The 57,671-nt window shown below is 45.3% G+C and carries 41 protein-coding genes and 1 pseudogene (2 of these 42 running past the window's edge); 7 read left to right on the top strand and 35 right to left on the bottom strand.

Annotated elements, in window-relative coordinates; genetic code table 11:
• From GJB61_RS11555 to GJB61_RS11570, 4 genes are all read right to left on the bottom strand, one after another.
• A protein-coding gene (locus GJB61_RS11555) for a DNA alkylation repair protein (RefSeq protein WP_154118647.1) crosses the window boundary here: on the bottom strand, nt 1-646 show its 5' portion. 455 nt of this gene lie to the left of the window's left edge; only the first 646 of its 1,101 coding nucleotides appear in the window; the start codon lies at nt 644-646; its stop codon lies off the left edge, out of view.
• A gap of 38 nt (nt 647-684) precedes the next feature.
• Nucleotides 685-1,488, bottom strand: coding sequence for an SDR family oxidoreductase (locus GJB61_RS11560; protein ID WP_154118648.1), 804 nt, complete (start codon nt 1,486-1,488; stop codon nt 685-687).
• A gap of 129 nt (nt 1,489-1,617) precedes the next feature.
• Complete coding sequence (locus tag GJB61_RS11565; RefSeq protein ID WP_154118649.1) at nt 1,618-2,262, bottom strand: hypothetical protein; 645 nt, start codon at nt 2,260-2,262, stop codon at nt 1,618-1,620.
• A gap of 32 nt (nt 2,263-2,294) precedes the next feature.
• Entirely contained in the window at nt 2,295-2,825 is a 531-nt protein-coding gene (locus GJB61_RS11570) for a hypothetical protein (protein ID WP_154118650.1), read from the bottom strand.
• A 429-nt stretch (nt 2,826-3,254) separates the two neighbouring features.
• Between GJB61_RS11570 and GJB61_RS11575 the strand changes: the two genes are divergently transcribed.
• A complete protein-coding gene (locus GJB61_RS11575) occupies nt 3,255-4,016 on the top strand; it encodes a DNA/RNA nuclease SfsA (RefSeq protein ID WP_154118651.1) in 762 nt (253 codons plus the stop codon).
• A gap of 686 nt (nt 4,017-4,702) precedes the next feature.
• Nucleotides 4,703-5,071 carry a VOC family protein gene (locus tag GJB61_RS11580; RefSeq protein WP_154118652.1) on the top strand — a complete coding sequence of 123 codons (369 nt, stop codon included), beginning with the start codon at nt 4,703-4,705 and terminating at the stop codon, nt 5,069-5,071.
• 304 nt (nt 5,072-5,375) lie between these two features.
• Here GJB61_RS11580 and GJB61_RS11585 read toward each other — a convergent pair.
• Together GJB61_RS11585 and GJB61_RS32160 are read right to left on the bottom strand one after the other, a co-directional pair.
• A pseudogene (locus GJB61_RS11585) lies at nt 5,376-5,720 on the bottom strand (IS4 family transposase); the annotation flags it as partial.
• A gap of 131 nt (nt 5,721-5,851) precedes the next feature.
• Nucleotides 5,852-5,983, bottom strand: a complete 132-nt coding sequence (locus tag GJB61_RS32160; protein ID WP_267490799.1) for a hypothetical protein — start codon at nt 5,981-5,983, stop codon at nt 5,852-5,854.
• Between the two features lie 279 nt (nt 5,984-6,262).
• Here GJB61_RS32160 and GJB61_RS11590 point away from each other — a divergent pair, with 279 nt between their 5' ends.
• Entirely contained in the window at nt 6,263-6,481 is a 219-nt protein-coding gene (locus GJB61_RS11590) for a hypothetical protein (RefSeq protein ID WP_154118653.1), read from the top strand.
• A gap of 64 nt (nt 6,482-6,545) precedes the next feature.
• Here GJB61_RS11590 and GJB61_RS11595 read toward each other — a convergent pair whose 3' ends face one another.
• The 6 genes from GJB61_RS11595 to GJB61_RS11620 form a co-directional block, all read right to left on the bottom strand.
• Nucleotides 6,546-8,963, bottom strand: a complete 2,418-nt coding sequence (locus tag GJB61_RS11595; RefSeq protein ID WP_229521601.1) for a glycoside hydrolase family 31 protein — start codon at nt 8,961-8,963, stop codon at nt 6,546-6,548.
• 38 nt (nt 8,964-9,001) lie between these two features.
• Nucleotides 9,002-9,925, bottom strand: coding sequence for a carbohydrate ABC transporter permease (locus tag GJB61_RS11600; protein ID WP_154118654.1), 924 nt, complete (start codon nt 9,923-9,925; stop codon nt 9,002-9,004).
• Between the two features lie 15 nt (nt 9,926-9,940).
• Entirely contained in the window at nt 9,941-10,858 is a 918-nt protein-coding gene (locus GJB61_RS11605) for an ABC transporter permease (RefSeq protein WP_154118655.1), read from the bottom strand.
• Between the two features lie 108 nt (nt 10,859-10,966).
• Entirely contained in the window at nt 10,967-12,253 is a 1,287-nt protein-coding gene (locus GJB61_RS11610) for an alpha-amylase family glycosyl hydrolase (RefSeq protein ID WP_338115761.1), read from the bottom strand.
• Between the two features lie 27 nt (nt 12,254-12,280).
• The gene (locus tag GJB61_RS11615; RefSeq protein ID WP_154118657.1) at nt 12,281-13,309 is read right to left on the bottom strand and encodes a LacI family DNA-binding transcriptional regulator; all 1,029 of its coding nucleotides are present in this window, start codon (nt 13,307-13,309) and stop codon (nt 12,281-12,283) included.
• Between the two features lie 7 nt (nt 13,310-13,316).
• A complete protein-coding gene (locus GJB61_RS11620) occupies nt 13,317-14,924 on the bottom strand; it encodes an extracellular solute-binding protein (protein ID WP_154118658.1) in 1,608 nt (535 codons plus the stop codon).
• Nucleotides 14,925-15,242: 318 nt separating this feature from the next.
• Between GJB61_RS11620 and GJB61_RS11625 the strand changes: the two genes are divergently transcribed.
• Together GJB61_RS11625 and GJB61_RS11630 are read left to right on the top strand one after the other, a co-directional pair.
• Nucleotides 15,243-16,964, top strand: coding sequence for a cache domain-containing sensor histidine kinase (locus tag GJB61_RS11625; protein ID WP_154118865.1), 1,722 nt, complete (start codon nt 15,243-15,245; stop codon nt 16,962-16,964).
• A gap of 14 nt (nt 16,965-16,978) precedes the next feature.
• On the top strand, nt 16,979-18,592 hold the full coding sequence (locus tag GJB61_RS11630) for a response regulator transcription factor (protein ID WP_154118659.1): 1,614 nt from the start codon (nt 16,979-16,981) through the stop codon (nt 18,590-18,592).
• A 560-nt stretch (nt 18,593-19,152) separates the two neighbouring features.
• On the opposite strand, the gene GJB61_RS11635 is transcribed toward GJB61_RS11630, so the two are convergent.
• From GJB61_RS11635 to GJB61_RS11695, 13 genes are all read right to left on the bottom strand, one after another.
• Complete coding sequence (locus GJB61_RS11635; protein ID WP_154118660.1) at nt 19,153-20,979, bottom strand: APC family permease; 1,827 nt, start codon at nt 20,977-20,979, stop codon at nt 19,153-19,155.
• A gap of 334 nt (nt 20,980-21,313) precedes the next feature.
• On the bottom strand, nt 21,314-22,660 hold the full coding sequence (locus GJB61_RS11640) for a glycoside hydrolase family 30 protein (protein WP_338115762.1): 1,347 nt from the start codon (nt 22,658-22,660) through the stop codon (nt 21,314-21,316).
• A gap of 35 nt (nt 22,661-22,695) precedes the next feature.
• Nucleotides 22,696-24,333 (bottom strand): type 2 periplasmic-binding domain-containing protein, encoded by a 1,638-nt coding sequence (locus tag GJB61_RS11645; RefSeq protein WP_154118662.1) that lies wholly within the window; start codon nt 24,331-24,333, stop codon nt 22,696-22,698.
• A gap of 80 nt (nt 24,334-24,413) precedes the next feature.
• Complete coding sequence (locus tag GJB61_RS11650) at nt 24,414-25,301, bottom strand: carbohydrate ABC transporter permease (protein WP_338115763.1); 888 nt, start codon at nt 25,299-25,301, stop codon at nt 24,414-24,416.
• A 15-nt stretch (nt 25,302-25,316) separates the two neighbouring features.
• Nucleotides 25,317-26,297, bottom strand: coding sequence for an ABC transporter permease (locus tag GJB61_RS11655; RefSeq protein ID WP_420819742.1), 981 nt, complete (start codon nt 26,295-26,297; stop codon nt 25,317-25,319).
• Nucleotides 26,298-26,413: 116 nt separating this feature from the next.
• Nucleotides 26,414-27,433 (bottom strand): LacI family DNA-binding transcriptional regulator, encoded by a 1,020-nt coding sequence (locus GJB61_RS11660; RefSeq protein ID WP_154118663.1) that lies wholly within the window; start codon nt 27,431-27,433, stop codon nt 26,414-26,416.
• A 97-nt stretch (nt 27,434-27,530) separates the two neighbouring features.
• A complete protein-coding gene (locus GJB61_RS11665) occupies nt 27,531-28,919 on the bottom strand; it encodes an MATE family efflux transporter (RefSeq protein WP_154118664.1) in 1,389 nt (462 codons plus the stop codon).
• Nucleotides 28,920-28,939: 20 nt separating this feature from the next.
• Entirely contained in the window at nt 28,940-29,371 is a 432-nt protein-coding gene (locus tag GJB61_RS11670; RefSeq protein WP_154118665.1) for a MarR family winged helix-turn-helix transcriptional regulator, read from the bottom strand.
• A gap of 226 nt (nt 29,372-29,597) precedes the next feature.
• Entirely contained in the window at nt 29,598-30,485 is an 888-nt protein-coding gene (locus GJB61_RS11675) for a sugar phosphate isomerase/epimerase family protein (RefSeq protein WP_154118666.1), read from the bottom strand.
• Between the two features lie 45 nt (nt 30,486-30,530).
• A complete protein-coding gene (locus tag GJB61_RS11680) occupies nt 30,531-31,553 on the bottom strand; it encodes a LacI family DNA-binding transcriptional regulator (RefSeq protein WP_338115764.1) in 1,023 nt (340 codons plus the stop codon).
• Between the two features lie 71 nt (nt 31,554-31,624).
• Nucleotides 31,625-33,196 carry a DUF3502 domain-containing protein gene (locus GJB61_RS11685; RefSeq protein ID WP_154118667.1) on the bottom strand — a complete coding sequence of 524 codons (1,572 nt, stop codon included), beginning with the start codon at nt 33,194-33,196 and terminating at the stop codon, nt 31,625-31,627.
• Nucleotides 33,197-33,268: 72 nt separating this feature from the next.
• The gene (locus GJB61_RS11690; RefSeq protein WP_229521602.1) at nt 33,269-34,165 is read right to left on the bottom strand and encodes a carbohydrate ABC transporter permease; all 897 of its coding nucleotides are present in this window, start codon (nt 34,163-34,165) and stop codon (nt 33,269-33,271) included.
• 31 nt (nt 34,166-34,196) lie between these two features.
• Nucleotides 34,197-35,132 (bottom strand): ABC transporter permease, encoded by a 936-nt coding sequence (locus GJB61_RS11695; RefSeq protein WP_229521603.1) that lies wholly within the window; start codon nt 35,130-35,132, stop codon nt 34,197-34,199.
• A gap of 459 nt (nt 35,133-35,591) precedes the next feature.
• On the opposite strand from GJB61_RS11695, the gene bglX reads away from it, so the two are divergent.
• Nucleotides 35,592-37,751: a beta-glucosidase BglX gene (gene bglX, locus GJB61_RS11700; RefSeq protein ID WP_154118669.1), complete on the top strand. Its 2,160-nt coding sequence runs from the start codon at nt 35,592-35,594 to the stop codon at nt 37,749-37,751.
• Between the two features lie 351 nt (nt 37,752-38,102).
• Here bglX and GJB61_RS11705 read toward each other — a convergent pair whose 3' ends face one another.
• From GJB61_RS11705 to GJB61_RS11740, 8 genes are all read right to left on the bottom strand, one after another.
• Nucleotides 38,103-40,349, bottom strand: coding sequence for a polysaccharide lyase 8 family protein (locus tag GJB61_RS11705; RefSeq protein ID WP_154118670.1), 2,247 nt, complete (start codon nt 40,347-40,349; stop codon nt 38,103-38,105).
• 174 nt (nt 40,350-40,523) lie between these two features.
• On the bottom strand, nt 40,524-42,680 hold the full coding sequence (locus GJB61_RS11710; RefSeq protein WP_154118671.1) for a GH92 family glycosyl hydrolase: 2,157 nt from the start codon (nt 42,678-42,680) through the stop codon (nt 40,524-40,526).
• 39 nt (nt 42,681-42,719) lie between these two features.
• A complete protein-coding gene (locus GJB61_RS11715) occupies nt 42,720-43,823 on the bottom strand; it encodes a glycoside hydrolase family 88 protein (protein WP_154118672.1) in 1,104 nt (367 codons plus the stop codon).
• Between the two features lie 85 nt (nt 43,824-43,908).
• Entirely contained in the window at nt 43,909-45,480 is a 1,572-nt protein-coding gene (locus GJB61_RS11720) for an ABC transporter substrate-binding protein (protein ID WP_154118673.1), read from the bottom strand.
• Nucleotides 45,481-45,557: 77 nt separating this feature from the next.
• Complete coding sequence (locus GJB61_RS11725) at nt 45,558-46,469, bottom strand: carbohydrate ABC transporter permease (RefSeq protein WP_154118674.1); 912 nt, start codon at nt 46,467-46,469, stop codon at nt 45,558-45,560.
• Nucleotides 46,470-46,485: 16 nt separating this feature from the next.
• Complete coding sequence (locus GJB61_RS11730; protein ID WP_229521604.1) at nt 46,486-47,427, bottom strand: ABC transporter permease; 942 nt, start codon at nt 47,425-47,427, stop codon at nt 46,486-46,488.
• Between the two features lie 100 nt (nt 47,428-47,527).
• Nucleotides 47,528-49,357, bottom strand: coding sequence for a sensor histidine kinase (locus GJB61_RS11735; protein WP_154118676.1), 1,830 nt, complete (start codon nt 49,355-49,357; stop codon nt 47,528-47,530).
• Complete coding sequence (locus tag GJB61_RS11740; RefSeq protein ID WP_154118677.1) at nt 49,248-50,888, bottom strand: response regulator transcription factor; 1,641 nt, start codon at nt 50,886-50,888, stop codon at nt 49,248-49,250. Before GJB61_RS11740 ends, GJB61_RS11735 begins: the two co-directional genes overlap by 110 nt.
• Nucleotides 50,889-51,168: 280 nt before the next feature.
• Here GJB61_RS11740 and GJB61_RS11745 point away from each other — a divergent pair, with 280 nt between their 5' ends.
• On the top strand, nt 51,169-54,891 hold the full coding sequence (locus GJB61_RS11745) for a glycoside hydrolase family 9 protein (RefSeq protein ID WP_154118678.1): 3,723 nt from the start codon (nt 51,169-51,171) through the stop codon (nt 54,889-54,891).
• Nucleotides 54,892-55,276: 385 nt separating this feature from the next.
• On the opposite strand, the gene GJB61_RS11750 is transcribed toward GJB61_RS11745, so the two are convergent.
• Complete coding sequence (locus GJB61_RS11750; RefSeq protein ID WP_154118679.1) at nt 55,277-56,548, bottom strand: ABC transporter substrate-binding protein; 1,272 nt, start codon at nt 56,546-56,548, stop codon at nt 55,277-55,279.
• A 75-nt stretch (nt 56,549-56,623) separates the two neighbouring features.
• Nucleotides 56,624-57,671: the 3' portion of a response regulator gene (locus tag GJB61_RS11755; RefSeq protein WP_154118680.1), read on the bottom strand. Its footprint extends 551 nt past the window's final position; only the last 1,048 of its 1,599 coding nucleotides appear in the window; its start codon lies beyond the right edge, outside the window — the gene reads right to left on this strand; its stop codon occupies nt 56,624-56,626.

The raw sequence follows: 57,671 nt of genomic DNA on the forward strand, positions 1-57,671 counted from the left end.
GGCGGGCAATGTCCAAGACAACCCCTGGATGATCCTTCGCAATATCATTCAGGTTGTTGGCGACGCTCTTGCGTACATAAAGCGACGGGTCAGCTTTCAGTTGCTCCAGCACAGGCAATACCGGAGTTGGGTCTTGCTTAAACATTGGAAGCGCCTGCCCCCACGGTAGCCGGGGACGGCTGCCCTCGCTCGCCAGCCGCCGTACATGCTCACTCGGATGTGTGGACCAGATTCCCATTTGGCGCATCATCCGCTCCGGTTCGCGCAGCAGAAACGGCCTCACGGCAAATTCAGCTGATGACTTCGTAGTGAACAGCTCGAACGCCTGCATGGACAGCTCCCAGTGTTCCTCTCCTTGACCATACACCTCTACAAAATCAGGAAAGAACAGATACGGGAAGCCCACACAGTCAGCTGCAATCTCCATCATGATCTCCATTGCCGCCTCGTACTGAGGTGGCAGATAACTTCCCAAGGACTCGGTGATCCGCCGCATTCTTTGCTTCAGCTCAAGCTTTTCCCAAGTTTCGTCTATTGCCAAGGCGATAAACCCATTGATATCGAACACGCTGTACACGGCGTTAACCTTCTCACCAAAACCGCGTAGAAATCCCTCATTGTACATCGCTTTTAAAGGCTCCGCCATGATCTGCTCCTCCTGCTGACTTGTGCAGCTATCAACGTTTATGTTGTCGGAATTGTTCCTCCGTCGATGACGTATTCACTTCCGATGATGGATGCTGCGCGATCAGACGCCAAGAAGGCAACCAGCTCAGCAACTTCTTCCGGTCGGCCGGGACGGCCCAGCGGGATACCACCAAGCGAATCCATCAGTGTCTGACGGGCAGCAGCATTATCCGTACCTGCGCTCTCCGCCAGCCGTTCAATCAACCGCTCCGCAGCGGTTGTCTCGATGAAGCCCGGTGCAACCGTATTGACCCGCACACCTAGTGGCGCAACTTGATTCGCCAGCCCCTTACTATAGGTGGTTAGCGCAGCCTTCGCCGCTGCATAGGCCAAAGTACTGTCATATAGCGGTTGACGACGCTGGATTGAGGTGATGTGAATGATTACACCTGCGCCTTGCTCCAGCATGGAGGGCAGCAATCCGCGATCCAGACGAACAGCGGCGAACAAGTTCGCATTAAAGTCATGCTGCCAGTTCTCTTCACTGAGGGCAAGGACTCCCCCTGCTGGCGCGGACGAACCGCCAACGTTATTGATTAATATATCTAAACCGCCGTAACGGCTTAACACCTCTCCAACTACTTTTTCCACACCTTCCGGAGTGCTAATATCTGCCTGGATGAACAACTCAGCAGCTTGTCCCTCCACAGGTAAGGAACGTGCGGTAGTAATCACCGTTGCTCCGGAACGGACAAACTTTTTGACAATAGCCTCTCCCATGCCCTTTGTTCCACCTGTAACCAAAATACGCTTGCCTTTAAATTCGTTCGTTTCGAACGGAGTTTCAACTGAAACATTCATCACTTATTCCTCCTAATTGATACTGAGATCTATCAAAAGAGTAGCATAGTGAACTAGACAGCTTTATGTCATATTGTTGTATTTAAACTTTCCTATGTAGCCAGATTTCATTCGATACACCCTTACTGCTTATAACTTCTCAACCTGCCCGGTCTTCAAATCAACAATCCAGCTCCTTGGATCGTTCCGTGAAATATAGACTGGCTTTCCGCTTGCATCAATACAATAGGATATTGGAATCGAAATCCCACAATTTCTATAAGACCCATCCGCATGACTTGTCCCGATAATCATCGTTTTGAACTTCATAGCAATCTTCGTGGCTGTATCGATCCATTCTGCGAACTGCTCTTCACTGAACATTCCCACACCTATCGGATGTGCAATAAAATCCAGTTGGTTGGCTTGTCCTTCCAGCCCCACCAATCCCTGCAAAATTTCTACGCACAACAAGTAACCAATCTGGAGATCATCCGCTTCCGCAACAGACGGGCTGTACAACAGTCCACCCATAGGCGATTTAGCACGCTCTAATATGATTGTGCCGGAGGGATGAATCATTAGTGCTCTGTCTTTCTGGTGGCGGTCCCTATATCCGGTTATCACCAGTTTCTTATACTGTTTGGCAATATCACATAGGATAGCAACAGCATTTTCATCTGCAACATACCCTTCCGGATACAACACAGCGTCAAATAATTCCTGCTGCTGCAGTTCTTCCAACAACTGCTCCAGACCTGTTTCATGCTTAGGTTGAGCTACAAGTAAACGCATAGAATCCCTCCAATTCGATCTACAAAACAGCTTCAATTAATAAGTTCCTTCACCTCTTCGATACTTCGTTTAGCTCTATGATTCAAGGACCGCTTATCCTTGACCTGAAGCTGCTCCAGCTCGTGACCGGGATCGATAATCAAAGGCTGTGAGATCACATCCTCAAGAATCTGCACCACAACTCGGCAGGCACTAAACAGCAGTTCCTTGGAGATTACTTTTTTATGGGAGCGGATGATCTCTACCAGCTTTTCTGCAAATATCAATCTAACGATGCTGTCAGCACTCATCATATTGCGTGAAGCAAATGAAGTCGCTTTATCTACAATCAGGCTGTCCTGATAATTTCTCGATAGAGTCTCCAAAGAAGCGATCGCATCCCAATCCTGTATGGACAACTGCTTCGCAAGCTCCACGACCACATCATTAAGCCATTCGATTTCGGTTTCTCTCATTATCTCGAATTCCTTATATTCCTCCAGAACACCTTCCCGGTGCATATTAAAAGAACTTCCTAAGAAGCGCGTATACAATTCCTTCGCTCTTTGTGTTGAATCTTCCATGTACCTACCACCTTGTCCTTCTCATTATCCATATCGTGCTGCAACACTCAAATCATATCCATTCATCCGTAACTTTTCAACCTCTACACTTGTGAACGAACTTATGAGTAATCAGCAGATAATACAAGGTCTGACTGCACTTTGTACAGTAGAATTAAGAGATCAAGCCTTCATAAACCAATCTAGTGTACTTTGTGCAACGAAAATCCACATATTGCCGCTTTGTCCAGCTACATCAGGGCCTATCTCTACCAATTTCAAGCTGATTAGTTCAAAGATTCAACAAGAATCTTAATTTTATTTTCTAATTCATCTATGCGACTACTGACATTCCGTTGTCAGTAGTGTTTTTGTATAATCTAGGTATCAGAAAGCAAAAAAAGATATTAACTGAACTTTGCTTAAAGAGATTACTGAGGAGAACTTACTATGGAAACTAATAACAATCCATTTATTTTTGAAACACCCCTTATTGAAGGTGTAATTTGCAGACGACGAAATCGATTTATTATGGAAGTTGAGGTTGACGGCGTAATTTTTGATTGCCATTGTCCCACTACAGGTCGTATTGGTGACATCGTTTTTCGTGATGTCCCATGCTTGCTTTCAAAAAGCAATAATTTATCAAGAAAGACCCTTTATACAGTGGAGGCCATTTCAGTTGATTTACCATCCAATGTAAATAAATCATGGATAGGAATCAATCAGAATGCAGCCAATAGATATGTAGAACATTTTATAAAAAGCGGCGAACTTTCTAGTATGGTGATTAATGGTGAAGCAATAAAAAGAGAACAAAAAGTAGGCAACTCCAAACTTGATTTTCTTGTAGGTAATACTTACATTGAGGTCAAAACACCTCTTACGCGATTGCAGGTCGAGGTTAAGGAACATATTGAAACTAAGAAAGGAAGCAGTTTCACCTCATTTGAACGATTCATAAAACACATAGGGGAATTGGCAAATAGTTTGAATGAGAATGACAAAGCAATCCTGTTAGTATGTTTCATCTATGATAGTTCTAAATATATTGGCTCTTCCAATGGGAAATATAGCAGCTATATCCGGAATTCCGTGCAATCAACAATAAACCAAGGGGTTGAAGTGTGGCAGGTTAACTTCAAAATAACCCCTACAGAAGTAAATCTCGTACGTTATTTTGAGACAACGAAAGATATTATGAATGTTTAATCCCAACAAGGGAAGTGCAACTTCAAATGAATAAAACAGAGCGTCTTGTAGTGATTGTGCTGGAATTACGGTGAAAAAAATTGCTGACAGCTGATGGGAACCGAGTAACTGTGCGAACTGTATCGCCATTCGGATTGGCACATGATGAGTAGAATGGCTGGCTGTTAGTTGCTTCCTGTGATCTAAGGGAAGATATTCGTCATTTTCGAGTCTCCTGAATCTAAAGAGGACGGTTACCTGTCACTTTTCGTGTCCGTCAACCGGAAGAATTGCTGACTTGGATTCTTGGATGGGGGAGAACGCTACTGACATACTGTTGGCAACAGAGGTCTTGTATAATCAAGATATACAAAATGAAAGCGAGGTTATTTACATGACTTTATAATGAAACGAATGGTGCACTGAAGATTGCAAAAGCTTATTTTGAGGCGATGGCGAATCGAGATGTTGAAAAGATTAAGACTCTCTCAGCTGATGACGTCAAATGTATCTCCCCTGCTGCGTTATGGTCATGCCGTATGGTCGCAAAACAATTTCCATTTACATGAATAGTGTACTGGCTGTTTCCTTAAAAAGATACCCAAGAGAGGTATCCAAATCTATCTGCGATTTTTTTGATTCATGTCAGTATTACGACTTAAACGAATAACATAAACAACCCCATATACAAAGGAGGACATTACATTATGTCAGCAATTGGACCCGATTTCATTTCACTTCAAGTGAGCAATCTTGAAGGCTCTGCGGAATTCTATCAAAACTATCTCGGACTGGTGCGATCACAGGCGGGACCACCTCATGCTGTGGTTTTTGAAACAAAGCCTATTGCATTTGCTCTTCGTGATCTATTGCCAGGAATAGAACTCGGTTCAGGTACTCAGCCAGGACTTGGTATCGCTCTGTGGCTTCATGCCCCTGATACGCAAGAAATCCACGACAAGCTTGTTGCAGCAGGCGTAAAGATTACATCTGCACCAATAGATGGACCATTCGGGCGAACCTTTACATTTGCCGACCCAGACGGGTACCTAATTACCCTTCACAGTAAAGCCTAATACGCAAATGTACCCAGCTTAATAATAGTGATCACTTCCTCTGTCACAGGGAGCCAAGTGATTATTACAACATTAAGACCGTGTTCGTAAAAGTGATATGCTCCCCCTACGGTAGACAGGTGAAATAATAAACCCTGTTACTGTGAGGGGAGTTTTTTCATGTCCACGAATTATCAAGTTAAGTGCAACACTTCTTCCTGTAACGATTCATGTTCTCACATCGCTGTTTTGGAGTTATCCTTAATTACCCGATTTACACAGGGTCGGTGAATCCCGTGTTTATTTAAGACATCTTATATAGTAGCTTGGTCTCGCTCAAAAGGGAGTCATCCAATACGATCGCCTTCTCTCGGTGCTCAGAGGTTAGCGTCTCCATGCGCGAGATAGTATCGCCGCTAAGTAACAGCAGAAATCGTCGCCAGGCAAAGCCGCTATGATTCAAAAAGCTGTAGACCGCATCCTTGCCGGGAAACATCGCCCCTTTCTTGCTTTCCAGCAGGCGGAACCAGTTCTTCTGATGAAATAAGAGCATGAACACGAGACGGAACAGAGCCGCACACGTGTAGCTGAATTTTTTCTTGAAACCCGCGCTGCGCAAGTGTCTCAGCACTTGCAGTTCCTGGAATGCCGGTTTAATTTCATTGGGCAGTTGAGCAAATGACGGTTGTTAGTCTCTCATAGAGAAGATACTCTTCTATGTGGTAGTGATTGTTCAACACCTTCACTTTACCAAACGAAGCGATGTTTGTGTATGGCGTCAAGTCACCTATTTAATCGACCTCAAATCTTTGCTCCAACTACTACTAAGTCAATTTTGACTCTGCGAAAGTTAAGTAAATTAACATTCACTTTAGCGAAGATCACAAAAGAACAGACTGTCGAACTAGTTCCGTCTGTCTGTACTTTAGTCATCTTAAATTATAGTAGGTAGTGTTCTTCTCTACCAGCTTTAGCTCCAAGTCACCAAATTACTGGTGTGAGTACGTATGGAATACCTATGAATGATGCCGCTAATTCATCAATCACAATAGCTATAAAGTTGTTATTAGACCAATAACAGACAAAATACTGTCTAATTCCATTTTTCTTTCAATAATTTATTTTTCACAAGCAACATCATTTGTGGTAAAATAATTCATAATATTTTAGGAATAATTCGAATTAATGTTGTTAAACGGAGGGGACCTAACTATGCCAAAAACCATTATACATAACAGTGACTTTTTTGTAGCAGCCTTATCACAAACCTTTATTTCTGCCCTACAGCTCGACCCTGACGGTATGTATATGCAGGTGGGTATTGGGATTGTTGAAAAGTTCTCCGATGAATCCGTCCGCCTCAAAAGATTCGACGGCTCGTATTCCCACTATGCCCGGGACATTACAAAATTCCAGACTAATAAGAGGTAATGAGCACAGCATTATCTTTTAAATAAAGCGAGAGCCCCTTTGGTAGCGGGCTCTCGCTTCTAATTTAAATCCTTGCCGCCAGTATCTCACATAACGCCCCGTACAGCGAAGGTTCCAGTTCCAGCGAAACAAGCGATGCAAGTGCCCCCGTAGGAGTCGTCATTTCCTGCACCAGCCGGTAAATTTGTTCTTTCAATTGAAAGTGAATCTGCGCACGATTCAGCAGGGTGAATACCTCCACTTCGACCGCATTGACGGCAATCCGGGCATTAGCAATCGTTACGTTTAGGGCTTCAATTACCGATAGCTTCGGAGTGATAACTGTAAGGGTATGCGATGTTACATCATAACTAGTTTCGGTTGCGATTTCCACACCTCCAACACACACCTTAACCAAAGTATCAACGAAGCCAACGAATGTTAATCTCCAGGTCCGCCGCTTTGGCACAACAGTTGTATTGCCACGGGCAGGAAGAATCTTAAAGATTGCCGTTTCTCCCCATTCCAGACTTATTTCGGTATGGCACCATTGATCGTCTTGGTCTTCTTCCGTGTCTCCTCCATCCTCCCAGAGCTGAAAGCTACCGTTCGCTCCGGCAAACACGCGGATCTCCAGCTGTTCAGGATTGGCCACCGAAGCTGTATATTCCGTCAGGTCTGTCATAGGAATGATGGCTCCTGCCTTCGCAAGCACAGGAATACTCTCCAGATTTCGATAAAGGGAAAGCTTTCTGCCACCGTCGTACACTCTTCCGGTAAAGAAATCGATCCATAACCCCGCGGGTAACCATGCCTTGAATTCCGCGACGCCCGTCTTGGGGTTAACAGGCTGTGTGATCGGACAAGTGATCAGCTCCGTGCCAAAATAATATTCGTTTGGAACTTCGTAAGCTTCATTCTGTTCCGCGTGATGGTAATACATGGGCCGGACCAACGGAAGACTTTCGCGGCTGGCGTAGCGGTTCATCGTATACAGGTATGGAAGCAAGCGGTGCCTTAGGCGCAAACAATCCTTCATCACTTCTTCGGCAATCTTATTGAACCGCCACGGTTCCTTACTGTTGAAAGGACTTGCCGAGCTGTGCAGGCGCAAAATGGGTGAGAATACGCCAAACTGCACCCAACGCAGCGCCAGCTCGTCGTCTAAATAACCCAGCATATGACCGCCGATATCATGGCTCCACCAGCCATAACCCGCGTTCGCAGCGTTGGCCGTGAAATAAGGCTGGAAGTCGAGCGATTCCCAAGTGACAATGGTGTCTCCCGAGAACCCTACGGGATAACGGTGACTGCCTAGACCTGCGTATCGCGAGAAGGTGAGCCGCCGATTCCCTCGCCGTCCGCTGTCCAAGTAGTGATAGTGATTAAGCATCCAGAGCGGATCAAGTCCCGGAGTTTTGGTAACTCCGCCCTGCTGCCAGTCGATCCACCAGAAATCCACTCCCTCTTCCTCCAGCGGATGATGCAGAAATTTAAAATAGGCCTGCAAAAATTTCGGATCAGTAATGTCGAATTCGACAACATCGCCTTTGGCCGGGTCCAGTTCCATCTCGGCTGCAATCGCCAGGTAAGGCTCTTCGAACGCACGTACCCCGTCGGCTGGATGGACGTTGAGGGTAACGCGCAGCCCTTTGTCATGCAGCCAGGCTAGAAAGCCCTGCGGGTTAGGGAACAATTCCTTATTCCATGTGTAACCCGTCCAGCCGCTGCCATACTGCGGATCTATATCGACAAGATGCCAGTCCATATCCATGACAGCGACGGAAAATGGAATTTGCTCCTGCTCAAACCGCTCCATCAGCACTTTATATTCTTGTTCAGAGTACCGGTAATACCGGCTCCACCAGTTGCCGAGCGCATAGCGGGGCAGCAGTGGCGTGCGTCCACACAATTGATAGAAATCTTTCAGGCAGTTCAAGTATTCGTGGCCGTAGCCGAAAAAATACAGATCCAAGCCTTCCTGCGCCCGTGGCTCGACTCGTCCATCCTCCTCCAAGAGAAGCGAGCGGCTGTCATCAACCACTGTATAGCCGGAACGCGACAGGAGTCCATGCTCCAAAGGGATGGCTCCATCTGCATTATCCAACGTACGCGCCGTACCGCCCAGATCATGGCCTGTATCGCCATAATTCCAGACACTCATTAAATGTCCCGAGTCATTTCTCACCCGTACACTAAGACCGTGGCGAGAGAACGGCTGTAGGTTATAGATCAGATGCAGACGATCTGTAATCAATTCAAGTCCATTCCCATGGTCGATTAGCTGGAACTTCGGAAGCGGAAAATGGCGGTTCAGCACAGTCTGTGTCGCCCGGTCTTCGAAGATGCCCTGTTCGCTGTATTCCATCCGGATTAGCTCCGGGGTTAGTATTGTGAACCGATAGTGATCTCCCTGAATAACCGCCTCCGAATTAGCGTAGGGTTCAGAAGAGAATTTCAGATGATTCGGCATTGGCTTTAACTCATGAATCAATGTTTCCATCGATAAACCTCTTTTCTGGTTGAGAGAGCGCAAGATGATTATTCCTTCACTGCGCCGATCATGACCCCTTGATTAAAGTACTTTTGCACAAATGGATAGACGCACATGATAGGAATGGTAGCCACGATAATAACGGAATACCGCATCATATTAGCCAGACGCAGGGCGATTTGTGCGGCTTCGCCTGTTCCCATGCCAGACTGCATCTGATTGGTGATCAAAATATTGCGCAGGATTAATTGTAAAGGATACATGTTGGGATTCTTTAAATAGATCAAGGCATTAAAATACGAATTCCAGTAACCGACGGCAATCCATAATCCCAGCACTGCGATAATAGCTTTCGACAGCGGCAGAACTACCTTCACAAAGTATCGAAGGTTGCTGCAGCCATCGATTTGCGCCGCTTCCCACAAGTCTCCGGGAATACTCGTTTGAAAAAAAGTCCGGGCCACAATGATATTAAAAACCCCCACAGAGAAGGGCAGCACCATAACCAGAAAGGTATCGTACATATGAAAATCACGGATCGTTAGGAAGGTGGGAATCAGTCCGCCGTTAAAAAACATCGTAAAGATGAAGAACAGCGAAAAATACTTGCGTCCCACCAGATCCTTTCTTGACAGCGCATAGGCTGCCGAAATATTTACAACTAAGCCGATAGCGGTGCCCACCACTGTGTACAGGATGGTATTCCGGTAGCCGATCCAAATATTCTCATGCCGCAGCAGCTCTTTGTAGCCGTCGAGGGTGAAACCTTTTGGAAAGAACCATACCTGACCCCCCGCCACCGCGGAAGGATCACTGAACGAAGCGATGATGATAAAATATAGCGGATACATCAGAATCACCAGGAAAATCGCTGCAAATACGTACATTAGAAACTCTATAACCGAATCCGATGAACGGTTATTCTTCATTTTCCCCACATTCTCATTAACCACAGGTTGCAATACTCCCATTATGTTTACTCCCTCCTACCACAGACTGTTTTCGCTGAGTTTTTTAGAGATCTGGTTGACCATAATTAATAAAATAAAGTTAATCACAGTATTGAACAAGTTGATGGCCGATGAGAAACTGTATTGGCTGCTGAGCAGCCCCATTTTGTATACATAAGTAGAAAGGATCTCACTTGAAGTACTGTTCAGATCATTCTGCATCAGATACACCTTCTCAAATCCAACCCCTAGCAGCCCTCCGACTCGCAGAATAAGCAGTGTAATCGCTGTTGGCATCAGCATAGGAATATCGATATAACGAATCTTGTGCAAGCGACTGGCTCCATCCACGGTAGCGGCCTCGTACAAGCTGGGATCAACCGCAGAGAGCGCAGCGATAAAAATTATACTATCCCAGCCTACATGCTGCCACACATCCGACCAGACATACACGCTGCTGAACAGACTGGAAGAACCCATGAGATCCGGTGCTTCTTTTCCCAATAGACTGTACAAATTGCCGACCAAGCCGGTGCTTGGGGACAATAAGATCATCATCAAACCCACCATAACTACCGTTGAGATAAAATGTGGCATATACGATACGGTCTGAAAAAAACGTCTAAACCGGTTGGGTCTCATCTGATTGACCGTCAATGCCAAGGCTATTGGAATAGGAAATGTAATCAAGCTATAAATGCTGATGATCAGCGTGTTCTTAATAGTTGATGAAAATTGATAGGAATGAAAGAACTTCTCAAAATACTTGAAGCCTGCCCATGGGCTGTCGCCGATTCCTAACGCCGGGCTGTAATTCTTGAAGGCAATGAGCACCCCATACATCGGTTTGTATGCGAATAATAACGTAAGTACTACAGCGGGAAATAGCAAAACATACAGTCCCATATTTTGTTTAATCTGTCCGAGAGTCCGCCCTAGCTGACCGGATTTCATGAAATCCCCTCCTAAAAAGTGTGTGACTGGCTTCGTAAGTAATACAAATGCCGTCCAGCAAAGACCTAGGTGCGGGACGGCATTTGTGAAGATCAATAGACGGTCTTATTAGGTCATTTCAATAATGATAGGTTGGGATGTGCTGAGCAATTTACCTTGTGTGACTCTAACCTCTCTGCCATCAATCAGATTTGTATACACACCATCAGGAAGGTCTGCTTCCACTTTTGCCGACTTTCCTCTCAGGCTGAATACTCCGACCAACCTTTGTGCTCCCCAGGTGTGAGTTCCCACAATGATGTCATTCTCATCCAACGCTCTTAAAGTGCAGATACTCTGAGCCATGATTTCTTTTTGCTTGATAAGATACAGTGCTTTAAAGAGCCACGATAAGTCCTTGCCTGTATTCCAGTTGACTGTATTCTTGTCGAATAGATCGGGACAGATCTCATTTTCCAGCTCCTGTCCGGCGTAGATCAAAGGCATACCTTTTTGAAAATACATAAACGCGGTCCAGTTGATCAGGTCATTCTCGTTCGGAAAAAGTTCTTTGGCGCGCGGCCGGTCATGATTCTCCAGAAAGCGCAGCTTAACATAATTATCCGGATAGATATATTCCTGTGCGTTGATCTTATCCACATAGCCGCTTAGTGAGTTGTCGCCAGCCAAGTATCCCGTGAAATAGGGATAGGTATCATAATCGTAGCAGACATCAAACGCCTGCAGGATTTCAGCGTCAGATAGGCTGACCATCCCTCTTGAGCGAAGACTCAGCGTAAATGCTGGTTCTATAGATTCACTGAGCCATAGGCAGTCAGAATTAACTGCAGCAACCTCTTCACGAGCGCGTTGCCAGAAGTCTAATGACAGGAGCGGCGCCACATCGCAGCGAAAGCCGTCTACGATCTCTGCCCACATCTTCAGCGTTTCTATTTGATAATCCCATAGATCGGCATTATCATAATCCAGATCAACAATGTCACCCCAGTCGCCTACCCGGTTCCCCAGTTTGCCTTCAGATGTCTTGTAGAAATATTCGGGATGATTCTCTACCAGCCAGGAATCGGGTGAAGTGTGATTATAGACCACGTCGATAATGCACTTCATTCCATGACTGTGTATCGCCTCTACCAGACTTTTGAAGTCCTCCAGAGTCCCAAGCTCTGGGTTAATTTCACGGTAGTTTTGGTTGGCATAAGGGCTACCGAGCTCGCCTTTGCGGGCCTTGCTGCCGATCGGATGAATGGGCAGCAGCCAGATGATATCTACGCCCAAATTCCGAATGCGCTCCAGATCATCTTCTATCGCCTTGAACGTTCCTTCTTCGCTATGATTGCGAACATAAATGGAATAGATAACATTGTTCCGCAGTGTTTTACTCGTTAACTTTGCCACGACTACTCTCCTCCGCATCCTTCATGCCTACATGGCTAACATGGATGATTCCCGCTCGATAAGCTGATGCGCAATAATGAAGCGGTTCTTATACTGATTTTCATGCTCCGGATGCTGAATACGCTGGATTAATACCTGAGAGGCCATTGCGCCCAAATCATAGATTCTGGTGTCGATGCTGCTGATCGGCGGCACGGATAGCTCCGCCAGTGGAATATTGTTGAAGCTGACGATTGCCAAATCATCAGGTACCTTGTATTTTAGCTGTTTCAGTACGCGAATTACGCTGAACGTGACCATATCATCCACAGCTACGAGCGCTGTCGGCCGGTTCGGAAGATTCATGAAATCAGATATGGAACCATAGCCGCTGTCCTGCAAGGACTCTCCTTCCACAATCCATTCGGGATACCATTCAAGACCGTGATCCAGGAGAGCATTGCGATAGCCTTCCAGCCGATCGCGCGAAACGATCAGGTCTTGAGGACCGCTGACAAAGCCGATTCGTTCATGACCCATGGTGATTAAATGGCTCGTAGCATCGTAGGCTGCCATGGAATGGTTAGTATCAACCGACAATATCCCATCATATTTATCGCTGCGTCCTACCAACACAAACGGATAACTGTTCGTATTCAGGTATTCAATAACAGCATCGTCATAGTGGGAAGAGAGCACGATCATACCATCGACGCGTCGTCCTTTCAGAAGCTGGGAGACTACCTCCAGTTCCTCTTGCTCAGTGGCCCCCGAGCTAATGAGAATATCGAAGCCCAAGCGGCTTGCCCCTGCGACAATTCCACGAATCAATTCCATAAAGAATAGATTGGAGAACAGCTCCTCAGCCGGTCCTGGCAAAAGAACACAAATACTGTTGGTTGTCTTGGAGACCAGGCTCTTCGCTATAATATTAGGCGTATATCCCAATTCCTTCATGATTCGCTTGACCTTACAGGAGATTTCCTCCCTGACATTGAGATGGCCCGACAATACCCGGGAGACCGTGGAGATGGAAACTCCCGCTCTCCGGGCCACTTTTTTCATGGTAACCGTCATAGAAATCTTATTTCACACTCATATAACGACCGTAAGCATCCGTACGAATCTTAACCAGTTGTTCAAGACCCATTTCGTTCAGTTTCTTCACATAAGCATCCCAGCCCTCATCAATAGCACCTTTAGTGATGAACTGAGCGCGCATAGTATTCACATAACTGTCGATGTCTGTAGTCAAGGTCGGCAGCTCCTGGAATTCTTCCGAGGTGTACATAACGTTAGGGAACGGTGTGGTTACATATTCATTGCCCAGCTTATCCAGCTGCAGCTTCAATCCGTCGCCACTGCTAGGGTTCAGCACGATACTTTTCTCAAAGGACGGGCTTACATATTTAGGTCCAAAATCCCGCAGCGACTGATCCCAGTACCAAGCATCTGCGCTGGTTCCGGTTGGAGGGTCCATCAGCGTATACGTATTGTCGTCGTTCTTCTTGATAACGGTTCCGATGGCGCCCCAGAAATTCTGGATACTTCCTTCATTGGTATAGAACTGATCCGCCCAGCGTGCAGCGATCTCAGGTGTTTTGCAGGAAGAGGTGATGAGCAACTCATTACGAGCAAGATTCATACCAATTGGATTTCCGATAGTGTAACGTTTGCCATCCGGTCCGGCAATCGGTGGAATGGTCACATACTGATCGCTCCATTTGCCAAAGACTGCGTCTGGCGTCCATTGGTACGAGAAGCCGACAATGGGAGCATCCGGATTCTGGAACTTAGCCGATACCATCGTGGCATCTTGCGTGAACAGTTCTTTGTCGAGCAGTCCTTCGGAATATAATTTATTTTCCCATTTGAGTCCTGCTTTGAACTCGTCCGAAATTGGGTAGTATACCGCTTTGTCGTCCTTGACCAGCATGTTGTTGTTGTTCAGGTCAGTGATCCCGAAGGGGCTAATGATATCATTGCTGACTTCGATATATGGAATCTCATCCTGTTTGCCGTTGCCGTTCGGATCTTGCTCTTTAAAAGCCTTTAACACATTGTAAAGATCATCAATCGTGTCCGGAACCTTCAAGCCTAATTTATCGAGCCAGGTTTTGTTAATCACAGGCTGACGCGAGCTTTTTGGACGCGACGGCAATCTTGTAGGCAGCGAGTATATTTTCCCGTCAGGGAAGGTGCTGATTTTTTTCATTTCCGGTGTTTCTTCCATAGCAGCCTTAAGGTTAGGCATATATTGGTCAATATAATCATCCATTGGGCGGAAATAAGTTAGATTGTTAACGATATCGGAATCAGTGAAGGTTTGATCCCCTATAACGACATCCGGCAACGTGCCGCTGGCCAGTAGAATGGATTTCTGTTCTGCCCAATCGTTAGAGGACATGACCTGCCATTCAATTTTGACATTCGAATTCTTCTCAAGATCTTTAAGCCACTGGTTCTGGGTAAAAGTGTCCCCCATGCTTCCCCAACGAACGGTCAGCACCTTCAGTGTTACAGGCTCATTAACTATCGGCAGCCCTTCTTTATTGAAAGCATCCGTTGTAGTTGCGGCAGTGTTATTCTCCTTGTTGTTTCCGCTGCATCCGGCAATTCCCACTACCATTGCAGATGCCAGGAGAAGTGTAAGCCACTTCTTGGCCGGTATTTCCTTGCTGTGTTTACCCATTTCATAATCCCCCATTTCATTTATACAACATCTCTAACATCCCTAATGATAGCTTCTTCCTTCTCTGTATTCCGGACACTTTAGAGTCGTTATTCGGACCTCTGCATCCGTTTACATCATATTGGAGCGTAAGCTTCATCCCAGGCCGGAAATTAATGACGGTATTCAGACTTTTAGTTGCTGTTTCCGGACTTTGCGTCCTATTCGCAGCAATTTCGCATGTATTTTTCACGAAGAGGTTTTATAATGACTTTGTTACCTATACTATCGCCTTCATCTCTATGAAGCTCAGGAAAGGACGCGGCCGCTCAAGTGCGTATGGCAAAATTAACTACAAAAAACAAACCGTATCCGATCCGTCATTATGTAAGAATCATGATTCTCGTTTCATTTATAGTACTTGTTCTAGACTTGGTCATCAGCATAACCTCCATCTCTATCGTGAAACAGCAGTCCACGCGCTATTTGCAGGACACAGCCAATTTGTACATCAACCGCATCAATCATGATTTTTCCTACATTAATCACTATATGGGCTGGACGCTTGCGAACGATGAAAGCTTAAATATGATGAATGCCTACGACACCAACAGCAGCGAGTTCTTAAAATCGAATGAAAACCTGCACAAACGATTCACGGAGCTGCAAAAGAATTACGGGCAGGAATATAACTTTTTCTTCTATTTGAAGAACCAGTCTTTTTTTCTGAATTGCGCACCTATCAGCGTTTCCTACACCGACTACCGGGAGCTCAAAAAGCAGATCAGCTCCTATATCGAAAATAAAGATGTGTATGAGAAGTTTTACTCCAAATGGACGCCTATTCTGGTCAATGGAAATTACTATATCATCAACATCGTCCCTTACTACAACCGCTATTTAATCGGACTCATCTCTGCAGATAACCTGATCCGCCCTCTGCGTCAAATTAATCTGGGTGCCAATGGTTACGCATCCTTAGTGGACGAGAAAGGAGCTAACATCTCCAATCTGATCTCGAACAGCGGCCAACTACTGCAGAAGGATACAGGTATCGCAAACCTTGTTAAGTCTCGGACAACGATCATCAGCGGATTCTCCAACACGACCTTCAGCGCCAAGATGGTCATTAAATTCGGAGCGTTCGAGAACATCATGATTGCCCAGCTATTGATTATGCTATTGTTCTTCATCGTGACCTCCACTTTATGCGCCGTTATGCTGTTCTTCAATCGCAGAGTGCTCGGCCCTATTCAGAACTTCTCGGACAATCTGACCCACATTAATGAAGATGGGCAACCGGCTGATTTCAAAAGCAGTAAAATTATCGAGTTGGAGCAAGCGAATGCGCAGTTTAAAGATCTGGTGGAACAGATCAAAACCTTCAAAATTGCTATATACGAGCAGGAGCTGGAAAAGCAGAGAATTCAGCTTGATTATATGAAGCAGCAGATCAAACCCCATTTTTTCCTGAATTGTCTGACCAGCATCTACAGCATGGCCCAAATTCAAATGTATAAGGAAATCGAGAATATGGCTATGTCGACCTCCAAATATTTTCGCTATATCTTTCAGAACGGTGAGAACTTTGTCCGGCTGGAGGATGAACTCGATCATGTACGCATCTATCTCGAAATTCAGAAGAATCGGTACCGGGATGCCTTTATTTATCAAATCGAGCAGGATGAACTTACGAAGGATGTGAAGATCCCACCGCTCGTACTGCAAACTTTTATCGAAAATTCAATAAAGTATGCGATTTCAAGAGATCAGGAAGTGCAGATTCTACTTACAGTCAAACACCAACAGATTGAGGAAGAAGCTATGACCGTTATTCTTATTTCTGACAGCGGACCCGGCTTTCTACCCAGTGTTCTGGAGAAGCTTACGCAGGGACAGCCTCTGGATCAAATTAACGGCACGCAAATCGGGATTATGAATACGCTTAAACGACTGGAATACCTTTATCTCAAAAAAGCGAAGGTCAGCTTCTCTAATCTAGAAGGTGGCGGCGCTTGTGTCATCTTAACTCTTCCTGAGCTTTCCAGTACCTCAATATGAATGGAGGGCCTCTTATGAATGTATTACTTGTTGATGATGACTACTATGTTATAGCAGCCTTAGAAAAGAAAATAGACTGGAAATCACTAAACATCGAATCCGTTTATACGGCTAACAATGTTGCCCAAGCACGTGAAATTCTGGAAACCCAGTCTGTGCAGATTGTGATTTCCGATATTGAAATGCCACAAGGAAGCGGCCTGGAGCTTCTCGCCTGGATTCGGGAGAACAATTACAATATTCAAACCATATTCCTGACCAATTATGCTGATTTCAACTATGCGCAGAAAGCCATTGAACTGCAGAGCTTTGAGTATTTTCTCAAGCCCATCGAATTTGACAAGTTAATGCTGATCATTCAAAAAGCGATCGTACGGGCCAAGGAGCAGCAAAATAACGAGAAAGCCATTCAGGAAGGTTACTTCTGGCAACGGAATCAAGCGAAGAATCTGGAGCACTTCTGGCGTAAGGTAGTCAGTGGCAGTACTACATCCCCAATTAAATCAGCCGCGATAACCTATGCTATTGAAGAACAAAATCTGGCCTATCAAATGAACGATACCTTTCAGTCATTGTTGTTCAATGTGTTCCCCCACAATGGCAGCATGGGCAAAGAGGAAAAAGGACTTTTTGATTTTGCCCTGCTTAATGTATTGTACGAATTGCTTCAGAATCCTTGTTTCTCCATCGAGAGCATTCTCGAATATAAAGATTATAACTGGATAGTCATCTTACAATGGAACGAGACACCAGATTCGCAAGTGCTTGAAGGACTCTGTGCTTCCTTTATTCAAAAGGCAAATCCCTATTTAAAATGCGACGTTTGCTGCAATATCGGCTTATCCGGCAAACTGAACGATATTGGAAATCTATTCAAACAATTAATCAAGATGGATGAAGAGATTACAAAAAGCCGGAATCAAACCTTTTGGGTGGAGACTTACCTCCGTCAAAATAAAACAGCTTACCTTCCACCAGATCTGGTGCTTTTGGAAGAGCTGCTTAACCAAAATAAACTTGCTACTTTTCTTGAGGAAGCCACCCACTATTTAAAAGGAATGCTGATTAATCGAACGCTTGATACGTCCGTCCTTAGCTTGTTCCGCTTGGATATTGTACAGCTGGTGTATTCTTTTCTCAAAATGAAGGGCATCCAGGTACATAAATTGTACACCGGCACAACCAATGACCAATTATTATTACATTCCTTGACTTCTATTGAGGATATGGAGGAATACCTTAACTACTTGATCCATACCGCAATGAAATACCGCGACTTCGCGGCACAACCCAAGTCCATTGCCGAAGAAATCAAACAATATATTCACACGCATTATGGGGATGATCTGACACGGAACGGTCTGGCGGAAATTGTCTATCTCAATCCTGACTATCTAGCCAGACTATTCAAGAAAGAAACGGGTATTTCTTTAGGCAGCTATGTCATACAAGTGCGAATCGCGGCTGCAAAAAACTTATTGGAAACCACTCATCTGTCTGTATATACCATTGCGAATAAAGTAGGTTATACCAACTACTCCTATTTTTCGAAGCTATTCAAACAGGAGGTTGGCCTCCCTCCTAATGAATATAAGAAGGAACAACAAGCTCATCCTGTAATTATGTAAGAATTTCATCTGTTTACTAGGATGGCCCCTAGTTTTTCGAGCAATTTATCTGTAGAAACTCCGTAGGAACTCGGAGCAACGCTCCGCGGGGACCTTTCTAAAATCGTCGTCAAATATAGCAAAAAGAAACCTCTCCTTGGAGAAATGGAAGTTCGACCAACCATTTCAAAGGAGAGGTTTCTTTTGTACATTCAATATACCAAGGACCCACTTTGCCAACCAATGGATTATCTTTGCCGCAGCGTATCCCGGCGGCATTGGACAGCTATCACCCTAAAATGCTAACTAAAGCCATGCCGTTAATTTTGGATTACTTGATGTATTCAGGTTCAAGTTGCTTGACTTTATGCGCCAACGCAGCGGAGGGTCGGAGGGATTCTGGAGAAACGATAGTGTTCGCCTTTAAAGACCGATTTCAACCTATAATCCCTATACAATAAAGAAATCGGGCTTTAACAGCGATCGCAAGAACCCTCCGTACCCGTAGCCGCTTCATTGACCCACTAAGGCTGCCTCAAAAACGTAACTACTCGCTTTTGAAACAGCCTTATTCGCTGCGATTATTTCTTCAAGTGATACGGCACCGTAGTAATAATCACATTTCGACGGTAAAGCAAATGTGTGCGAAGCAGAAGACTGGATTGGTTATGCAGGATGTTGTGCCAGCCTTTTTTGGGAATGAATTGCGGAACTATAACCGATACCTGGTAATTCGATTCACTCGCCTTATGCTGCACCGTATCTATAAATTTAGTCAGCGGGTGCAGGATGCTACGATAGGGCGAATACAGTGAAACCAGTCGAATATCAGGCTGCCAGTTCTTCCATTTTGCTTCAAACGCCAATTCATCTTCTCTTTCAAAAGGGACGTGAACGGCAATAATCTGATAAGCATTAAGGGATTTGGCATATTTCAACGAGTTCTCCACTACATGCGTGATTCCGGCTACAGGAACAATGATGATGTTTCCCTCAATCGGAAAGGACGGTTCACAGCTGGAAATTCTCAACTGATCTGCAACCGATTCATAATGCTTTCTAATGCGGTGAAAGAGCAGCAGAATCAGCGGGATAAAGATCAAAACTGGCCAGACCTGCACAAATTTAGTCAAAAAGAACATCATCATAACTATAAAGCTAATGACAGCGCCGGTTGTGTTGATAATAAACTTTGTAACCCATCCTTCAGGTCTTTGGCGAAACCATCTTACCATCATGCCTGTCTGGGAGAGGGTGAATGGAATAAATACGCCAATAGCATAAAGGGGGATCAGATGCTCGGTCCGGCCCTTAAACGCTATAATCAGGAGAATAGACAAGAGTCCAAGTATCCCAATCCCGTTGGAATAACCTAGCCGGTCTCCGCGAGCTGTGAACATTCTAGGAATAAACTTATCCTTGGCCAGATTAACGGCAAGCAAAGGAAATGCAGAATAACCCGTGTTGGCAGCCAGAATTAATATCAATGCGGTTGTTCCTTGAATGACGTAATACATGAACCCTCGCCCAAATATCTGTTCAGCAATATCTGAGACTACGGTAACTTCCTCGCGAGGTCTAATCCCATAGTAATAGGCTAAGAATACAATCCCTGAAAATAATACAGCCAGCAGGCTTCCCATCGCCACTAACGTCTTCGCTGCATTACTAGGAGCAGGGGACTTAAAGTTGGGAATCGCATTGGAAATGGCTTCAACCCCTGTTAAAGCGGAACTCCCAGAGGAGAATGCTTTGAGGAGCAGGAATAAGCTGATTCCGGCTACCGGAGTACCCAGGGGGGTGTGTAATGTAGGTGATACATGACCAGTTAAGATGTTGAATACACCTACGCCAATTAAAATGAATATGGAGAGAACAAACAAATACACCGGATAGGCCAAGAATGAAGCAGACTCCGTTACTCCCCTTAAGTTCAAAGTCGTAATCAGCAGTACAAATAGGATAGCAATAATTACATTGTAGGCATGTAAGCTTGGAAAAGCCGATGTTATCGCATCCGTACCCGCAGACACACTTACTGCCACGGTTAAGATATAATCCACCAGCAGTGAGCCACCGGCAATTAGCCCAGGATATAACCCCAAGTTTTCCTTTGAAACGATATAAGCCCCACCACCATGAGGATAGGCAAAAATAATTTGTCTGTACGACAGAATAAGTGCTAGCAGCAATATTAGTACCCCGATAGCAATAGGTATCGAATACCAAAAGGCAGCGGCACTTATTGTAACCAAGACTATCAGTATTTGCTCAGGGCCATAGGCTACCGAAGATAAGGCATCTGATGAGAGAATGGCTAATGCTTTGGTTTTGTTTAGCTTCTGGTCGCCAAGTTGATCTGATTTCAACGGACGGCCAATTAACAATCTTTTTAAAGAAGACACCATTAGTTCACCCTCGACTTTTTTATTCTTATATTACCCATGAAATGGAACAATAATCTCTATGATACTACACCCATTATGTACCGATATCAAAAAATAAAATAGAAGCAAGTAGAAACGGCTTCGCCGTCCTTTTATGTACGGTACCCGCAGACAGAAAAAAGACCATTCTTCTGTAAAATCGCTGGTAACCAAGCGACTCCTAGAGAGGAACGGTCTCCTAATTTCGATCCTAAATACTTTTACAAAGGTGGCCGTTTGAACCCGCCTGTTGCAGTCTGAAAGGCATGTGCCACACGGTAATGCTATAACACAGGTTTCTAAATCGCCGTCGTGATTATACAGTTATCATAATGGATACAGCGCTTTTAGACTCTATGCGGAACGTTACAAGCTCGGCTTCCTGTAAATTCACAGCAATATTCTCGGCTTCTTCACCATCGTTGAACAGGACTAACGCGATCGTATGGTCTGTATTTCTAAAAGCAACCGAACGAATGAACTCATTGCTTGAAGTCGAATCCACACGCAAGGCCCCAGGACGGATGAACTTGCTGAAATGCGCCAGCGCATAGTAGTCCAGTGTATACGTAAGTTCCTTCGTTTGCTGGTTGATCTGTACAATTCCGCGGCATGTGCTCTTGCCAAAGCCTGGTACTGTAGGCCCGTTATGTTCATCTAACGCCATATTCCATAACACAAAGGATTTACTATGATTTCTAAGAATTTCAATCCCTGTTCGAATTACATTGGAGAAGGCCTGTTCAAATGGAGGAATCCATTCTCCGCCCGAGCCCTCAGTAAAATGCACTTCTTTATCAGCAAAAGCTTGCTTAACCACTGATTGTGCAGAAGCGTCTCCGCCGTACCAGTGCCAGGCAATACCGTCTACCTCTTCTTCGGCATGCTCCAGCACCGTCAGTGGATAATCAGGCCGGTCCCAGTTGTGATCGTAACAAAGAATCTTAGTATCAATATTATGCTTAATGAAATTCGGCTTCAAATAATTTTTAATGAAATCGCTTTGGGCCTCAGCCAGCATTAACATGCTAGGATAATGGTGCGGTTCAAAAAGTGGTTCATTCTGCGGGGTTACAGCATATGTAGGCAACCCACTCTTGGCAAACGCTTGAATGTATCGCACAAAATAATCGGCATACACCTGAAAATATTCTTTTTTCAATTCACCGGCAATCATGGACCCACTGGTCTTCATCCATCCCGGTGCACTCCAAGGTGAGGCCATCAGCTTAAGTTCAGGATTTAATTTCAGGGCCTGCTGTAATAAAGGAATAATATCAACTTCATCATGGGCAATCGTAAACCGGGTTAATTCTGTATCGGTTTCCTGTTCCGGCAGATCATCATAGCTATAAATATCTCTGGCATAATCCGAAGCCCCCATTGGATTTCTTACTACAGATAAGCCAATTCCAGCTTGCGGATCAAACAGCTTGCTCATTAATTCCGCTTTCTGTTCAGAATCAAGCACTTGGTTAATAAGATAGGCCGCTGAATCCGTAAAAGAAGCTCCAAAGCCATCCATTTCCTGATAGGTTCGATTTACATCAATCGTTACAGCAGCTATTACCGTATCTGTTGTCACAGGTGTTAACTGTTGCAGGGATTGTTCTACAAACAATTCACTTTCTCCCTTGGATAGATAAATGATTATTTCCGGCACGTTGTTTCCCTCCGTATTTGTATATTCAAGCATGTTTATTTAATGCCTAACTTTTCTTTGTTCAGCTTCATCTTTTCAGTGCGGATCTTCACGATCTTATCCCAGTTGTTTTTATCCAAAAAGGTTTTGTAATCGGCTAAGGTGCTATCAAAACTTCCATCATCCTTGGACCGAATCATACTAACTAAGGCTGTATTCCAACGGGTGTTGATGGCCGTTAAAGACCGTGCTTCCGGAGTACCTTGGTCAGGATTAATGTTCTCTAGAATGAAGTGAGGTTTCAGCTTTCCTTTTCCCCATTCCTGCATTTGTTTAATAGATTCCGGGAATGCGTCCTCACTCAAAGCTTTATCACGGTCATGTCCGAAGAACATAAATTCCCCCATCCGGTAATCCTTTTTAAATTTATCGGCGTTATTTTTTTGAAGGTCCTTCATCGCTGGCAACAATTCTATCTTGCCGTTATCTTTGACCTGATAGGTTTCACCTTCAATACCATAATTCATCAACTTTTGTCCTTCATCACTTAACAAATAGGTAAATACCTGAATGGCTTTGGCTGGGTCCTTACATTGTTTGGTGATATAGCTAATCATCCAGCCCGTGATACCGGACTGATTCAGTGTCGGTTTATTGCCGATTGTGCTCTGAAGTCCATCAATAGCAATATATTCCTTGCCGGGATTTGCACTCATGAAGATTTGCAGGTTTCCTCCCTGTTGAGGCGTTCCATCGAGCAGCATGGTCGCATATTTGCCTGATTTCACTTTTTCTTCAAAAGCCGTACCATCATCTGCAAAGCTGTCATCGCTGATAGCTCCTTCTCTATAGGCTGCATTTAACGTTTTTAGCCAAGTCAAATAATCCTCGTCTAAATTACGATCATAAAAGCCTGCCTCTTTCGTTTCCAACGGCACGCCGATAAAATCCTGCAGAACATCACCCAAAGACCCGGTGCCTGTACCGATAGAGTTAAATCCAAAAGGAATCATGTCGGGAAACTGGCTTTTGATTTTCTCCATTACGCTTTTGAACTCTTCCGGTGTTCCGATGACCGGACTTCCCAAAGCTTCATACACATCTTTACGAATAACAAATGCTGTTTTCGCCGGAATGTTACCGCTATCATAATCTGCTTGGGTATTGGAATAGTTAGGATAACCATAGGTCTTGCCGTCTGCTAGCTTGAACCAGTTCAGCGTATCTGCCGCTGCAACTTTATTGAAATAAGGATCATATTTCTCAGCAAGATCATTTAAAGGCAGTGCCCAGGTAGCCGCTTTGGATACCACCGGAGAATTCGAATCAAATATAGTCAACAAATCCGGCATATCGCCACCAGCAAAAAAGGTATTTAATTTCGTGTCGTCTCCTGTAATGAATTTGATATTGATGTTCAAATCCTCTTTAATCTTCTTGGTTACAACATCCTTACCAAAATCCGTATTCCACCAATCCGCATTCACGTACCAGGTGAGGTCTGTAACTCCCTCTTTTTTGTCCAGCGTCCAAGCCGGTTTTTCTGCATCTACAGTATAGCGGTCATCAACAGACTTCAAGTCTGTCTTACTTGAGCTTGAATTGCCACCTGAGCCGCAGCCCGAAACAATCAACGTCACAGCCATCAGCGCAGTAAACAATTTAAGTCCTTTTTTCCCAAGTGCTTTATTCATCTAATATTTCCTCCTAAATTTGTGAGTATAGGCTTAGTTTTGTGGAAAATCCCGTTTCTTCGCGTGCCCTCCCTTCTTCTCTACTCTTTCACCGCCCCCATCATCATGCCGGAAATAAAGTACCTTTGAAGAACTGGATACATCGCAACAATCGGCAAAGTCGTTATAACAATTGTTGCTAGTTGAACCCCTTTAGTGGTGGTTTCGATCACTGCCGATCCCCCGATATTTTGCATCGATTGCGTTTGCGACTGCACGATAATTTCATACAGCTTCATCTGCAGCGGGTAGAGGGCTTGATTGGTGATATATAATTTCGTTGTCATAAAGTCATTCCATTGTCCAACCCCATTAAATAAGGCAATAGTAGCCATGGCAGGCATGGAAAGAGGGACGAAGATCTTTAGAAAAATACGCCAATCACCAGCGCCGTCTATTTTGGCTGACTCTTCAAGTGAATCCGGTACATTTCTGAAGAAATTCATTAAAATTACGACATCGTAATAGCTGAATAACGCCGGAATAATATAGACCCAAAAGCTATTTAAGAGACCTAGTGATTTGATCAATAAATAGGTTGGGATCATACCGCCGGAGAAGAACATGGTGATAACACCCATCGCAACATATAGCTTGCGGCCCCGTATGTACCTTTTGCTCAGACCATATCCGACCATGGCGCAGAAAAACACATGCGTAATGACGCCAACAAAAGTTTTGGACATGGAAACGAAAAAGGACTGCCAAATACTATTGTCACTGAACACAGCGCGGTAATTTTCCAACGAAAACTCTTTGGACCAAAATATAAACCCGCCTTCTGCCAGGGCTTTGCCTGAGCTAAGGGACGATATAATCACATTCCATAAGGGAACAACAATAATGACCGTAACGGCAAACAGCAAAATGATATTTAAGGTATCAAAGATTCGACTATCGAGATCTCCTTTAGCCACCTTTCGATTCACGACAAATGCCTCCTTCTATAGCACTGATTGATTATCATTTAATTTACTGGATATTTTATTGGCGGTTACCAGCAAAATGACGGAAACAACGGAGACCCCTAACCCAACGGCGGTAGCATAAGAAAAGTCACCTTGTGTCATCCCCATACGATATACATAAGAATTAATGACTTCTGCTTTCTCCCGATTCTGGGAGTTCATCAAGACCAAGGTTTGATCCAGATTCGATCCTAATAAACCGCTTACAGTGAGGATCAGATTTAAGCTGATGATCGTCTTCATATTGGGCAGGGTAATATTCCAAATTTGTCTAAGCCTGCCGGCCCCGTCTATCTTTGCGGCTTCATAATATGTAGGATCAATTTTGGACATGATGGCTAAATACAGAATGGTTCCCCAGCCTGCTTCTTTCCAGATATCAGACAACGTAGCAATCCACCAATATTTTCCCGGGTCCAAGAGAATATTGGACGGCTTCGAAATCACTCCCAAATTAAGCAGCAGCTCGTTAAACAACCCTGAGGTCGAGAACCAAGTAATCAGCATGCCTCCCAATACGATCCAAGACAAAAAGTGCGGCAGATACGAGATGGTTTGCACAATTTTTTTGAATCGTCCCAGGTGTAATTCGTAAATCATAATCGCCATGATAATCGGAATGACAAACCCAATGCCTAATTTCAAAAAACTGATTCCCAAGGTATTCATTACAGCGTCCCAGAAATATTCGTCAGACAAAATAATTTTGAAATTATCCAAGCCCACCCACGGCGCGGAAGCCAGCGTATCAATCACAGTGTAATTTTTAAAGGCAATCGTCAATCCGTAAATAGGTACAAAACAAAAGATAACCATAAAAATAATGCCCGGTATGACCATGGATTGAAGCTCCCATTGTCTCTTATAATCAATTACAAATTCTTTGATCCTTTGCCCCATGGGTTTTTTCCCAGATAACTGCGTTACAGTTGATGGTACTACGGCTAATTTATCCACGTTCTTCTCCCCTCCAAATCATCGTGCTAGAATAAAAACGTTTTTATTTTTGAACATAAAGGACCTCCTAGACTAGGATTATAAAAAATCGGATCTAAAATGACCATAACTACTCTTTATTTATGATCATTCCGATCGATCTTTAGATGCGTTGAACCTCGTACGATAAGTTCTCCTACCAACTTTTGAACTACACCTTGTTCTTTCTTCTGAATCATGCGAACCAGATGATCAATGGCCAGAATACCTTGTCTGGCGATTTGATTTCTCACAGTAGTTAAAGGCGGCGTAAAATAAGGAGCAATATCAATATCATCAAAACTCATCACACTAATATCAAGCGGAACTTCATAGCCATGCGTCTTCAAAGCTTGGATACAACCAATCGCACTCAAGTCATTTCCGGCTAAAAAAGCATCAGGCAGCTTGTCAGGATGCAAGTGAAGAAAGGATTTCACAGCATTATAAGTACCCTCTTCCTCAAAATACCCCTGCAGAATATATTCTTCATTCGTCGGAAGCTGATAATGATTCAAGGCAGCCAGATATCCCTCTTTCCGTTGAACACTGTCAAACATCGTATCCACGCCGGAAATATAGACGATTTTCTTGTGCCCGAGACCTATTAAATATTTGGTTGCTTCGTAACCGGCTTCATAGGAATCAAAAATAACGCTTCCCATGGTTTCGTTCTGAAGGACCCGATCCAGAAATACGGCCTTGATCTTGTCTTTCTTCATCGCGTTAATGTCTTTCTCGTCTATCTTCAGCTCTTCGTATATAATTACGCCATCCACACGCCGGCCAAGGATATTGCTCATAACGACATGTTTATCTTTTGTCACAAATACATTCAGACCGTAACCAAAGCGGTCACACTCACGAGCCATAGATTCAACCAGCTTATAGAAATAAGGCCCCGATACACTGGTAGTAAAAAAGCCCAGCATATTGGTTTTCCCGGTCTTTAACAGCTTGCCGTTCAGGTTGGGAACATAATTTAAGCGTTGTGCAACCTTGAGCACATGTGACTTGGTCACCGGATTCAATACATCTACGTCATTCAACGCGTTGGAAACTGTAGAGATGGAGACTCCAGCCTCTCTGGCAACGTCTCTAATGGTTATCTTCCCCATATACATTTATCCTTTGCTATAAAAACGTTTTTATAGTTTATAAAATAGCATAAAAACGTTTTCAATACAATAGCTTTTTTGAAATTACAATCTTCTATTACACAGATGGTGACGCAATCGACCCCTGCGGTTCCTCATCATTACTTGTATTTTTTAGCTTTTTATTAAAAATAATGAATAAGGTCAGTCCCATTATGCTCATAATCACCTCTGTTACAGTCATGGACCAGATCACACCCTGCAATCCAAAGAAGTAATGCAAGGCGATAAGCATCGGGATATATAATACGCCTTGGGTTATCGACATAACACCTGTCGCAATCCCTTGTCCGGTCGATTGGAAGATACTTGTGAATAAGCCGGTGAATCCGTTAAATAAGGCTGAGATCAGCATAGCCACTAATATAGTGGTTCCCACACTCAATACCGAAGGATCATTTGAGAAGAGGTGAATAATATTTTTTCTGAATAGATAAACCAACCCTACAAACAGAATAGAAATGCTTCCAATGTAGACAAAGGCATATTTAATGCCTGAGTGAAGTCTGGCTAGATTCTTACTGGCAAAGCTAAAGGCAAAGAGCGGAATTAAGCCTAAGAATAAGCCCATCGACAGAAATTCAGGTACCTGAACAATTCTTAGTGCCACTCCGAATCCAGCCACCACGCTGTCTCCATATTCCATAGAGAAGTTATTCAATAATAGTGTAGTGACAATGATGAATGCAGCCTGAAATAACTCAGATACACCTATTTTATAAATTTCCAGTTTGTCTTTGAAGGAGATCTTGAAATATCGCAAAAATCCTCTGAGATGCTCACTTTTCTTCTCCAAGAAATAGATGTAATACATGGCGGAACCCATATTCGCTACAATCATACCCAGTGCGGCGCCAGCCACATGCCAATTCAACACTAGAATGAAAAGCGGATCAAAGATCAAACTGAGGGCCGTACTGATAAATATCCCATACATCGATTCTTTGGAGGCACCTCCCGAGCGCACGAGTTGTTCCAATGCAAAATTTAGCACGATGGTGAATCCACCTGCAAAAAGAGTGATCACATAGATTCTTGTGTAATCAAAAGTAGCAGCATCCGCACCCAACAGCCGCGTGATCGGATTAATCGCTAAAAAAGCAACGAGGGCGAGCAGAATACCGGCTATCAAACTTCCATAAAAGGCATATCCAGCAATCCGTTTGCCTTTCTCCGTCTCTTTTTGCCCAGCCAAACGTGTAACAAAGGTTCCACCGCCTACCCCGAGCACATTCCCAACGGCCATCAAGACCGTGAAAATAGGTAAACCTAGCGTAATAGCCGTCAGCATACTGGTGTTGTGCAATAGGCCTATGAAATAAGCATTAATGACATTGTAAATGGTCCCAACAGACATCCCTATCATCATAGGAATGGATAAATGGGCAATAGCCTTCTTGATCGGCGCCGTTTCTAAATAATATTGATTCGTAAATTCTTTGGCCATCGTTAGTCCTCCAAACGTAGTTATAAGCTTGATTTCACTTTTAGCAATAAGGATTGTAGGGTTTGGACTTCTTCTGGGCTAAGCGCGCTGGTAATGCTTGCTTCTACTTCAGCGAAAATCTGATAAAACTCCTCCACCAAAAGAGCACCCTTTTCCAAAACAAAAATATTTTTTTGCCGTTCATCCTTCTCCGATACTACACGCTCAATATAGCCTTTTTTCTCCAGCCCCTGGAGCATACTGGTAATGCTGGCCCCTCTTCTGTTGGAGTGTTCCGCCAAATCCTTTTGAATAACGCCTTTATCCTGATTCTCATAGATATAACCGATCAAACGTCCCTGCGGAGAGTTTAGGTCCAGCTCATTCAGCCTCTCATCGGCCGTCCTTTTTATCTTCATGCCTACCTCTCTGAACAAATCCGAAAAAGGTGTATTTAAAATTGGCCTGCTCATTGTAATTTCCTCCCCATGTACTTTAGTTAGAAGTCTAAGTAATATGATTATCATAATACTTAGACTTCTAACTGTCAATGCTCTAAGTAAAATGTTTGAATGATTCCCATAACAAAAACTCCTCTCCAGAACTTGTGGTTAGACAAGTATTGGAAAGGAGTATTACTAAGCATGCAATACCATGAGCCTTGTGGAACGCTGTAATAGGAGTTAGCCGCTTACTGTATTAGAGCGGATTAGGTACGAAGCTACCCCCGCGGCAGTGCTTCAAATAGTTCAGTGCATGAACCTGACCGGTCATTTCCAGCTCGTCCCGATAAACAGGATCATGAAATCCTTCTATATCGATCGTACCTTTGTAGCCAGCCTGGCGCAAAATGGTGATGATATCGACCCAGTTGGTATCGCCAAAGCCTGGTGTCCGGTCCCAAACATACTGCTTTGGACCATGAATGCCATATTCCTTGACGATATCCCAAGCTATAGTAGCATCCTTGCCATGTACATGGAAGATCTTATCCATCCATTTGCGCAGCTGTGGAATCGGATCAATCAGCGCAATCAACTGATGGCAGGGTTCCCATTCCAGGCCCAGGTTGTCTGCCGGAACGGCATTGAACATTTTCTCCCAGGCCGCAGGGTTATGGGCGATATTCAAATCTCCGGTTTGCCAGGTTCCACCCATGGCGCAATTCTCAAAAGCAATTCTAAGGCCGCGGTCAGCTGCTATTTTCGACAGTTCTCCGAACACCTCTGTAAATTTTGGGATGGACTCGTCAATGGACAAGCCAGGCAGACGTCCGGTGAAGCCAGAGATGATATCTGTGCCGAATAAATGCGCGTGATCAATCAACCGCTTCCAGCTGTCCAAAGCATCGGCATGCTCTCCAGTGCCTGTGAGGGGGTTGCCATAGATTCCCACGGAAGAGATGACAAAATCATGCTCAGCGGCCAGTTCTCGCAATCGCGCTGCCATTTCCACAAGATCGTTATCACCGGTAGTCTGCCAGAAGTTCAAGTTAAACGATTCGAAGCCGTGCTCAACAATTTGTGGAATGACTCTGAGTGCATCTCCGCCACTGACTATCGTGCCTATTCTCAGTTTATCTTGCATCTTGTGTACCACTCCAATACTGGTTTATAGACCAAGTAGAATTTTCTAATGAGTATTGATCATCTTGCAGGAGCCGCGTTTGAGCAATACCGCATCGTAGACAATATGCTGGTTGCCTGAGCGTTTGGATATCAGGTCAAAGAGAACACCCACACTGGATAAAGCCATTTCTGTGCCCGGTTGGCTGATCGTATCGAGAGAAGGATGATAATATTCGGCCATTTCAATGCCATCAAAGCCGATGATAGAGATGTCGTCGGGAATTGAAAGGCCTGCGCTAAGCACGGCTTTGGCCGAGCCCATGGCAATCGTGTCAGACGCTGCAAAGATAGCCGTTACTCCTTTGTTCTTGTTGAGCAATCTTCGTGTGGCATTAAATCCCGAGCTTGGGCTGTATTCACAATCTTCCAGCAGTTGAGGATCATAAGGCAGATCATGCTCCTCCAACGCTTGTTTGTAGCCCAGGAATCGCCGATTACCCGTGGTTTCATTCAGTAGCGGTGACTTAGCCAGGAAACCAATATTCGTATGTCCAAGTGAGATCAAATAACTGGTGGCCTTATAGGCCTCTTTCATTTCATCAATAATGACACTGGAGAATAAGTCAGGGTCAACCTCCTGTGTGGTGGTGATCGTCGTCAGCACGAAAGGAATATTCAGTTGTCTGAACTTCTCTTCGGAATGATCATAGGTACCGCCCATGAAGATAATTCCGCAAAGATTTTTTTCCTTAACCAGTTGTACGGCTGCTGTGATTTCATCTGTTCCGTCCTCAACTTGATGGATGAGAAAGGGGTAACCCCGTAAGTTGACCTGACGTTCAATTTCCCTGATCATGTTGGCGAAGAAGGGATTGGTAATCCCTTTGACCATAAGTGCAATATTCTTGGATTGGGTAGTTTTTAAATTCCGCGCATTGGAATTGGGAACGTAATTATATTCCTTGACCACATTCAGAACTTTCTCCCGTGTGGCCTTGCTTACCAGTCCCTTGTTGTTGATTACCCTGGAAACCGTTGAGATGCCGACACCGGAAATCCGCGCGATATCCTTAATATTTACGTCCACTAAACTCCCCCATTTATAGGTAAGGGAACTATATATAAAACTATAGCTCCCTTACACATTTTTAGTTTCCTTTATTTGGCAGGAACAAATTCAGTAAGTTGTTTCTCTACTTCGGCAATAACCTTGTCAACTCCTGCTTTTTTCAGCTGATCGCGGTATTCTGCAACCGCTTCTTTTGGTGATTTGCTTGTTTTACCTAGCATCAGCTGAATACCAAGCTGTGAGTTCACGTTGGAGATCGAAGCAATTTCCGTAGTCACATTCGCTGGATCAAAGCTAAATCCACTGTAAGGATCATTAATGGCTACTTTATCCCAATCAGCGAACAGGGTATTGCGAATAGGGTTTTCTGTATCACTTGGAATAACGAATTTGTCATTTCTCAAAGACCAAGCCGAGAATCCTCCGCCATCCGTTTTTTCATTGAAACCTGGAGGGTTCTTTTTAACGCCGTCTTCAATGACATATTGCTTGCCTTCAATCCCATATTGAAGAAGGTTGTAGTAGCTTTCATCCGTCATAAACTTCTCAATAACCATCAGTGAGCGTTCTGGATTTGCCGAACTTGTGCTGATAACGGTGGAGTTATCTACGCCCAATTTACGTTTGATCTTCTTATTAGCTTCAGCGAAGGTAAAGAAGTAAGGATCAGAGGTTGGTTGTGACTTCAAGTCTGCTCCATATTGGCCGATCCAATCCTGAGCATGAGTCATATAACCAGCAGAGTTTGCTGCTCTAAAGTTATCCTTGCCACCCAGACTTGAGGAAAGAATATCTTTCTCCCAATACCCTTTATCCGCCCATTCACGCATCTTCACTGCCCAATCTTCAAATTCCTGGGTGAAGGCTGGATGCATGACAGTTTTATAGTCCTCAGGACTTTTGGTAACCAGGTTAAGCTCATTTAAAGAGATACCAGGTGCATCAAGCCACATATCTGTGGTATCTACCAGCATTCTGAACATATTCTGCGCATCTTCCGCTTTACCATTAAGTGGTGGGAAAGATTCATTAGCGACCACATTATCCATGTATTTCGTCATTTCATCCAATGTGGTAATTTTGTCCATACCGTATTTCTTCAGCAAGTCTGAACGATAGGCATAACCGGCAGGAGTGAATTCACTATATAAACTAGGAACCCCAAAGATTTTGCCTTTATATTTCGTGTTCTGCCAGATACTTTCAGGAATTTCCGCTTTTAGCTTAGGAGCTACTTTGTCGAGCATATCCGTGATATCTACTAAAGCACCTTGGCTAGCCAAGGTAAAATAAGAAACTGGCGCTCCAGGAGAGGCATGCGACATATCAAACTCTTCACCAGAAGCGAATAGCAATGGGTATTTAGTAGCTGTATCCGGCCAATCAATATATTTCACTTCAATGGTAGCGTTCAGATCTGCCTTAAGTTTCTTGTTAATTTCCGCAAGAATGGCCTTGTTGGCAACACCTTCACTGCCCCAGAGGTAATACACTAACTTGGCTTCCTTGGAAATATCAACGCCGCCAGTTTCTGTTGCCGGAGTTCCGGAAGCATCCGGAGAAGTGTTGGAATCACTTTCCTTGTTGGATGAACAGGCTGACAATAAACCGGTAAGCATGAGAACGGCAATTAATGAAGATACAATCTTTTTACCTTTCATTTAGGTAAGCCTCCCTTTTCTATTTCTAAATTTTTTCATTTATAATAAACGTCCCAGGAAAGAAGACATCCATTAACCTTTTACTGCCCCGATGGTGAGGCCTGTTACGAAATAGCGCTGCACAAATGGATACAAGAGAATAATCGGGCCGGTAGCCAGCACAGCTGTAGCCATCTTGATGGATTGAGTCGGAAGATCAGCGGTGTTAATAACCGCCCCAGAGTTGATTAAAGACTGGAGGTTGGTCTGACTGACCATTCGCTGCAAAAAGTATTGCAGAGGGTATTTGGTAGAGTCACTGATATACAGCATCCCGTTATACCACTCATTCCAAAAGCCAAGTGCCGAGAAAAGACCAATGGTAGCTAGTGAGGGTACCGCCAATGGAATAAAGATCTTCCAGTAGATACGGAAGTCGCCAGCACCGTCAATCGTAGCGGATTCGTACAAGGAATCCGGAATGGCCTTCATGAAATTACGCATCAGGAAGATCGACCAAGCGCCTACCACAGCTGGCAGAATCATGGCGAACAAGTTGTCCTTAAGATGCAGATGCTTAACCATCAGAATATAGGTTGGAATCAAGCCGCCACTAAAGAGCGTCGTGAAGTAAATTAGAAAGGAAAAGAAGTTGCGGTATTTGAAGTCCTTGCGATTGAGCACGAAGCCAGCCATCGACATCATAAACAGCCCAAGTACCGTACCCACTACGGTGATAAAAATAGTGACCTGGTAAGCATCTACCAATTTGCTGGAGTTGTTCAGCAGCATGTCATAAGCCTTAAAGGAAAATTCTTTGGGCAGTAGCTTATAGCCCTCGCGGACAATCTCCTGCTCGTTCATAAACGAGGAAGAGATCATTAAGACGAAAGGGAATACACAGATCAGCGCAAAGATAGTGATAAAAATATAACTGATTATTTTAATGACGGTACTTCCAGAATCCATTTTTATTTTTGAGTTTTGCATTTTCATCACCCCTGTTTAGTTTCCGAATTATTTAGAACAAAGCACTGTCCGGTTCAACCTTACGTACAATATAGTTCACTACAAGCACTAGAATCAGGCCGAATAAGGATTGGTAGAAGCCCACTGCCGCACCCATGGAGAAGTTGAATTGTCCCACCAAGGATCGGAAGACATAGGTGTCAATGATATCCGTCTGTGGATAAAGCACAGAGTTCGTTCCGATCAAATTGTAGAACAGATCAAAGGAACCCTTAAGAATGCCACCCATACCGAAGAGCAGGAGCAGAATAAATGTAGGCTTCAGGATAGGCAGAGTCATGTAGCGAATCCGCTGCCAAGTGGTCGCCCCATCGATATAAGCAGCCTCATACAGCTCATGGCTAATCCCGGTTATGGTCGCTAAATAAACAATCATGCCGTATCCGGTTCCCGCCCAGATTTTGAAGGCCACGATAATGTACTTCCAGATGCCCGCATCGGAATAAAATTCATAACGATCCAACCCGCCATTGGCAAGCATTGTGTTGATAAAGCCAGAGTTGAAATTGAATAGGTTGTAAGCAAACACACCAACAATAACCATCGAAATAAAGTTAGGTAGGAGAATAACCGATTGGGAAATCTTCTTGAACCATTTGCCCGATATTTCCGATAGCATGATGGCAAACAAGATTTGAATGATATTCCCCAAAGCTAGAAAGACGATGTTGTACAGCAGTGTATTTTTCGTAATGTTCCAGAGCTCGCCTGTTTGAACCAAAAACTCGAAATTCTTCAGGCCGATAAAATGGCTTCCGAAAATACCCTTGCTGAGATTGTAATCAACAAATGCGACATATGCACCGGGCATCACCGCATAGTGGAAAATAAGAAAATATACGATTACAGGTGACAACATCAGAAATAAAACCTTGTTCTTCATGACTTCCCGGACAATATTTCCACCAGTAAGCTTAAACCTTGCCAATAAGTCCACCTCCAATTTGCACTATGCATTCATAACAAATGCATGCCTTTAATAAATCCCCTTGTCAGCACATCATCATTTGAAGTTATTGCTTTATATAGAGAAGTGAAAACTTCTGAAACATAATAGAAACGTTTCCATTTTTTCTTTTTAACATTCCCCTCACTAGGAGTATATGCCCCTGTTGTATACGCTGTCAAATAAATTTTTTCAGATATGCAAGTCTTTAAATCACAATAATTATTCATAAATACAATAATTAGGAGACATTCCAAGTGCAATTGACATTATTTCGACTTCGGGATAAAATTGGGGCATATCATTTGTGGAAACGTTTCTATTTATTTTCTTACTAACATACTCCTCTACATTTGCTTCTATTAATGAATTACCCATGTGTTCAAATTTTGTATCATTTATCACAATAACTTCAGTGCCTTAACGAAAAGGGAGATTTCCATGACTAAACCGTTTATCCAAGAACTTTTGAATGAAATGACACTGGAAGAAAAACTAGCTCAATTAACCCAGCTTGGCCCTTATTATTGGGGGTTGGACGATACCGTGGATTTAACGGGCCCGTTCAAGGAGCTCAATATTAAACCACATATCATGGAGAACATCGGCAGCGTTCTGAACGGCACGGGTGCCAGGAATGTGATTGAGCTGCAAACCCGGCATTTGCAAACCAGTCGCCAGAAGATTCCCCTGCTCTTTATGGCAGATGTCATTCACGGCTACCGGACCATCTTACCGATTCCTCTGGCTATGGGTAGTTCATTTGACCTAGAGGCCTGTGAACGATTTGCCGAGATAGCTGCCAAAGAGAGTGCGGCTGCCGGTATTCATGTTACTTTCTCGCCAATGACCGATCTCGTACGCGATCCGCGCTGGGGACGTGTAATGGAAACTTCGGGAGAGGACCCTTATCTGAATGCACGGGTTACCGAGAGCATGGTTCGTGGCTATCAGGGAAAAGACCTCAAGGAAAAAGGACGCATCGCAGCTTGCGTCAAGCATTTCGCCGGCTATGGTGCGCCCGAGGGCGGCCGCGAATACAATACAGTGGATGTGTCCTCCGGTGTATTGCGTGAATTTTATCTGCCTGCCTACAAAGCGGCGGTGGATGCTGGTGTGGCCATGGTCATGACCGCGTTTAACACGGTAGACCGGATACCTGCTACCGGTAATGAACAGCTTCTCCGTGGCATTCTGCGAGAGGAATGGGGCTTCAATGGTGTTACAATTGCCGACTTCAATTCCGTAAATGAACTAATCCCTCATGGCGCTGCAAGCGATGGCAGTGAAGCAGCAGAGAAAAGTCTGACTGCCGGCGTTGATATCGAGATGATGTCCACTCACTATCTCAATCACGGCTCCGATCTGGTGGAGCAAGGCAAGCTAAATGTGGCTTTGATCGACGAAGCCGTTATCCGAGTTCTGGAACTCAAGGACGCGCTGGGCCTGTTTGAGAATCCGTTCAAGGATGCCGATCCGCTAGTGGATGAGGCCGCTGAACCCTGCGCGGAACATACACAGGCAGCGCGAGAACTTGGTGCCAGCTCGGTAGTATTGTTGAAAAATGAAAATGAAGCATTGCCGCTGAAGAAGGGCATGAAGATTGGCCTTGCCGGTCCCTTTGCTACCTCTGTTCATGTGCTGGGTGGCTGGGCTGGAGTGGAAAAAGATACGGCTGTATCGCTCTACAAGGGAATTTCCCAAAAAACCTCTGCCGAGGATATACTCACGGCTATGACTGGTGAGCTCGGAAGCATGCTGGAGGGTATTTTTGATGTAGAGGATGAGGTGGAAGAAGCATTCAATCGCTTAAAGGATTGCGATGTCATTCTCGCTGCTGTTGGTGAGAACCAACAAGATACAGGGGAAGGCGGTAGTAAGAGTAACCTACGCCTGTCTGCCAATCAGGAGAAGCTGATCTGGCGCCTGAAGGATACCGGTAAGAAGGTTATCACTATTGTATTCAGTGGCCGGCCGCTAGAGCTGAAGCCTATCCTTGAGGCCAGTGATGCCTTGCTGCAAGCTTGGTTTTTGGGTACGGAGTCAGGGAATTCACTCGCGGATGTACTATTCGGGGATTATAATCCATCCGGACGTTTATCCATGAGCTTTCCCTACACGGTAGGGCAAATTCCGGTTTATTATAATGCCTTTCAAACAGGACGCCCTTATGATCCCCAATATCCACAAGTGCGTTATGTAACCCGGTATTTGGACTGTCCCAATGACCCACTATTCTGCTTTGGCTATGGTCTGAGTTATTCCGATTTTGCTTACAGCGGTTTTGCTGTTGAAGAAGGTGAGCGCATTCATGCTTCAATTTCGGTAGAAAATACTTCCGACTGTACAGGTAAGGAAACGGTTCAGCTATATATCCGTGATGTCAGCGCAAGTGTCGTGCGCCCGGTTAAAGAAATGAAAGGCTTCCGGCAGCTTTCTTTAGCAGCGCATGAGAAACAGGTAGTTTCCTTCGAAATTACCAAAGACATGCTGATGTTCTATGGCAAGGACGACCAGCTTATCTTCGAGCCTGGAGAATTTGATATTATGATTGGTCGAAACTCCGATGATCTGTTTACAGAGCGGATCTGGATCGGTTGACAGGTGTATAGCTCCACAATTGAAAGCGCCAACCTTCTGCAATGAGGGTTGGCGCTTTGTCATACGCTCAAAATATAAATAAGACATCCCTAAAAGCCTGACATTACTTTTACTAATAAAGATTTTAAGGTTTAAGTCTCTTCCAGAGTAAGTATACTTGTAATACTTTTTTTCTACTTCAGAGAAAATTCCGGAGTATTATCGTACCTTTGTCCTCGCAGATCATACCTTCCGATGGCGCTCCCTTTTTTTGGTAAATCACTTTCATCTATCAGTATAGATAAGGAACCGCAGCAAAAGAAACTACATGCATTCGAGAAAAGGTATGATATTTCGAGCTATCCATACTAGTTATATCCCTAGCTCAATATGGAACGATTCTCCTCTGGCATCGTCAGGGTCAAACCAAAGTCTCACCTTCCCGGGTTCACTGTGTTCAATAGATATTCGGTCTGACTTGTTAATCACACGGGTAACAGGCATATTGATTTCGATTGCTATCGGACAGCTCTGCATTTGAGTCGGATCAGCTATGGCCAGGTTCCAGCCTGTCGGATTCGTTTGCAGGATAATGGATGCTTGACTACTACAAGAAATATCCTCGCTTCTATACCAGCCTGGCTTCCAGAAATGCACTGCTGTTATTCCCAATTCCGCATCTTCAACCGCATGTACCTGATCATTTAATTCCAGGATTTTCAAACTTGAATCCTCAGCAAAACGGGCAGTTTCTTCTTCATTCCAACCAGGCAGGAGTACATATGCGTAGTGATCTCCCTCAGGAGCTTCTCCATGATCGAACCACAACGTTTGATAGAACCTTTCCATTCTCTCAGGTGAACCGGAATGGTTAATACCCCTCCAACTGCCTTGCCGATTTTCACGCAAGGCATGTACACAGCATTTCTCAGGAAAGAAGATACCCGCATCCGCTTCCCCGACACTGCCCGTCATATGAATCCATTTTGGATGAAATGTATCCACGTATCCAATATTCCGGCAAATCTTTTTTCCGTCAGCTATAATCACATTGTCTCCAAACGGGTTTAGTTTCCGGTTTTCTATGATCGTTTCCACTTTAGCGGAATTACGGCTCGTAATATCCGAACCTAAGGCAATGATGCGGTTTCCGAACAAAAACCAGCTTTTCAACGCTGTTAGTTTGTTTTCTTCGTCCATAACATCTTCCAATTCCATAGCAATTGCACCGTATTTCTTATGAAGGACAGCACCACCAACAAAAGATTGGGTGCTTAAGCGGCCTTGCCCGGCTCCATCCTTCTGCAATGTGTTGGTTACTGTAGTTCCAGGCAGGCGGTAGGGATCAACAGTCGGCCAGTAGCAATCGGCATATTGTCCCAAGTCATTATTGTACAGATGGCTCATTCCATACGAAGTATACCACCCCTTAAGATTTTCTTTATTACAATCTTCATAACTAAATATCCGGCTCGAAAACATACTGATGGAGTAGGCAAATCCAGGACCTTGCAGCACCGCCCGGTCCATTTGTGTAAACAGTTTGCAGAAGGCCTCATCCCGGGCAGGCTGTATTTGTTCATTGTCCAGCAAAGCTCTGGCTTGTGCTGCAGTATCCGGCGGTGCTTCGGCTATATACGATTTATACGTATCCGCCATAATCCATCCTTTAGCTCTAGAGAGCAGCCGTGCTTCATTCGTCTCACCCAGTATGCGGGAAAAACGTAAGCAGGAAGTAATGACAGAATGTCCACTCTCATGATTTTGCCAATCCCTCCGGGAGACTTCCCTGCCGCTCGCCATATCCATCATTGATCCTCTGAACATAAGTGGCACAAAAGATTGATCAATCCATTTAGCCGTCATCTCTTTTGCAGCAATAGGCAATTCCCAACGAGTATCGTGCAGCCATACCATCAACCGGACAACATCCTGCAATAATGAAACCCCATATCCGCCAGTGTACGCATACTTGCCATGCTGAATAAATGAGCCATCCTCGTAGAAACCATCCCCTTCGATAACATTCCTGAACACCGGAAGCAGCGCACTGCGGGCTGCGAGTAGCTTTTGCCCATCGCCCTGAATAACAGCTGCAAGGGCAACAGCCGTTGATTTCCAGACCAAATTCGCTCCTGTTGAAGGCGGAGCCTTTGCTGTAAACCACTGAGCATGAAACGCTGGATCACCCACATATTTGTCTACAGGGAGGAGCAGACGCTTGGTAAGTTCTTTATCCAGCACGTCTTCCGTGAGTATGATTGTCTCCAGCAGAGCTATCGGCACCCCAATCTCCCAATACCACCAATTTCCATAGGGATGGCAGCTTTCGTTGTATCTATGCTCATATAGCCATTCCAATCCATAAATCACCTTTTGCTTTAAGGTATCGTTCATATAACAGGGAGACCGGGATGATTTCAAAGCGATTGCCATCCCTCTTAAGCGGTCTATGATTATAAATAAATCCGCAGCGTTCCCATTATAAGGAATATTATCCCACAACAACTCATGATTGTTGAGCATCGTTTCCTGATCATTTTTGACCCTCTGCAGCGATTCATGACTAAGGGTATCTCCAGAGATATATTGCTGCCAGTTGTTTTTTAAGATAAGCATGGGAATTCTCTCCTTAAGCCAAATTTTTCTCCGTTAAGCATTGAGTGTCTATACCTGCCATGATCAACACCCTAGAGCAAGCCATAGGCCCGCAAACTCCAAACAGCGCTTCTCCAATTAAGGCAGAATCGCTGCTTTGCTGATTGTTCCCGCTTCATACCCTACTTTTTATGGCTATTTGCGTTGTTCCCATTCCTTGAGCGGAGATGGCGGAGGAGTACTTCCCCACTCCCCGGCTTCAGAACCAAGTTCAAAGATAAGCGTGCCGCCTCCGGCGATTTCTTCATGGCGAATCCAGGCACGGTTCAAATCCTTACCGTTGATTGAAGCAGACAGGATATACCGGCTGCCGGATTCTTTATACTCACCTTTAGTTTCGATTGTTAAAGGAGTGGGGCTCTCCTGCGCTCCTAACAACAGGGTCGTTGTCTTGAACAATGGGGGAACGAAGAAATAAATGTCTTGACCCATCAAAGGGTACAGACCCATGGCAGAACAAATGAAAAAGGCACTTTGGCAACCCATGTCCTCGTTATCCCCTAATCCATCACGTTCAGCCCGGAAGTATTTCTCCAGACATTCCCGAACTCGATCAGCCGCCTTATCCGGTCTTCCCGCATAAATATATAAATAAGGAATATGTAGCATGGTTTCTTTGGAATTATAATATCCGCCGTCAAAGAAATGGTCTAAATGTCCAATAAAAGCTTCCTTTCCTCCATGGCGCTCGACAAGACCATGAAAGTCATGATGCGTACTGAACGACCATTGCAGACTGGTTCCCTCGTAGAAATAAGGATCATTCCAAGAATCCGGCAGGCAGGTTGTCGGGTCAAAAGACATGGCCCACTCTCCGCTTGGGCGTCTGGGCGCAAAGCATTTGAGATCCTCCCGCCATAAATTCCATAGCTTCTCCGAACTATGATAATACTCCTCTGCCGTCTCTTCCTGGTCTAGAATCTCAGCCAACCGGCCGATACACCAATCCTGATAGGCATATTCCATATGACGGGAAACACAGTTCTTCTTTACCTCTGTGGACAAGTACCCCAGGTCATGGTAATCCTTCAGATGACGGCCATAGAGCCAGGTGTCCGGAGACTGAACCTCATTATTCTTGCGCATTTGCTTGAGAGCTTTGACATAGTCGATGCCCTCAAGCTTCTTAAGAGCCGCTTCACAGAACAGAATATCTGCGGAGCTCCCCCCTTGAATCATGGCGCTATGTCCCATAATCCAGGCGTCCGGCAGCCAGCCGGTATGATCCGAGATATCCAGCAGACAATTGAGGATATCCACTTCAAGCTGCGGGTCCAGCAGTGTAATCAACGAGTTGGCATTTCTGACGCTGTCCCAGAGCGCATAGAAATCGGTATAATGACGCACTCCTGATTCCCAAGCGAAGTTCTCATCGTCTACACCCAAATCACTCGGCATGCAAAACAAACGGGTCATCAGTGTATAGAACAGTCGAGTATGTTCCTCACTCCCTCCTTCCACAGTGACTCTGCTCAATTTATCTTCCCAGATGCTGCTGGCCGCTTGCCGGATTTCATCAAATCCGGCAGACGCTTCCCGTTCCACACTGGCTCTTGCCTTGCCGACACTTACATAAGAGATGCCTGTCTTGGCCACCAAAACTCCGCAATTTCCAAAGCTAAGGGAAGCCTTACAATTGGCGCCATCCACAGAGGTGCTTCGGCGTACCCCACCGGCATCCGCCAGCATGCTGCTCTCAATAGGTTGATCGAAGCGGATATAGAAATAGACGGAATAAGGGAATTCATGCCCCCAGCCCCCGCGCAGGTCGGAACGGCCTGCAATCTCATACGCGGAAATAACTTCGAGGTAACCGCCCGTGGAGACTCCGGTAGTCTCTCCCGGCTCATCTCCGCCTACCTGAATTACCGCCCCTGCATCAATCAGCAGGTTGGCAGCGTCCTCGGCATTGAAGCTGTAACGGTGGATGCCTGTGCGCGCTGTGCTAGTCAATTCAGCCTGTATGGAAGCGGGCATTAATTTCACGCTGTAATATCCTGCTTCCGCATGCTCATTTTCCTTAAGGTATGGATCGATACTAAACCGCTGCATTCCGGTATAGGGGGTGAATCCCACATTGCCATAACGGCCTCCGCCCCCCGTTCCACTGACATGGGTATGGCTGAATCTTATAATCGGCTTCGAGCTGTCGTAGCCGTGAGATAAATGAGGTGGCAAGGTATCCGGTCCAAGTCTTACGATGCTGTTAGGCAAATAAGGCCCGCACAGACAATTATTCTCCCCATCCACGCCTATAAACGGATCGACATAATCCACTCTTCTTTTAAACAATTAATTGCACCTCCTGTATGGCCATGAACTCTTTTCTCTCTACCAGAAGATTTCGTTCTCACCCTTTAATTTCAGCAATGCTTCCAGGAAGTAATAATCGCCGTATATGATAGGCACCTCTACTTCAGCATTGTGCGGGAAGCTGCCGGTTCCCCGGGTAATTAACGCTTCTTCCGCCGGGTCCTTCGGTGAGTAGTTGCGAAATAGCGACTCTGTTATTGCAGCACCCAGCTTCCTATAGTGTTCTGATTCTTCGCCCTCCAGCAGATAGGCAATCTCCAGTATTCCGCTGGCTGCACAGGCAGCCGCCGTTGAATCCTTGGCCCATTGCTGTTCTACAGGCGCCCGGAAATCCCATGGAGGTACAAGATCCTCTGGCAATTGTTCAGCAAAATAATCCGCAGCTGCTTTGGCGGCATTCATAAAACGGATGTCGCCCGTGTAACGGTAACCTATGGCAAATCCGTAAATAGCCCATGCCGATCCACGGGACCAGGCGGAAACAGGACTATACCCTTGTCCGCCAAGCGCCTCTATCCGCTCTCCCGTCTCGGGATTAAAGCGGACGATATGGTGCACAGAGCCGTCCTCACGGATGAATTCCCTGAGCGCCATTTCTGAATGTGCACTGGCTATATGACGGTATCGCGGGTCCTGGAGTTCTTCGCTGGCCCAGTACAGCAATCCAAGATTCATCATGCAATCTATAATGGCCAGGCCTTCACTGCCTTCATACAGCCATGCCCGGATGAAATGCCCTTTGAGATTAAAGCGGCTGGCTAAATGGCTGGCAGCGATCAGCCCTCTTCTTCTGGACAGCGTATTGCCGGTGAGCTTGTAATCGGCCACCGCTGACAGACTCCAGAGGAATCCGTTATCATGGTGGAGCTGTTCATATTCCTGAAGAGGCGCGTCCAATTGCTCCTCACAACTCTCGGCAATGCTTCGATATTCCTCGTCGCCTGTAGCACGATAGGCGAGCCACATCATTCCAGGCCAGAACCCGTTAGTCCAGCAGTCCGGGTCACGCGCATCATACTTCCCGCCGTAAGAGGCATTGGGAAAGGTCGCTCCAATTCGGCTCCGTGTACGGCTTAATTTGCCCAGGGCATATTCCCATGCTTCATTGATCCAAGTCTCCATTGTCTATCGTCTCCCTTTCTCTTGTACAGGTGAAAGGCAGGACGCCCTGAAACAACTGGCATCCTGCCATGATTCAACCCATCAATTACTTTTCTGCTTTCCAGGCATCAATTTGGGCTTGCAATTCTGCTTTGACCTTCTCAATGCCGGCTTTAATTAATTTCCCATTTCTTTCCTCAAGAATTTTAGCAGGGTTAGGAATAGCACCCGTGCTTGCGGCCCGGTACTCACCAATCACCGAGGTAAGCTGGGTGATCTCGTTTTTAACAGACGACTCGTCAAATACGAAGCCTAACAGCGGAGAGCGTTTAGCCTCATTGTTGAATTCCTTCCAGCTTGTATACAAATCATCCGGTTGACCCGGCTTGAGATAATTGATGAGCTGATTGCCTACCACCCAGAACAGGGCACTGCCGCCATACCCGGAATCGGCAATCGGCTCAATCCGGTTCTCGCTAATCTTCTTATAGTGGGTTCCTTCAATCCCGTTAACGAACAGGTTCACGGCATAAGGATCGGTATGCAGCGCATTTAATACCATCATGGCCCGTTCCGGATCTTTGGAGGTGCGGGAGATGGAGAACATCGATCCGGCGGCGAGGTCAGTGGTCACGATAGGCTCTTCAATAACCTTGGAGACAAAATCATATTTATTGTCTGAGGCAATTTTCAGTTCAATGTCCGCCCCCGGCTTCCAGACTGCCTGCTGCATCCAGATTTTACCCTGCTTTCTTAAATCACCGATCTCAGTCGTTGTTGTAGCGGCATCGCTGTTGATATAGCCCTTCTCATAATAGCTGCGGTTCAGCTCATACTCCGCTTTGGCAATCGATGAAATTTCCGGATCAACCACCGACTTTATCTGGATGTTATCTGTATTCGTATAGTCGTATAAGAACAAAGGAATCTTGTTGGGCGCCGGCCCGATGGCGCGGAAGTTGGAGCGGGTTTCATACATCATCGTCTCACCCGATTCCTTGATGTAGTCCAGAATCAATTCGGGTTCTTGCTCCTTCAGCAGCTTGAACCAAGGCTCAAAGTCCGACATCGTCTTGATGTCCTCAATCGGGATATTGTATTTGTCGATGATATCTTTCCGGTACGTGTATGCCTTGCCCTGGGTAATCTCTTTGTTTGTTGGAATCCCATACAGTTTCCCTTTGTAGCGCGGAGCCTCAAGATAGATCGGATTCAGGTTCTCTGAGATGCCCTGCCCGTATTTGGCCAGCAGGTCATCCAGATCCAGGAAGGCGCCTTTGGCAACGTTTCCGAAGAAATTAAGCCATGATGCTGTAAACACAAGATCCATGGGCTCTCCGGCATTGAGCATCAGCTCGGTCTTCTGCTTGTATTCGCTGGATGCAATCGGTTGAAGATCAACGGTTGCATTAAATTTCTCTTTGAAATATTCACTGAGCTTGGCTTCCACCAGCGCATCATCCCGCTGCGGCGCACCGAAGTAGATGATCGAAACCTCGTACGGCTTCAGTGAGTCCGAACTATTGGCAGGCGCCGTACTATTCGCGCTACCCGTGCCATTTGAAGCTGCCGGTACAGAAGAATTTCCGTTATTACCGCTGGAGCATGCTTGCAAGGATAACGCGAGAACCAGAACGATCGCCGTAAATAGCGATTTGCGCCCTTTTAACTTTTTCATATTAACCCTCCCTGTATGATAATGCTTTTATATAGAACGGCAGACAGAATGTGCTGTTTGCCGGTTCCACCGCAGCTTTAGCCCTTTACTGCCCCTACTGTCAGGCCTTTGACGAAATATTTCTGAAAAAAAGGATACGCGATCAGGATCGGCCCCATCCCTATGACAGCCATTGCCATCTGCAGGGATTCGTTCGGAAGGTTCTTCATCATCGTTGGATTCTGGGCGGCCAGCTCGACGTTATTGCGCAGATACTGCACGTCATTGAGCACGCGCATCATCAAATACTGCAGCGGATATTTGTCCTCACTGCTGATATACAGCAGGGCATTGAACCAGTCGTTCCAATACCCGATCGTACTGAACAAGGCCATGGTTGCCAGAACAGGCAACGAGAGCGGCAGAACGATCCGCAGGAAGATTCTAAGCTCACCCGCACCGTCAATTCTGGCCGATTCGATGACCGCAGGATGAATGGTCGTCTGGAAGAAGGTCCGCATAATAATGACGTTGAACGGCACAATCAGCATGGGCAGAATCAGCGCCATATAAGAATCCTTGATATGCAGCACTTGAGTGTAAATTAGGTATCTGCTGACCATCCCGCCATTAAACAACATCGTGAAGAACAAAAAGAACGTAAATGCGTTACGGAACGGATAATCCGCACGTGAAATGGGATACGCATACAGTGCCATCAACAACACGCTGAGCGCTGTGCCAAGAATGGTTATGGTAAGACTCACCTGATATCCCGACAAAATAGTCTGAAAATCTTTAAAGATGGATTCGTAGGCAATGAACGACCACTTATTCGGAAAAAAGCTGTACCCCTGAGTCAGAATAGATTGCCCATCTGTGAAAGATACAATAATTACAAGCAGAACAGGCAAAAAGCAAAGGAGTGAGAGAATCACAAAAGCTGTGTTTAGAATCAAATTGGACATTGCGGAAATTCCGCCTATACGGTTGCCGGTGTCATTAGCCATGATGGTTCTCCTTTATTTAGAATAGAGCCTGTTCTCGGTCAATTTTTCTGACCATGCTATTGGTTGCAATTACCATAATGAATCCAATCACCGATTGTACCAGCGCCGTGGCTGAGGACATCCCGATATCGTTTAATTGCATCAAAGCGCGATATACGTACGTATCAACGGTATCCGTTACCGGGTATAGAGCCCCTGAATTCATTGGAACCTGGAAGAACAGTCCGAAGTCAGAACTAAAAATACTTCCCATCGACAGAATGGTCATAATAATAATGACCGGCCGGATAAAAGGAATCGTAATATTCGTAATCTGTTTCCACTTGGAAGCCCCGTCGATCAACGCAGCTTCATAGTATTCCGGATCAATTCCGGCGATAGCCGCGATGTAGATCACAGCACCGAAGCCCGCATGCTTCCAGGAGTTAACAAATACCAGGATATAAGGCCAATATTCCTTCTCCGAATACCAGAAAATCGCATCACGCCCAAAGCCTTTGAGAATGGTGGCGTTAATGAATCCATGATCCGGCTGCAGGAAAGCGTATACGAGATAACTCACCACTACCATGGATAAAAAGTGTGGCAGGATAATAAAGCTTTGGTAAACTTTAGCCAGAAACCGCTGCCGGATCTCATTGATGGCAACCGCGATCGACACCGACAGCACCAAGTTCACAATCATAAAGGTCAGGCTGTACAGCAGCGTGTTTCTTACAATTCTCCACATATCCCCCGAGGAGAACAGGAATTTGAAATTATCAAATCCTACCCATGGACTCCCCCAAATCCCATCAATGTAATTCACATTCTTGAACGCAATAAATATACCGAACATCGGCAAATAACTGTGCGCCAGAAGGACAAGAACAGCCGGCAGCATCATCAGTGTCAGCGCCTTGTACTTCCACATGGCATGGATAAATCTTTTGAATCCGGTGGCTCTAGTCATGTCCATTACTCCTTTCATGGACTTATTATAGAACCATCTCTCTACGGCTACGATGATGCATTCCTGTAAAAACGTGATCTTTTAAACGTCCGTTTGCCGCTACATGTCATTCGGGTCGGCGCAGGGGCAGGGTGATGATCGCCCGAGTCCCCCCTTCCCCGCTTCGTTCATAGGTTAACCCGAACGCTTCCCCGTAATGGAGCTGAATACGCTGATGCACATTTCGAATTCCGTATCCCTTCGCACTATGCTCTCCCTGCATGATGGCAGAGAGCTCCTCAAGATCTACCGGCAGATGCCCATTGTCCTCTACAATGAAGCGGAGCGTATCTTCACATTGAACCGCAGATATCCGAATCTCTCCTTCTCCATCCATTCCACGTACGCCATGAATAATTGCATTTTCAATCAGAGGCTGAATAATGACTTTGGGAGTTTCATAGTCTCTCAGCGTTTCATCTATCTGCCACCAGACTTCAAAGGTGTCCGGGTAGCGTTTTTCTTGCAACCGTGTATAGGCCTTCGCATGCTCTAACTCTTCACCAATAGTAATCATTTTCCGGCCTCTGCTTAGACCAATACGCAACATACTAGACAAGTCCCTAACCATTTCACCTACCTCGTCATTGCCGCTGTCCAGCGCATACCAGTATATCGAGTCCAAGGTATTGTACAGATAATGAGGGGTGATCTGGGATTGGAGCATCAGCAGCTCATACTCTTTCTGTTTCAGCTGCATCACATAATTTTCTTCAATCGAATAATCCAGTCTTTTGGTCATTTTCACAAATGATCCATATAGAATGCCGAATTCATCATGCCTGGGCGGCTCCTCGGATAAAAACAGCGTTTTTCCGGGCTCATAAATTTTCATAACAGAAACGAGCTTCACTACGGGTTTAACAACAAGTCTGACTAAATAGAGAACAAACGTGAGGACAAAAGCCAAAAAAACGACGGAAATGAAGACAAGCATTTTTTGAAGCCAGATTTGTTTACCGGTAATAGATGCGAGCGGGATTTTGTACAATAATCTTGTGTGGAATTTAGAACTGTCCGAATAAGCATAGAGCCACTCTTCTCCGCCTTCTTCTGCGAAGGTGTAGCCGTAAGAAGCCTCAGGTTCTATGTTCTGGTGAAGCTCCGCCAGAGACGGGCTGCCTAAACCTGCTGACATTAACAGTTCCTCATTATCATTGAATAAAAAAACACCAGCAGTAGAGGGCAGCTCAACAGATACCATATCCCGGGTTAACAGAACCTCTACCTTGTTGACAACCAGCAGGCCGATGGCCTCATCATAATTTCTGGGATTGAGAATACTGCGCATGAAGGAGATCGTTTTCTCTCCTGAATCTGAATGCGTGATGCGCAGGACCCCGCCTCCACTTAGATCCATGTCTCTTACCATAGCGTCAGGCAATCCGCTATTATCTTTATCTAAATATTTGAATCCTTTTGTCTTATGGGAAAGATCAAAAGGCGTATCCCGCCGCTCTATATTTTTCATATAAATCGCATATTCCGTGCCGCCGGTAGACCAGCTCTCCAGAATGTTATCGGCCTGCTGGATTTCATTCAGTGTGTCAATTCCGGTCCAAAAGCTGTACCCTGCCGGATTCCTGAAAAATTGACTATCCAGCAGTGTTATCGTCCTGTCATTGATCGCCGATATGGTTTTATCTATCGTCACATGATTTTGTTTAACCAACTGCAATGTGGTACTGCCGACTTCTTCCTTTATAGTGTTTACAGCCACATAAGATGAAATCCAGCCTACTACTATAAAGGGGAGGACAATAAATACAAGGAATGCCAGGGTAACTTTATGTTTCAGCTTCAGTCCGGTCCCCTCCTCTGGCTTGTTTTCGGAATTCTGCCGGTGTAAGACCCAACACTCTTTTGAACATCCGGCTGAAGTGCTCAGGCGATTCATAACCTACCGCGTAGGCGATTTCATACCGTTTCTTATCCGTAGTACTCATTAGCCGCTTGGCTTCTTCCATTCGCAGTGCCGTCACATAATCCCAGAGGTTGGTTTTCATATCGCGTTTGAAAATATAACCAAGATGTGCTGCACTGAAATGGACCTCTTCGGAAATATCCTGAATTTTCAGCGACGGATTACGGTAATTCTTCTGGATGTAGCTGGTAATCCGTGAGATTACGTTCTGATCTCTGGCTTGGGAGAGCTCCTGCAAAAATAGAACCGAATCCTCAATGTACCGATGCAGCCGCTCCAGCTTCTGCTGTCCGGTAAGTCCCTGGAACACCATATCCGGATTGAAATCATAGAGGGAAACCCCGTTCCCCTGTCCGTATTCTACCAGCAGTCCGTAAATCCGGTAGATCAGCATGCCGCAATAGCTGTTCATAACCTCCTGTGACTGATCAGACACCGGCAGTTGGCCAAGTATTTTTTGCGGATTCACGTACCCTATTGATTCTACCGCTGATTTCATCTGCTCCATGAACTCACTAACCTTGCTCATCCAGACCACCATACTCAGATTATCCTGCATGGCTATATCGTGATAATAGAAGACTCTTTGTCCGGGATGAACTTTGTTCCACTCCGCAGCAGTGTCTGCTTCTTCCATCAGTTTGGGGAGCATCAGCACATCCCCGCCTAAGGTGCTGAGACCGATCGTCGCCTCTACATTCAGATACTGTTTCATATTCATAGCGATCATCTGCCCGATCATATGAATCTGCGAGTGTATTCTAACCTGGGGATCGCTCATTTCTTCAGAAGATAACTGGATAATGCTTATGATGGAATGGCCGAAGCCGTTAAAGGTCAAACCATTCCATTCCGATAACGTTTCGTTCATAATATTGATAGCTGCATATTTCAATAATTTGCGGTCATGCAGGGTGATCTTCTGATGGCTGAATCCGGCCTGGCTATAATCAATGCGGCTGGAGATCACGCCGAAGAATTGTCCTTGTAATAGCTCTCCCAGCTCACTGGTCACATCTTCGATATCCTTCTGGGTCAGATTCCGTTCTGTAACCAGCTCCATCAGCCACTCGTTACGCCTGGATTGCTCCTGGATTTGCTTGTTTTCCTCCTGTGGACTCTTCCCTGGAAGCTCTTTCTGGGTTAGCACTTTATGAACTACACGTAACAGTTCTGTTCGTTCTACCGGTTTTACAAGATAATCCCTTGCCCCAAGCCGGAGCGATTTTTTGGCAAAATCAAACTTCTCATGGGCAGAAATGACAATCACCGGCACATTCCATTGCTCCATATAAATGTTTTCCATTAGTTCAATTCCACTCATCCGGCCCATCTGTATATCGGTAAGCACCAGATCAAAGCTGTCCATCCGCAAATAATCAATAGCTTCAAATCCATTGATTGCTGTTTCAACATAAGTGATGTTCATATCCGAAGCGAGTAGAAAATTTTTGATCCCCGCACTCACTCTCGGCTCATCATCAACAACGAGAATTTTATACATGATGCCCCCCCTTTTTATCACAGTACACTCGCTATAAATAACCGTAGATGATCTATTTCATCTTTTGTGTGATCTATATCAGGGTTTTTTACCGCCAGGCTCTGCGCGGCCTCCGTTTCATGGGGATGAGGCCGTTACAGCCATAGTATAGATCACACATTTCCCGTAATTCATCATCGATTAGTGATACTAACTCTTTTATGCTCTTTTTGCAAGCGTTTACATGAATGAAGAGAGGAGATCATGATTAACGATATGCAACTTTGAGGAGGTTAAAAAGATGTTCAGAAAAAACCTATTCCCCATGCGACTCAAAAAGTTATTGTCAGTAAGCCTTAGTCTATTGTTAATTATATGTACTCTTACTCTATCACCCAAACCCACCATGGCTGCGGTTACACCATTGCCAGGACCCGATCACCCTCTCCTGTATGATGATTTTGCCGGTGGGGGATTATTTAAACAAAATTGGACGAACTGGTACAATCAGAGCGGTGGTAGCGGTACTTTTACCAAAACGACGCAGGGCACCCGCTCCATTGGAAAGTTCACGCAAACCCCAACCTCATCCTCTTCCTGGGCTAAGTTTCAGCCTATGAACGAGACCTTTGACCTTACAGGCTATCGGTATATGAATCTTTCTCTGCAAAATGCAGGTTATGCCCAGTCTCTAATCCGTGTTGTTATAGGCGATGGTATCACCAATTACAATCTAACCGGAGGTTATGTTGCCGCATCGGCTACCTGGACCGACTTGCAGTTTGATCTGGATTCATTGTCTCCCAAGATTCAGAAGGAGAACGTCAAACTGGAAATTTGGCTTAGACAAGCCGGCGGGACTTACGGGGAAATGCTGATCGATGACATTGTGTTTACAACGGCATCCAGTGGTACCGCTCCCCAGTTAAGCCCGGCAGGGATGAGCGCGAATACAGATAGCAGCTATAACCAGAACACCAATTTCACTTTTGAAGCCACCTATATCGACCCAGATAATGAGGCTCCTTTTGCAGTTCAGGTGATCATTGATGACATTGCCTATAACATGCGTGAAACGGATCAAGCCGATGTAACCTACACAGACGGTAAACATTACAGGTTCATGACGAAGCTTCCGGCGGGGGCCCATTCCTACTATTTCCGCACCTCAGATACGACTTCGAATGAAGTCAATACTGGAATTCAAAATTTGAATGTAGTTCAATCCTCTTCTGTGATTGATATTGTTGTAAGCCAAGCCGGCTACAGTGCAGACGATGTAAAGAACGCAAAATTGATATCAACCACAACAGTCACAGACGCTACTTATGAAATATTGGATGGAACTACTGTTATCGCCTCAGGAACCATGACCTATGAAGGCCTTTATTGGAACAAACATGTCTACTCAATCGGCTTCTCAGACGTCACTGCTTCCGGGAACAGCTACAGGGTGCGGAGTAATCAGGTTTATTCCTACTCGTTTGAAATCACACCGAACCTATGGGATCAATACAAGGATGAAATGACTGCTTTCTACCGTCTTCAACGTGCCTCAGTAGCCACAAGTGATGCTTATCCTGAGGGTTACAGCAGTGTAGCTCCCTCAGCTAAGCTCTACCATGCCGCAGGCCACCTGGATGACGCCCAGTCTGCGGACGGCCTCACCCATTATGATCTGACGGGCAGCTGGTACGATGCTGGGGATTACGGCAAATACGGCGGCAACCAATGGGTAGGTGCGGAGATTGCTTTGGCTTATACGCGGTATGCAGACAAAGACAGCGTAAAGTACGATAACGACAGCAATGGTATTCCGGATCTGGTTGACGAAGCGGTCTTCGGCAGTGAATATTTAATTAAATTTGCCGATCAATTGGGCGGGGAAATGTATAATATCGGAAACAATGCTTCTTTTGTCCACCCTGAGAAATCCACTGACAACATCCCGGGTACAGCGGATGACCGGAAGTTGTCCAGTTTAAGTGTCGGCGGCTCAGCCAAGTCAGCAGGTACACTTGCCGCCACAGCGCGTGCTATCCGCACAGCCCTTTACGAAGGTGATATCGCGTCATCTCAGGTAGCAGAACTCACGGATTTTGCCAACCAATGCGAAAGCGCAGCTGTCACTTTTTATGAATATGTGGCCGCACATCCTGAGGGTCCAATAGGATCTTATTCCACCAGAGGAGGAATCCCCAATTCCAAGCTACTGGCTGATGTTGAACTTTACTTGCTGACGAGCGATATCCAATATAAAAATGCAGCCACGACTACAATCAACACATTGGCCGTGAGTGACATCTCATCCACTAACTATTGGGATATGAGCCCTTTGTCCATGGCTGAATTTTATCCGGTTGCAGATGTTGCAACCCAATCTCATATTCATAGCCTGTTAAAGGGGCAAGCTGATTTCTTCCTCTCCATGTCAGATGATACACCGTATGGTGTACTGAACCAGTTCAAGAATTTTGGTGTAAACGAACCTCATGCTTCTTATTTAGGGGACATGATGCGGTACTATGAATTATTCGGTGATCCGGCAGCACTGCAGGCGGTGGTGAAAGGAATGTACTGGTTGTTCGGAGAGAATCCCTGGAATATCAGCTGGGTATCAGGCATTGGTACCCATCATGTGATGTTCCCACACACCCGCTATAATGAGGAATCCAATACTACGGGTGATACCGGGATTATCCTTCCCGGTGCCATGGTCAGCGGACCCAATATGAAAGATCCCAAGAATAAGAGCAGTGTAAGTCCCTGGTATGAGGACCGTTCCCTCTATCTGGATGATACGAATCAGTGGCGCTATAACGAGTTCAGCATTAGCATTCAAGCAGGACTCCTATATACAGTCATGGGACTCAGTGCAACTCCGGGAACAGGTGTGGACAATGCAGCCAAGCCGCCCGCCTTGCCGATACTCTCTCCAGTAATCGGAGAATGGGTCCGCGGAAATGTAACTGTTTTTGCTGAGGCCGGGGATAATCTGAGCCATATAGAGTATGCGGCAACCGGGTTGCCTTATCAACCCATGACCGTCTCAGGGAATGTGTATTCGACTGTAAGCGGTGCGGTTTACGCTGCTGTCATCGATGAGACTCAGTCCTTGCCTTATACGAACCGGAGAGTGGATGTCCGTGCCAAAGATCCTTCCGGCGCATACACCTACAGCTCGACTCATTACACCGTTGCTCCACCGTTGCCGGACCCCTCCACTCCGCTGTTATATGACGACTTTGGAGGAGCTGGATTCTGGGGAGGTTCTGCCGCCAACACGACATGGGTAAACTGGTATACTCAAAATGGCGGCACCGCAACGTTCACCAAGCTTACAGCAGACGGACGCTCTGCCGGCAAATTCGCCCAGACTCCGGCAACTGTGAATTCAGCAGCTAAATTCCAGCCGTGGAATGATGTGGTCGATATGAGCGGCTACCAATATTTGAATATTACGCTTAAGAATCCGGCCTCTCCTAATCTCAGAACCCGGATTGAAATCAGTGACGGCAAAAAAACGTACAATTTGACCGGAGGTTGGGTAGAAGTTCCAGCTACTTGGAGTGATCTGCAATTTGATCTGAATGCACTTACCCCGGCCATTGACAAAAAGGCACTGAAGATGTCGATTTGGCTTAAACAAAATACAGTCACTGCCGGAGAAATGCTGATTGATGAAATTAAGGCTACCAATAAAGTCAGCGGAAGTGCGCCAACTTTAACTTCAGGAGGAGTAGATCTACCACAAGGTACTCCACAAACGGAGTTTACTTTTAATGTCACTTATACAGATGCGGACAATCAGTCCCCATTTACAATGGAGCTTGTCTTAGACGGCGTTGTCAGAACAATGCAGCCTGCTAATCCGGGTGACACTAATTATGTAGACGGCAAAATCTATCAATATAGCACCAAGCTGCCTCCTGGTCAGCATTCCTACTACTTCCACACCACCGATACTTTTACCGATGCCATAAGTACAGAAGTTCAGAGTGACCCTGAAGTCAGTCTCGAATAGTGTATTAAGATGAGACTTCCATTTATTCAAATGTAAATATTAGTGTTTTTGGTTAACTAAATGTTTAGCAATATTTAAAGCACACTCTTTAGCGTAGACGACGAACGAGAATAACGTTCGTCGTTTTACTATTTAATGCTATGTAAATCGGCAGAACTCTCCGAAACTGAAGCAGCTGAATTCACGAGCACTCAACCACTGAGCACCTGAGTCTGAGTACCCGAGCATGCTGTAGAGTCAAAGTTGAAAAAAATGCCTCTAATTTCTCTGTTTTCACTCTTTTAGAGCGATTTCTCCTATTGGCAACGCCATACCATTAACAGCACTAAAACACACTAAATTCCAAGCGGAGTCTCAGGGAGGGGACTCCCCATAGGAATGCACTTTAGTTCTCCAGAATCTGATCCAGTCTCTTGTTTAGAGCTTTCAGGCCTTCTTCCGGTTGAATCTGATTCTGCATCATGTTCTGAAGATCCTCGGAGATGGCGGTGTAGAGCGCCGAATATTTATCCGTTGTAGGCGCAAACTTTACGTTATCCCGTGAAAGAATAAACTGTTTGCGGTACGGAAGCTCCTGATAGTCAGCGCTCTGCACAACGGAATGATTTGCCGGAATATGCCCCGCCTGTCCCCAGATCGTTCCGCCCACTTCGGAGAAATACTTCATAAAGTCCATCGCACTTTCCTGCTTCTGCTCACTGACGTAAGCTGGAATAATGAGTGTGTGGGAGCTTCCCCAGTGCACAGAACTGCCGAAAATCGGCGGAATAGGCATAATTCCAATATTCAATGATTTATTGGCTAGATGATGCCCCGCTTCCCATACCCCACCAAACCACATTCCGGCTTGCCCGTTATAGAAAGAATCCCACGGTGTCTTATCCTTCAAATCGCTGAGTCCCTCAGCGAAGAGCTGTTGATAAAACGTTATAACCTGAACCGCCTTGTCATTGTATATAGCCGCCTTTTTCATATCCGGACTGAGCAATTCACCGCCCGCCTCATAATACAGATCCAGAAAAGATTCCTGAAAATAAGGCGTGTTGATTGCTAAGGGCTGCACCTCTGGTACTCGCGAGCGAATTTGCCGCAGAAAACGGATAAATCCTTCCGGTGTGTTCTCTTCCAGCTTCGGAGTTCCGTCAGGATTCAACAATCCGGCTCTGCTCAAAATATCTTTATTATAATAGAGCATATGAAAATGAGTATCGAGGGGCACCGCAAAATATTGTCCGTTGTAGTTCACGCTCTGAGCATTTAACTCGCCAATTTCCTTGAAGTCAAATCCCGACTGTTCCGCCAAGGCATTCAATTGTAGAATTTGCTTGGCTTTAACAAATGGCGACAAACGGTCCGAATGGGCTACGGCCACATCCGGCCCTTTGCCCAGAGACAGGGCAATTCTTAATCTGGCATAATATTCGTTAGACTCTAGTCGCAGTTGCTTCACAAACACATGATTTTGAGTGCTGTTATAATTTTTGATAATCTGCTCTACAAATTCGCCCTCCCCTCCGCCAAAAGGATTCCAAAAGGAGAGCTCCACAGGCACCGGATTGGGTGGTTCGTTCCGTTCCCCGGAGGAAAAATTCGAACATCCTGGTAGGAGGAACAGGCACAGCAGTAGAACAGCCAGAATCCGGCCTATTCCTGTCATCCATCTTCGCCTCCTGATTCATACCGACTTTAGCCAATTTTGGAAAGCGCTTACTATAATGAATGCCGCTACATCTTATTTGTGGATCTCCCGGACCAGAATACGATATTCCGAAGGGGATAAACCGGTGATTTTCTTGAAGACTTTGGAGAAGTATTTGGGGTCCTGAATCCCAACCAAGCCGCCTACTTCCCCCGCCTTCAGCTCTCCAGTGAGCAGTGTCTTGGCCTTCTCGATACGAATCCGGGTTAAATATTCCAGAAAGCTTTCTCCTACTTCCTTCTTGAATAAATTGGCGAAATAGTTCTTGCTCAGATGCACCAGGCTGCTGATGGATTGAAGCGATATTTCCTGATGATAATATTGCTGGATATATTGGGTCGCTTTAATAATACTGCTGCGGTCACCCTTATAGATTTCAATCATGTGCTGCACCAGAGCGTCAAATGCCTGAATGAACCACATCCGACTCTGTTCCAGGGTTTCCAACCGGGATAACTCTTCGAAGTACCGCTTCTTCAGCTCCAGCACCTGCTGGGCATCTTTGGAGACATCAGGCCACAGGGTCATTAGAATCATGAGCAGTTCAAGTGAAATGATCTGCACGAGCTCGGCGTCCCGCCGGGCAGCGAGTTGCTCAAACAGGTGCTCAATATACTCCGTAAGTTCCTTGGACTGAAAAGCATATACCATGGACTGGACTTGAAGGCTGCTGATGGAAATCGCCCCCATTGGAGGTGCGCTTATCCGCAAAGCATCGCTCCCGTGAACAATAACACGTCCGCTTCCGAGAAACAGCTTTTGTTTCACTGCGTTTACCGCTTGGTCATAGGCGTTCTTGACCTCCGACCATTCACGAATCCGACCGCTAATGCCAATGGTCGCGCACAGACCGCTCTGTTCGAATACGCGGTGAATGAGCTGGTCAGCCTGGTGTCTTAATACTTCTATCTCGGCACTGCCAGCGTCCCCTTCGCTTTCACTAACGCTAAACAATACATTAATTTCACCCTGCCGATCAGGGAAAACTTCATAGATCCGGCTGTGTGGCAGCCCTTCCTGCTCCAGATTATTGCGTATCAAGGACTGCCGTTCCGCATACCCCAGCTCTGAGGTATTGAGG

Origin of the sequence: Paenibacillus monticola (assembly GCF_009664975.1) — a bacterium.
Lineage (GTDB): Bacteria > Bacillota > Bacilli > Paenibacillales > Paenibacillaceae > Paenibacillus_AQ > Paenibacillus_AQ monticola.

Bases quoted from the DNA above. Each gene is read 5' to 3' on its own strand.
- GJB61_RS11560 (WP_154118648.1), bottom strand. From the start codon at position 1,488: ATGAATGTTTCAGTTGAAACTCCGTTCGAAACGAACGAATTTAAAGGC.
- GJB61_RS11565 (WP_154118649.1), bottom strand. From the start codon at position 2,262: ATGCGTTTACTTGTAGCTCAACCTAAGCATGAAACAGGTCTGGAGCAG.
- GJB61_RS11570 (WP_154118650.1), bottom strand. From the start codon at position 2,825: ATGGAAGATTCAACACAAAGAGCGAAGGAATTGTATACGCGCTTCTTA.
- GJB61_RS11575 (WP_154118651.1), top strand. From the start codon at position 3,255: ATGGAAACTAATAACAATCCATTTATTTTTGAAACACCCCTTATTGAA.
- GJB61_RS11580 (WP_154118652.1), top strand. From the start codon at position 4,703: ATGTCAGCAATTGGACCCGATTTCATTTCACTTCAAGTGAGCAATCTT.
- GJB61_RS32160 (WP_267490799.1), bottom strand. From the start codon at position 5,983: ATGACTAAAGTACAGACAGACGGAACTAGTTCGACAGTCTGTTCTTTT.
- GJB61_RS11590 (WP_154118653.1), top strand. From the start codon at position 6,263: ATGCCAAAAACCATTATACATAACAGTGACTTTTTTGTAGCAGCCTTA.
- GJB61_RS11595 (WP_229521601.1), bottom strand. From the start codon at position 8,963: ATGGAAACATTGATTCATGAGTTAAAGCCAATGCCGAATCATCTGAAA.
- GJB61_RS11600 (WP_154118654.1), bottom strand. From the start codon at position 9,925: ATGGGAGTATTGCAACCTGTGGTTAATGAGAATGTGGGGAAAATGAAG.
- GJB61_RS11605 (WP_154118655.1), bottom strand. From the start codon at position 10,858: ATGAAATCCGGTCAGCTAGGGCGGACTCTCGGACAGATTAAACAAAAT.
- GJB61_RS11615 (WP_154118657.1), bottom strand. From the start codon at position 13,309: ATGACGGTTACCATGAAAAAAGTGGCCCGGAGAGCGGGAGTTTCCATC.
- GJB61_RS11620 (WP_154118658.1), bottom strand. From the start codon at position 14,924: ATGGGTAAACACAGCAAGGAAATACCGGCCAAGAAGTGGCTTACACTT.
- GJB61_RS11625 (WP_154118865.1), top strand. From the start codon at position 15,243: ATGGCAAAATTAACTACAAAAAACAAACCGTATCCGATCCGTCATTAT.
- GJB61_RS11630 (WP_154118659.1), top strand. From the start codon at position 16,979: ATGAATGTATTACTTGTTGATGATGACTACTATGTTATAGCAGCCTTA.
- GJB61_RS11635 (WP_154118660.1), bottom strand. From the start codon at position 20,979: ATGGTGTCTTCTTTAAAAAGATTGTTAATTGGCCGTCCGTTGAAATCA.
- GJB61_RS11645 (WP_154118662.1), bottom strand. From the start codon at position 24,333: ATGAATAAAGCACTTGGGAAAAAAGGACTTAAATTGTTTACTGCGCTG.
- GJB61_RS11660 (WP_154118663.1), bottom strand. From the start codon at position 27,433: ATGGGGAAGATAACCATTAGAGACGTTGCCAGAGAGGCTGGAGTCTCC.
- GJB61_RS11665 (WP_154118664.1), bottom strand. From the start codon at position 28,919: ATGGCCAAAGAATTTACGAATCAATATTATTTAGAAACGGCGCCGATC.
- GJB61_RS11670 (WP_154118665.1), bottom strand. From the start codon at position 29,371: ATGAGCAGGCCAATTTTAAATACACCTTTTTCGGATTTGTTCAGAGAG.
- GJB61_RS11675 (WP_154118666.1), bottom strand. From the start codon at position 30,485: ATGCAAGATAAACTGAGAATAGGCACGATAGTCAGTGGCGGAGATGCA.
- GJB61_RS11685 (WP_154118667.1), bottom strand. From the start codon at position 33,196: ATGAAAGGTAAAAAGATTGTATCTTCATTAATTGCCGTTCTCATGCTT.
- GJB61_RS11690 (WP_229521602.1), bottom strand. From the start codon at position 34,165: ATGCAAAACTCAAAAATAAAAATGGATTCTGGAAGTACCGTCATTAAA.
- bglX (WP_154118669.1), top strand. From the start codon at position 35,592: ATGACTAAACCGTTTATCCAAGAACTTTTGAATGAAATGACACTGGAA.
- GJB61_RS11705 (WP_154118670.1), bottom strand. From the start codon at position 40,349: ATGCTTATCTTAAAAAACAACTGGCAGCAATATATCTCTGGAGATACC.
- GJB61_RS11715 (WP_154118672.1), bottom strand. From the start codon at position 43,823: ATGGAGACTTGGATCAATGAAGCATGGGAATATGCCCTGGGCAAATTA.
- GJB61_RS11720 (WP_154118673.1), bottom strand. From the start codon at position 45,480: ATGAAAAAGTTAAAAGGGCGCAAATCGCTATTTACGGCGATCGTTCTG.
- GJB61_RS11725 (WP_154118674.1), bottom strand. From the start codon at position 46,469: ATGGCTAATGACACCGGCAACCGTATAGGCGGAATTTCCGCAATGTCC.
- GJB61_RS11730 (WP_229521604.1), bottom strand. From the start codon at position 47,427: ATGGACATGACTAGAGCCACCGGATTCAAAAGATTTATCCATGCCATG.
- GJB61_RS11735 (WP_154118676.1), bottom strand. From the start codon at position 49,357: ATGAATCGCCTGAGCACTTCAGCCGGATGTTCAAAAGAGTGTTGGGTC.
- GJB61_RS11740 (WP_154118677.1), bottom strand. From the start codon at position 50,888: ATGTATAAAATTCTCGTTGTTGATGATGAGCCGAGAGTGAGTGCGGGG.
- GJB61_RS11745 (WP_154118678.1), top strand. From the start codon at position 51,169: ATGTTCAGAAAAAACCTATTCCCCATGCGACTCAAAAAGTTATTGTCA.
- GJB61_RS11750 (WP_154118679.1), bottom strand. From the start codon at position 56,548: ATGACAGGAATAGGCCGGATTCTGGCTGTTCTACTGCTGTGCCTGTTC.